The sequence below is a fragment of the Bartonella sp. CE47NXGY genome, from assembly GCF_042195415.1.
Taxonomy (GTDB): domain Bacteria; phylum Pseudomonadota; class Alphaproteobacteria; order Rhizobiales; family Rhizobiaceae; genus Bartonella.
Genome location: NZ_JBHIOI010000010.1, coordinates 1,759 through 57,258, shown reverse-complemented (window position 1 = coordinate 57,258; position 55,500 = coordinate 1,759). Strand labels below are relative to the sequence as shown.

Below are 55,500 nucleotides of genomic sequence, written 5' to 3'. Positions count from 1 at the left end.
ATTCAAACATGATAGAGGAAAAGATTGTATCCGTATTGGTTCCTCTTCCTGTTGCTCACGCTTATAGTTATAAAGTTCCATCTTCTATGGAGGTGAACGTTGGTTCCTTTGTTCGGGTTCCGTTGATGGGGCGTGAGCTTTGCGGTTTTGTTGTGGACGTTGGAGAGCAGACAGCAAATGGGCAAAAGTCTGCTCCTGTGGCGCGTGAAAAATTACGCTCTCTGCTCCATGTTTTTGATTGTCCCCCATTAAAGGCAGAAATGATCACATTTTTGCGTTTTGTTAGTCGCTATACAATGGCACCTTTTGGTCTTGTAGCACGATTGGTTTTGTCGGTACCGGCTGCTTTAGAGCCGGAAGCGCAGATGCTGGGTTTGCGATATTGTGGTGGAAATGTAGAACGTCTCACACCAGCGCGATCACGGATTTTGGAATTGGTGCGTAATGAGAAGATATGGACACGTTCTGGTCTGGCACATGCGGCTGGAACTTCGGTTTCTGTTGTTGAAGGTTTAAAAGCGCTAGGAATTTTTGAAGATGTTAAGGTTCCTGCTCCTGATCTTGTGGCAATGCCTGATCCTGATTTTTGTCCCCCTCAGTTGCAGGGAGCGCAAAATGAAGCAGCAACATTATTGCGGGAAGGTGTTTTATCTTCTCAGTTTCAAGTTTTTTTGCTTGATGGTGTTACCGGATCAGGAAAGACGGAAGTTTATTTTGAAGCGGTCGCTCAAGCTTTCAAAGGGGGCAAGCAGGTTTTAATTTTATTGCCGGAAATTGCTTTAACTCAGCAGTTTTTAGATCGTTTTTATGCACGTTTTGGCGCTGCGGCAGCAGAATGGCATTCTGATCTGACGCCACGTCGTAGAGAACGCGTCTGGCGGCAAGTTGCAGAAGGGCGGGTGCGTGTCGTTGCGGGGGCTCGTTCGGCACTTTTTCTTCCCTTTCATGAGCTTGGCTTGATTGTTGTCGATGAAGAGCATGATAGCGCTTATAAACAAGAAGAGCGCATTTTTTATCATGCGCGTGATATGGCTGTTGCACGGGGCTCTTTTGAGCATTTTCCTGTTATTTTATCTTCAGCAACACCGTCGATTGAAAGCCAAGCCAATGTTTTAAAAGGGCGTTATCAAAAGGTGCATTTACCTTCCCGTTTTAAAGAAGTTGCACTTCCACAGTTGCGGGTGATTGATATGCGCCAAGGAGGAGTGCAAAAGGGGCGCTTTATTTCCTTTGCTCTTGAAAGGGCTTTAAAACAAACGCTTGATAAGGGCGAACAAGCTCTTCTTTTTCTTAATCGTCGTGGTTATGCACCTTTGACTTTATGCCGAATTTGCGGACATCGTTTTCATTGTACCGATTGTTCAAGTTGGTTGGTCGAACATCGTGCGCAAGGGCAACTGAAATGTCATCATTGTGGATATCATGAACCACTTCCTGAAGCCTGTCCTGAATGCGGGACATTAGATCATCTTGTGGCTTGCGGACCGGGTGTGGAAAGAATTGCCGAAGAAACACAAATGCTTTTTCCTCAAGCGCGATCATTGATTCTTTCAACAGATCTCAAAGGAGGGATTGGGAAGTTGCGAAGCGAATTACAAGCCATTGCAAATGGCGATGTGGACATTATTATTGGAACACAGTTAGTCGCTAAAGGACATCATTTTCCCAAGCTCTCTCTGGTTGGTGTTATTGATGCTGATCTTGGTCTTGCCAATGGCGATTTACGCGCAAGTGAACGTACCTATCAGCTGCTTTCTCAAGTTACCGGAAGAGCAGGGCGTGTGGGATTGAAAAGTTTAGGATTATTGCAAACTTATCAACCAGATCATCCGGTCATCAAAGCCTTACTTGCATGCCAGCCAGAAGATTTTTACACACGTGAGATTGCAGCACGTCAGCATTATCATTTGCCTCCCTATGGGCGGCTTGCCTCTTTGATCGTGTCTGCACAACAGCGCCAAGCAGCAGAACATTATGCGCGCGCATTGCGTCAGGCAGCGCCACGGGAAAAAAATATCTCGGTTATGGGACCAGCAGAAGCGCCTTTGGCTTTGGTTCGGGGGCGTTATCGTTTTCGGCTTTTGCTGCAAGGACAGCGTTCTTTTGATATACAAGGGTTTATACGTGCAATGCTTAGCGGTACACCCAAAATGCCCAGTTCCGTTCGGGTTCAAATTGATATTGATCCGCAAAGTTTTTTCTAAAACCAGTATCGCATAAGTGAAGATCTCTTTGCTTAAGGTGCTTTACTTGAACTCTTATATTATTCAGAATAAGCATCCAGGCAGCAAAATATGATACATGTCCATTGCATTAAGTAGAGCCACGGGAAAAAATATCTTTGTTATAGAACCAGCAGAAGCGCTTCTCTTCTTCGAGGGCACTATCATTTCGGCTTTCACTTCTTTTTTGTATGAGGGACAGTATCTTTTTGATAGGCGGATTATAAGGGCTGAAAATGTTTAGCTGTATACCCAAAATACCCAATTCTATTCGAGTTCAAATTGATATTGATCTATGCTTCTTCTAAAATCAGTGCAATATAGTGCCATATAAAGTGAAGCTACGCGGGCTTAATGAAGGGCGTGATTTTGATAAAAAAATTTGAAAAGAGAGAATTTGTCGATATTTGAAGCTTATTCGGTATGAAAAATGATATATTATCATTATAAATCAATGTTTTGTATATTTAAAGAGTGTGCTTACAAGAAAATATTACTTGGTGAAATTTTTTAAAAGGAGTGGGTATTTGAAGAAAAAAGAGCAATGTTTTCTTTAATTTTTAGGAGGATATTCATTGTTTTTTTCTTTCTTATCAGTTTGAAATAATATACTTTTTCAATCGCAGCTGCATCTCATTAAAGGTCTTGTGGTGATAAAGGGAGTGTTTTTAGAGAAGAAGTGTTTTGTTATGGTGGCAAGGGCATTTGAAGAAAAATCAAAGAGAGTGAAAAATCGCTCAGAGAATGTCAAAAAGAAGCATAAAAAAACTGTGATGCCATCCTGTATATCTAAAAAAATGCTTTTCAAAAATATTTTGAATATTTTATTAAAATTTTTAAAAAGCAGCGATTTGTGGTGTTGCGAGTCGGCTATGTCTATGCTAGAAACCAAGTGATTTTTGTTCTAGGTTTTAAGAAAAAGATTCTTAAGATTGAGAATGTCTGTTTCATTTCATCTGATAACTATCAGAGAGTCGCTCAAGGGAAAGAGGCGGTATTTCGTGTCGGATTCATTTTCTCTCATACCGCTGCCGTTGGTAGATCAACGCTATGCGCAAGCGCTTTTTGATTGCGTTCAAGAAGCCGGAAACGTTGAAAAGGTTGAAAAGGCAGTAGAGGATCTTTTGCTTGTTTTGGAGCATAAGGATTTAAAACGCTTTGTGCTTAGTCCATTCTTTTCAGTTAAAGAACAAATTAAGGTGATGCAATCTGTTTGTGCAAACATCAAATTTGCTGATAAAAATGCAGGGCAGGTCATTGGTAATTTTTTACGCGTTATTGCCACAAACCGTAGGCTTAGTGCTGTATTTGGTATTTTACGTGCTTTCCAGCATTGTGTTGCACGCGCTCGTAGGCAGGTTACTGCGCAAATTGTTTCTGCGTGCCCTTTAAGTTCTCAACAAAGACAAGAGTTGTGTGAGGCTTTGGAAGGTGTTGTTGGAGGAAAAGTCTTGCTGCACATCATTGTGGATCCAACAATTCTTGGTGGATTAATCGTTCGTGTGGGGTCGTCTCAAATTGATACGTCTCTTCTCACAAAATTGTCTTCACTTAAGCTTGCATTGAAAAAAGAGGTCAGCTGATGGATATTAGACCATCTGAAATTTCAAAAATTCTAAAAGAGCAAATCAAAAACTTTGACCAAAAGGCTGAGGTTTCAGAAATTGGTTGGGTTCTCTCTGTAGGGGATGGTATTGCTCGCGTTTATGGTTTGGATAATGTCCAAGCAGGGGAAATGGTCGCCTTTCCAAACGGTGTGCGTGGTATGGCACTCAATTTGGAAGTTGATAATGTTGGTGTGGTCATTTTTGGCTCAGATCGTGATATTCGTGAAGGTGATTGTGTAAAGCGGTTAGGTGCTATCGTCGATGTTCCTGTGGGTCCCGCTTTGCTTGGGCGTGTGGTTGATGCGTTGGGAAACCCTATCGATGGTAAGGGGCCCATTAAAGCAACAGAGCGTCGTCGTGTCGATGTTAAGGCTCCTGGAATTATTCCGCGTCAGTCTGTCCATGAACCGATGTCGACTGGATTGAAAGCGATTGACGCACTCATCCCTATTGGACGGGGGCAGCGTGAATTGGTGATTGGTGATCGCCAAACAGGAAAAACAGCAATTTTGCTCGATACATTTTTAAACCAAAAACCTTTTCATGAAAAAGGGGCTGGACGAGAGCAAGACAAAGTTTATTGTATTTATGTGGCTATCGGTCAAAAACGTTCGACGGTGGCACAGTTCGTTAAAGTTTTAGAAGAACGTGGAGCGCTGGAATATTCTATTATTGTTGCAGCGACTGCTTCTGATCCAGCACCACTGCAATTTATTGCACCTCTTGCTGGGTGTGCTATGGGTGAGTATTTCCGTGATAATGGGCAACATGCTTTGATTGGTTATGATGACTTGTCAAAACAGGCGGTGGCGTATCGTCAAATGTCTCTTTTATTGCGTCGTCCTCCAGGTCGTGAAGCTTATCCGGGAGATGTTTTCTATCTGCACTCGCGTCTTTTAGAGCGGGCTGCGAAGTTGAATGCGGAAAATGGATCTGGGTCGTTGACAGCTTTGCCAGTTATTGAAACGCAAGCAAATGATGTTTCTGCCTATATTCCTACAAATGTGATTTCGATTACTGATGGGCAAATTTTTCTAGAGACTAATTTGTTTTATCAAGGAATTCGTCCTGCTGTAAATGTTGGTCTTTCTGTATCACGTGTTGGTTCTGCTGCACAAATTAAGGCAATGAAGCAAGTTGCTGGCTCGATTAAAGGTGAATTGGCGCAATATCGTGAAATGGCAGCTTTTGCGCAGTTTGGCTCTGATTTGGATGCGTCAACCCAGCGTCTGTTAAATCGGGGTGCGCGTTTGACAGAGCTGTTGAAGCAGCCGCAATTTTCTCCACTCAAAACAGAAGAACAGGTGGTGGTTATTTTTGCGGGTGTGAATGGCTATCTTGATGCTTTGGCGGTTTCTGATGTTGCGCGGTTTGAGCAGGGACTTTTAGTGCTGTTGCGTAGTGATTATCAAGATCTCTTAAAGGCAATTGCTGAGCAAAAGCAAATAACAGATGAGCTGAAAGATAAGTTGATAACTGTTCTTGATACTTATGCGAAAAATTTCTCGTGATGAATTGATGGAATGCTTGAATGGCTTCACTAAAAGATCTTAGAGACCGTATCGCTTCGGTTAAAGCAACACAAAAGATTACCAAAGCTATGCAAATGGTTGCAGCGGCAAGGTTGCATCGTGCTCAAGAGGCAGCGCAGTCTGCACGCCCTTATGCGAAGAGAATGGCTGATATTTTGACCAGTGTTGCTGCTGATGTAGATGGTGTTGATGCGCCTACTCTTATGCGTGGTACGGGGCGCGATGATGTGCATCTTTTGGTGGTGTGTACTGCTGAGCGCGGTTTGTGTGGTGCTTTTAACGTGCAAATTGCTCGTCGTGCACGTGAACAGATTAAGGCATTGTTGGCGACTGATAAAATAGTAAAAATTATCACTGTGGGTAAAAAAGGCGCGGATATTTTATCGCGTGATTACAAAGGCTTGATAATTGATCATATCGATTTGCATGCTGTAAAGCGAATTGGTTTTGCAGAGGCAGTGATGATTAGTCAACGGATTGTTGATTTATTCAATGAAGGTGCTTTCGATGTTTGTACGCTGTTTTATTCTGAATTTGTTTCCGTAATTAATCAGCGTCCAACAGCTTTGGATTTGATTCCAATGGTTGCTCCAAAAGCAGCTGTTGGGGCAATAGATATTGTGGAGCAAACCGATCATAACAAAGGTTCACAATCGATTGTTTATGAATATGAACCTGATGCTGCGTCTCTTTTAGAGGCCCTTGTACCACGTAATCTTTCGGTGCAAATCTTTCGGGCTTTGCTAGAAAATGTTGCTGGTGAAATGGGCGCCAAGATGACAGCTATGGATAATGCATCGCGCAATGCGGGTGAAATGATTAGTAAATTGACGGTGGCTTATAATCGTCAACGTCAAGCACAGATTACGACAGAATTGATCGAAATTATTGCGGGCGCTGAAGCGCTTTAAATGGAGAAGGTAAAGATTGATGGTAAAAGCAGTAACCTCAAGCAAAGGAACAGAAAAAGGTGAAAAAAAGAAACCAGCTGCTCGTTCCAGCGTGAAAAAAGCCGCTTCGAAATCTCAAGTGGATGTAAAGGCTTCCTCTGTACCTGCGCGTGATGCAGCTAAAGATACACCTGTAAAAAAAGATACATCCGCAAAAAAAGAAGAGCATGCAAAAGGCGCTGTTGGTGAAATCAAGCAGATTATTGGTGCTGTCGTTGATGTGCAATTTGAAGGTGAATTGCCAAAAATTCTCAACGCTTTGGAAACAGAGAATTTAGGCAATCGCTTGGTATTAGAAGTTGCGCAGCATTTGGGTGAAAATACTGTGCGTACGATTGCTATGGATACGACTGATGGTTTGATGCGGGGCCAAAAGGTTGTGGATACAGGCACACAAATTAGCGTTCCTGTAGGAGAAGCAACGTTGGGACGTATTATGAATGTGATTGGAGAACCGGTGGATAATGTGGGACCAATCGCTTCAACCAAAACACGTTCTATTCACCAAGAGGCACCTGAATATGTTGAACAATCGACTGTTTCGGAAATTCTCGTAACCGGTATTAAAGTCGTGGATTTGTTAGCCCCTTATTCTAAAGGGGGTAAAATTGGCTTGTTTGGTGGTGCTGGTGTTGGAAAAACCGTTCTCATTATGGAGCTTATAAACAATATTGCAAAGGCACATGGTGGCTATTCTGTATTTGCTGGTGTGGGAGAACGTACACGTGAAGGAAATGATCTTTATTATGAAATGATCGAAAGCCGCGTGAATGTGAATCCAAAAGAGAATAATGGTTCAACGGAAGGGTCAAAGTGTGCCCTTGTTTACGGGCAAATGAATGAACCACCAGGAGCGCGTGCGCGTGTGGCTCTTTCAGGATTGACAATTGCAGAAAGTTTCCGTGATGAAGGACAAGATGTTCTCTTCTTTGTGGATAATATTTTCCGTTTCACGCAAGCAGGAGCTGAGGTATCTGCTCTTTTAGGGCGTATTCCTTCTGCTGTTGGGTATCAGCCGACTTTGGCAACAGATATGGGGGCGTTGCAAGAACGTATTACCAGTACAAAAACAGGCTCTATTACTTCCGTTCAGGCAATTTATGTTCCGGCAGATGACTTGACGGATCCGGCGCCGGCAGCGTCTTTTGCTCATTTGGATGCAACAACTGTTCTTTCGCGCTCTATTGCGGAAAAGGGGATTTATCCAGCGGTTGATCCGCTTGACTCTTTCTCGCGTATGTTGGATCCATTGATTGTGGGGGAAGAGCATTACACGGTTGCTTGTCAAGTGCAAACCATTTTACAACGTTATAGAGCGCTTCAGGATATTATTGCTATTCTTGGAATGGATGAACTTTCTGAAGATGACAAATTGCTGGTGGGGCGGGCACGTAAAATTGAACGTTTCCTTTCGCAACCTTTCCATGTTGCGGAAGCCTTTACTGGTTCGCCGGGGAAACTCGTTCCTTTGGAAGAGACAATCAAAGGCTTTAAGGGGCTTTGTGCTGGCGATTACGATGATTTGCCAGAAGCTGCTTTTTATATGGTTGGTTCGATTGATGAAGCACTTGAAAAAGGAAAGCGTCTCATGGCAGAGGCTTCTTAGTAAGAAGCTTCTTATTCAAGAGAAAACTGTCATGGGTATTTTTCGTTAAAAAGGACGAGTCGTTGGAGAAAACGGAGAGTCCTTATATCGGGTATTTTGGAGACTTTTGTGGAAAACAATAGAGAAGAGCATTTTTTATTTGAGCTTGTATCGCCTGAAAAAATTGTGTTTTCAGAGCAGGTAGTGTCTGTTGTTCTTCCTTCAGCCTCAGGTTATTTGACAGTTATGGCGCATCATGCGCCATTGGTGGCAAGTATTGTTTTGGGCAGTGTTCGTGTTCGCACCTCTGTGGGTGAAAAATTATTTGTTGTATGCGGGGGTGTTGCAAATATTACCTTTTCAGGCTGCTCTTTATTGGTAGAGCACGTTGTGGCTGTAGAGAATCTTTCTTTTGATGTATTAGAACAGCAGATTTTGCAGATTCAAGCGACGTTAGAAGGAGGGACAAGTGATGAGGACAATCATAAAATAGAGGCTTTTTTCCAGCAGTTGTCAGCTGATGGTGCTGTGTTGATAGAAGCGTAGCAGAGTATACAGGAAAAGATGACATGAGCGGAAAAAAGAGTACGGTTGTGTCTGCTAAAAGGAGTGCAAAACCTTTTCCTCGTCCTGGTCGTGTCTTTGCGGGACCTTTGCCAAAGTGCTTTGTTTATATTTTTGCTTCTCTTATTTTGCAATGGGCTTATGGTTTAGGGGCTAATATTGTTCAGTCTAACATTGTCCATCTTACGGGTGATTTTCATGCAACTTTGGCCGAGACGACATGGCTGGTAGCGGCTTATATGGCGCCAAATGTGAGTGTAGCGATTATGTTGATCAAAATCCGCTATCAATTTGGGCTGCGCGCTTTTGCTGAATTATCAATTCTTGGCTTTGTTTTGGTTTGCGTGTTGCAGCTCTTTGTTACGGATTTGCGTTCTGCATTGATTATTCGCTTTTTTGCTGGGATTGCTGCTGCTCCTTTGGCTTCGCTTGCACTGCTTTATATGATGGAGGCTTTTGCTCCAGCAAAGAAGTTTACTGTTGGTCTTAGTTTGAATTATATGAATGCGGCTTTAGCGGCACCTTTATCACGTTTGATTTCTCCTGATTTGCTGGAAAATGGTGGTTTTTCCAGTCTTTCCGCTCTGGAAATGGGGTTGGTTCTTATCAGCTTGGTCTGTATCTATACTTTGCCTCTTACTCCTGTTGTGCGTAGTAAGGTTATTCAAAAATTAGATTGGATAAGCTATGGTTTGATTGCTCTTGGTCTTGGATTAAATGCTGTGATCATGTCTGTTGGCATATTGTATTGGTGGTATGAAGCACCATGGATTGGTTGGGGGCTCGCACTTGCTATTTTCTCGTTGGCTATTGCTATTATTATTGAGCTTAATAGAGAAAAACCGTTGATTGATCTCCGTTGGATTTTCAGTAAAGAAATGGTCCAATCTGTTTTTATTTTATTTATTTTTCATGTTTTTTTATTGGAGCGGTCAAATTTGCCCGTAGGTTTTTTTAATCTTTTTGGTTTGCTCAATCGTGAGATGGCGCCCATGTATCTTGCGGTGACATTAGGGATTCTGTTAGGGGGGGCTGTTTGTGTCTTTTTTTTACGGGCGGGGCGTGAGGATTATTTTTATTTGTTGTCTTTGGGTTGTTTGGCGTTAGGAGCTTATTTAGATAGTCATGTAAACCATTTAACGCGCCCACAAGATATGATGTTGAGCCAAGGGTTGGTGAGTTTTAGTTATGCACTTTTTTTGCCTCCGGCTCTTTTCAAAGGGTTTGTGATCGCTGGTGAGCGAGGACCGCGTTACGTTTTAAGTTTTATTGCTGTTTTTTTGCTAACGCAAGTGACAGGGGGATTGATGGGGTCGGCTTTTTTTGGCAGCCTTCAGTTTTATTTTGCCCATAAGAACTTTGAGTCCTTAACACAAAATATTATTATTACTGATCCGCTTATTTCTGGTGAGATGAATACTTTATTTTCGCCTTCTTATGGTGTTTCTGTTCCCAATGGCTTGAGAAGTGAGCAGGGTACTTCTATGTTGATAGAGAAATTTAAGTTAACAGCAAATATTTTTGCTTATGATGACGTTTTTCGGCTTTATTTTTATATTTCAATGGTTGTATTCGTTATTTTTCTTGTCACAATGATTGTTAAGTCATGCTCTTTGCGTGCATTAGAAAAGTAGAGTAATGTCATAGAAAGAGGGGTGCAAAAAATGATAAAAAAATTACGGTCAAAAGCTACGATTGTTGCATTCCTATCGGGCATTACGGGTGTTTTGCTGATTTTGTGGGCTTGGAGGCTTCCTCCTTTTGTGAGTAACATTCAAATAACGGATAATGCTTCTATTAAGGGCAATGTTACTCTGGTTAGTTCACAGATCTCTGGGGTGATTGCACGGATTTATGTGCAAGATTATCAACGTGTTGAAAAGGGAATGCTGCTTTTTGAGCTCGATGATTCTCTTTTTCGGCAGCAGCTTGCACGGGCACAGGCTGTTCTCGATTCAAAAAATGCAAAACTGGCAAGTATTGAATTACAAGCACAGCTTTTGCAGGGCGAAATTAATACAGCAGAGGTGGAATTGGCGCGTTCACGAGCATTTTCCAATGTTGTTCCAGATAGTAAAAAGTTAGGTTTTGGTGATGCGGCAAGTTCTGTTTCTCGTCCTCTTTCACAACTCTTGACAGCTCTCGAAACAAAACGCCAATTGCAAAAACAATTGGATCTTGAACGGCAAAGTTTACAGTCAGAAATTGCGGGAGCGAAGGTGAGTGTTGAGTTGGCAAAACTTAATCTCGATCACACAAAGATTTTATCTCCTCGAACAGGCTATATTGGATTAGTTGGAGCGCGGGTAGGGCAATATGTTATGCCGGGGACACAATTGGTCTCTGTTATTTCTGATGATATTTGGATTATTGCTAATTATAAGGAAACGCAACTTTCTCAGATGCGTGTGGGACAACCGGTTGTTTTTTCTGTTGATGCATTGAACAACAAAAAGTTAACAGGGCGTGTGGTTCGTTTTGCACCTGCTACAGGCTCAGAGTTTTCATTGTTAAAAACGGATACGACAATTGGTAATTTTATCAAAATTGCGCAACGTATTTCAGTACGGATTGCTTTAGATCCTGGGCAGGAAGGAATTGAAAAACTCATTCCTGGCATGTCCGTGGTTACCTATGTAGATACTTCGCAGCGAGTCGATTCTGGAGGATGAAATTTTGGGTTTTTTCAGTTTAATTTTTGCGTCATTTACTTATAGCAAGTGGTTGTTTACATTGGAAGATTTCGTTTGGTTTGCTATACTACATGTTTTAAAGCTCTTAGGCTTCTTATACTTTTATGTCATGATGTAAAATAATGTTCCTTAGAATATTAAAGCGCATGCATCTTTACTCACTTCCATTTCTTTTGAACTAACTCAGTAGGGGGGGTGGAGTATTGGAAGCTTTGCTTGTGGTTTTGCACAACACTGTCCTTTGAGGTGTGGTGTCACCGCATGTTTGGAAGATGGGGGTAGGGGGAAGCCAGATAAAAAATTGGATTATAGACTGGGTCGGATGGGAAACTTATCCTTTTGGGTGAGGGCGTAAAGTTAGGAGGAAGACGTAAAGTTTATATTTTGTAAACCATAAAAATGCCCGTTTTAAGGCGGGCATTAAAAGGGAAGGTTATTGGTTGTGTTATTAATTTTTACGGATCAGTAAGAAGCTTACTAAAACGACTCCTGCTGCTAATGCGAGGGTTTTTTTAGGATTTTCTTTCGCTTTTTTCTTTAATTCTGTAGCATGTTCGTTGAGGTGATAAAGTGCGTGACGGCCTTTTTGTTTCCATGTGTTAAACAGCTCAGAAATATTTTCAAAGCTATCATTTTGAAAACTCCAATGATTTACGGGGACCAGCTCTCTTTTTAATTGTGCTATACGTTTTTTAATTTTAGCATTTTTTCTATGGGGTGAAAATAGACACATTTATTGACTCCTTCATGTGTTAAATTGTTGTGTGACAGTTGGGATGGTGTTTGGGGTTTTGCTATAACGGCTTGAACATTGAAAGGTTGCATTGATAATGCCGCGCGTGGGTGAGATGAGAATTAAAAGTTTGGGTTTAATGAGGCATTTCTTAATGTACTTGAGTTCATTTCGTGATGGTGTTTGTTAAGGATGTAAGGTAAAAATTTTTACAAAATGGTGTAAGATTCATTCATAAAGATGGTGGGCGATGTCTTCATTTTTTTGTTTGTTTAAAGTGTTGGGATAGCTTTTGGCACTTGAAATAGTTTATAAGGAGTTTTTATCTATCTATTCTCTTGTGGCTGTAGGGAGTGGTATTGATTGATTCAATTAAGAAGATTTAAAATGAGGAAATCTTACGATATTTGGGGTTGCTATTCAAATTTGTAAAAAATAGATTATTATAAATCAATATGTTGGATTAATTTGGCGATGTCTTTCATGCATTTTTAAAAATTGCGCTTTGATAGGCGTTATCTGTTGTGTTGTAAAACATTGTTTTGTGGTGACGTTGATTAAGGTATCGGCATGCAACTTAAAAATACAGTATTGTCTCTGTTTTGTTTCAGTTTCTTTTTGAAGCAACCAAGTGTAGAAGTATAAACTTGAACAGAAGTAGTAGAACTTATCCGGTGCGTCTATAGAATGAATCTACCTATGAATTGTATTGCATCAGTGTTAGTAGGTAGAACCTTTTGAGAGCAATCTGTTAAGATTGGTGGGCGGTGTAATTTTCGTCCTTTGAAGCGCGGAGGAAGTCAATGTAAATAATGATTGATAGCGCAGGTTTTAAAAATTTGAGGACTTGATGAGTACGACCTATTTTTTATCTAAACCACTTGAGCGTCGTCGATCTGTTGGTGTTGTTGTTGGTGATGTGATTATTGGGGGGCAGAGCCCGATAGTTGTACAGTCAATGACTAATACAGATACCGCTGATGTTGATGCAACTGTTTCTCAAGTAGCTGCTCTTTGGCAAGCTGGTTCACAATTGGTTCGAATTACTGTTGATCGCGATGAAGCGGCGGCGGCTGTACCAAAAATACGGGAGCGATTGGAGAGGTTAGGATTTTTTATCCCATTGGTGGGGGATTTTCATTATATTGGCCATAAGCTTTTATCAGAGCATCCTGCGTGTGCTGAGGCGCTTGCAAAATATCGCATCAATCCTGGAAATGTTGGTTTTGGCGCAAAAAAAGATCGTCAATTTGCAGAAATTATTGAGATTGCTTGTCGGTATCATAAACCTATTCGCATTGGCGTGAATTGGGGCTCTCTTGATAATGCGTTGTTAACACGGCTTATGAATGAAAATGCACAGCAAGAAAATCCTTTATCGGTTGCTGAAGTGATGCGGGAAACTGTTGTTCAGTCGGCTTTGCTTTCGGCTGCTTTAGCAGAAGAGTTAGGATTGGGGCGTGATAAAATTATTCTTTCTGCTAAAGTGAGTGATGTCCAAGATCTTATTGCTGTTTATACCACCTTGGCGGCGCGTTGTGATTATGCTCTTCATTTGGGATTAACGGAAGCTGGGATGGGAACAAAGGGCATTGTTGCTTCTTCGGTGGCTTTGGGTATTTTATTACAGCAAGGGATTGGTGATACGATACGAATTTCCTTAACACCAAAACCTGGTGGTGATCGGACACGAGAAGTAAAGGTGGGGCAAGAACTTTTGCAAGTGATGGGGTTTCGGCAATTTTTGCCTGTTGTTGCGGCTTGTCCTGGTTGTGGGCGCACAACCTCAACGGTCTTTCAACAATTGGCACAAAAAATTGAAGCAGATTTATACAAAAATATGCCTGTTTGGCGTGAAAAATACCCTGGCGTTGAAAGCTTGAAGGTTGCTGTGATGGGATGTATCGTCAATGGACCGGGGGAGTCAAAGCATGCGGATATTGGAATCTCTTTGCCTGGAGTGGGGGAAAGTCCTGCGGCACCTGTTTTTATTGAGGGACAAAAGGTAAAAACTTTGCGGGGTGATCACATTGCTGAAGAATTTGAAGCGCTTTTGAGTGATTATATTCATACACGCTTTGGGCAAAGTTGAGGTAAAAATCGCATAAGGTTGAAGTAAAAAGGGTGTGTCGTTTTTTTTAAAACAAGCTGTCTTCAATGTGAAGAGGGTGCTGTTGTATGCTGCTTTAGCTATGGTCAATACTGTTGTTGGTTGCTTATTATTTTAGGTAAAACCAGATGATATGCCTGTTTTAGAATCAGAAGCTTATGAAGGATATTAATGAGTTTGAGTGTGTTAAGACTATTAAGCAAAACGATATGAATACTTTAAATGGATCCGTAAATGTTGTTGCTGGTTTTTTGGCTGCTCTTGAGACAGTAAAATATTTAACGGATTCTTCAAATATCAAATTATAGAAAGAACATTGTTTATTGATTTTTCAGGCATTTTCCCAGCATTTTTTGGGGTATCAAATTGATAGGATTGGAAATCCTTATAGCGATTATAGTCCTATTTGTCGTAAAATGTAAGCTTTTATATTGATATAAAATGATGTATACGGGTGCCTTTTTTGGCGTTATTGGGGGAGTGCATGACAAGTATATTAGCGTTTGGCTTTTTATTTAACGGTATAAGGATTTTAACTGGCGCCTTTATTGTCTTTTATATGCTTGAAAAAGGCTTAACGCTTATTGATATAGGTGTCATTAAGTCGTTTCAGGCTTTTATTATGATGGTTACCGATATTCCTCTGGGATATTTTGCTGATCGAAAAAGTTATAAAATATCGATCGTTTTGGCAGCGGCTTTTGCTGCCACATGGCTCTTTCTCATGGGATTTTCTACAAGCTTTTATGGTTTTCTTTTGGCAGAAACTTTTAATGCCTTATCGCTGACATTAATTGCTGGAGCCTATAATGCTTTACTTGTTCAATATGCAAAAGAAAAATTGACATCCACTAAAAAAGTGCTTGGTTCCAGCTCTCAATATAATTACATCGGCATGTTTATATTCAGTTTAATCGGGGCATATTTTGCTGATTATTCTAGCCAATATATATGGTATATCGCGGCGTTTTTAATGTTGATGACGACACTATTTGGTTTGTTTTTTCTTGATGACTTGAAGGGGGAGAAAAAACCAAATAAAGCGAATTCTCTCATTTGTGAAGCTAAGGAGATGTTATCTATTTTTATTAAAGTTCCTTATATCTCTTTATGCTTTTATTTTTCATTGATTTTTTTCAATATATTCTCGCAGTATTGGCAGTGGATATTTAAAGATCATAATATTAATGTCACTTATTTTGATCTTGGTGTGACATTTTCATTGATATTGCTCTCTCAGCTCTTGGCTAGTTTTCTCTTTACAAAACTAAGTGAAAGAGTGAATTTTATTTTACTGTTGTTTCTTTCGGCTTTACTGATTTCTACAGTCGCTTTCTTTGAACCAAGAAAAGAAATGGCTGTCATTTTAGTCTGTATGATTTTTTATCTCATTAAGTATACATATCTTCGTGTAGAAGTTATCTTGCACGATAGTATTAGTGATCATTTCAGGGCTACATATGAATCTTTCTTGTCAACCGTTGGGAGATTTAGCTTATTGGTATTTTTTTACATGAGTGCGTATATGGTCAATATATTTGGCTTTTTCTCACTCGTTTATATTTTTGCTATTTATTTATTGATTTACTTGTTGGCGGTATTTTTTTTAGAAGGAACTCTCAAAAAAGTTCAGTGAAAATATTAACTTATTACGATACGTATTTTATAGGGTTTCATAGTGGGGCAAGGCTTTTATTTATTAAGGCGCATCGTTGTTTTTGCATGTTGAATGAGAAAGCTGAATAGTCTCAGTTATTCTTATTTAAAATCTATGTATGTTGAAGCAATCAAAGTCATCTGCTTGTACGTTATAAGTGGGCGTGGCATAATAATCGTTAAAAGGGAAATAAAAATGCTGCTCATGAATATTGCACAAAGAGTTGCTGATAAGATTGGACGCTGATAAAGAAAATGATTGTGCCAGATTATATGCTTATTAAGGAATGGTGATGAAGCAGTTTTCCCCATTTTCATTGGTTCCTTGCTGCTAACCCTTTATCTCATTAGAGCTAATTTAAGCAGTCGGACAATTTATAGCCTGTTCAAATAGGCTTTCCTCATGACGGATTTTATTGTTGATATATTTAACGCGTTTTATTGCTGTTTTCTTTAAAATATCAATCATCTTGTTGAGATAATTTTTTTACGTTGTACATTCTCATTTTTGAGTATTTTCTCTTTGATTGTGGCGTTAGCTCTGTATTTTCTGATGTTAGAAAATACTCTTAATCCAGATAATAAACTTATCTATGGAAACTTTGAATGATATCTCCCCTCTTTGAGAGGGAATAAAACCAAGTACAGAAATATTGTTGAGTACAATTTGCTATAAATAAGCCACAAGAAAACAGCATATATTGATATATTTGATAGGAATCTGTTAAGCCGTACAAATTATGGTCATTAAAAGGTAAAGCGATGAAATCGTTATCCATAACGCGTGTTGTAACATTTATAACTCTTTTTTTGTATCTGTGTTGTTGGGATGTACGCGCGTAGATAGTCTAGAGTAGTATAATAAACTTTACGAAGAATATATAAGTGAAAATTACGGCGCTTTTGAACATTTTCAAAAGCAGGAACAAGCAAGAAATTTCGTCTATAGCCGTGGCTATCAGAATATCGTACCAAAGTTTGACATTATACGGCATCGTCACATACTGATTGTTTTATGTGGACGTTTTGTTAATTTATTGCGTGGTGATTATAATGAATGGATATCAGCAGATATGTTACTCAATGTCATAAGCAGTTTGCGTAATGACTATAACTAGAGAGAAAACGATTTTATTTGGGCCTATAATATGTCTATGAATGCTACCGACCCCATGATTGATTACGCGAAAAAGTTTCTTAATTCTTCAAGTGAAAATGGCATGAGTTTCAAAACACAAATGATTGATCTCGTGTCGAGTATGAGGACCGGTGATGATGAAAATGTTAAACAAATAGCGCGTTTTTGCATAGAGCTAAACACGATATATGACATGATGAAACCAAGAAGAATTTACAAATGACATTGAATGGATAATGAGAAAAATTCTCTCGAAGGATATTCAATGGCTATAATACTCTTGATAATCGCGGCATTTTCTTGGCCATGTTGCATGTTTTTTTATTATGGCTTCAAAAGGTGGACATATTTTCCAGCTTTTACAACAGGCATAGGTTCACTTACAATGATGCTTTTCATCTTAATAAGAAAATTGCATTTAAAGGAGGAAATTTGCACTTGGATTGAAAAAACTACTTATCACAAATTAGATTGCGCTATTATATATAATAATAAGGACTTTTTTTATCTTTCTGTTGCAATGATCATTCTCTGTTTAATCTTATCAATTTTCTTTTTATGTGATGAATTGAATAAACGAGATAAAGAGCGTGATGAATTAAAGTTGTACAGTGATCATGATTATTATTCAATTGAAGTTATTACACACTTTTGTAAATAAAAATGTTTCTGCTTTTGAAGGAGCATGCCGACACAATTATTCACTTTGCTAGCCCCTAATGTTGCGGACAGCCCTTGGCTTTTAAGACGGTTCATAAGAGGCAGTTTTTAGTCTTTTCTTTGATGTTTTGCCCCACACGGCTTTTCCCGCTTGTGACGTGCAAGCAAGTGATTTTGATTGATTTAACATACACAGATTTGAAATGAGAGAATCTTACGGTATTCAGGGTTCTTATTCAAGTTAAAAACCGCAAATTATCATTATAAATCAATGTATTATATATTTCTTGCTAAGAAAAGAGAGATCGGTAATAATATTTTTTTGGTCTTTCGTTCTATTGAAATTAATGGCTTTATTTATCCTGTTATGCCGTAACATACTGTCATTTGAGGGGTGGTGAAGGTATCTTGTTTGATACATTAAGTATTTTAAGAAGTGTATGGTGAATATTCTTAAGTCTTGTTTATTGCGTCTTTAGTTTAAGTGAATCGCATGCGTGGAAAACGAGAGAAACCTACTCGGTAGGACACTAGACTGTTTACAGAGCAGATTGGATTAAAAGACTTTGTTCTTTGAGGGTGGCATAAAAATCAAAATAGCCATTATATTCATTTTTTTCTGATATTTTAAATACGAGCTTCAAAAAAATGATGCCTAAACTAAACAACGAGCACTTTTGTAAAAGTGTTTTTAGAGAGCAAGTAATACACGAGTGAATTTACAGAATGTGACCATATTTGATCTTTTACAACAAGATAGCGTGGAAAGGCATAAAAATTACGACTCTTTACTGAGGGCAGTGTACTCCTAGGGTTGGCAATAAACAACAGATGACTTTGATAAGGCTACAAAGCCAATCGGCATTTTTATTGTTTTTTGCGGGTTTATAAAATGCCTGGTTTTATACTTATTCTGTTTATTTTTTGCCTTATCGTTAGAAGATTAAAGATATAAAGGAGAAAATGAGTTTTCCTCTTTCCGGTTGTTTTTTATTCGGCTTTAAAGCATCCACTGTAATATCTTTTAAAACATGGTGATTACGCATTTTCACATTTTGTTTCTTTCAGTCTTTAATGGAAGGCATTTTTTATGCAAAATAGGATACCCAGAATGCATTTGTGTTATAAATTTACGCGGCTTGTTTTAATGAAATTCCTCTTAAGATTTGTCGCACCCATTTCATGATAAGGACTATAATGGAGATTAATGGTAATGTTTCTTTGAAAAATCTATTATGCATTCAATAAATATGATGGTGTACACTATGTACAATAGGGCGGATGAAGTTTAATTTTGGCGTATTGCACTAAAGTGTGCTGCTTGTTGGAGGGGGAGTGCTTTAGCGCCAAAAGGATGTAAGAATGCTTCTGCTTTACTGATGAGTGTATCTCGCTTTTTTTGGGTTTCTTTAATGCCGTAAAGATGAACAAAAGTGGCTTTTTGTGCCGTTTCATCTTTTCCAGCCGTTTTTCCTAGGGTTTGCGTGTTGGCGGTGACATCAAGAAGGTCATCGGTTAATTGAAAGGCTAAACCAAGATAGGTACCAAAATCAGTAAGTTTTTCAGTTAATTCTTTAGATGCATTGCCAATGATGGCACCTGCTTGGCAAGCAAAGCTTATCAGGGCTGCTGTTTTCATGTGTTGTAGAGTGATAATGTCAGTACTTTCTTGCGGTCTTTTTTCAGCTTCAAGGTCCAGCATTTGTCCACCTAACATACCGCCAAGCCCTGCCGATTGTGCAAGAGACGTGATCAGCTTGATTCTAATATCTGTAGATAAAATACTAGCTTTATGAGCAATAATTTCAAAGGCAAATGTTAAGAGGGCATTGCCTGCTAGAATTGCTGTTGCTTCATCAAATGCTATATGGACGGTGGGTTTTCCACGCCGGAGTATATCGTTATCCATAGCGGGAAGATCATCATGAATGAGCGAATAACAATGGATACATTCTAAGGCACATGCAACATCAAGAGAATGTTCTACAGGGACGTCAAAAAGTGCAGCACTTTGAATTACAAGAAAAGGACGCAAGCGTTTTCCACCGTTCAGCACACCATAGCGCATGGCTTTGATTAAGTTTTTAGGGCGTGAAATTTCACCATTTTGGATTTGATCACTTAACAGGGTATCAAGCCGTTTTTCAACGGTGTCTCTATGTTTTGCAAGAAGGGTGGTAAATTCGTGCATTCTTGCTTCCTTTGTTTTTACAAAAATGAAATTATGAAGTTTAAAGAGAAAGGTTGTCGCTTTTTCTTGTTTTCATAAATTGGCGTCGTTTTTTATTAAAAATCAACTTCTCTTTTTATCCGTATCTCTACTGTATGCGCAAATCCCTTTTTAAACCAAATAAAAATTGAATGAAGGGCTTATAAAAAAGCTTTCATTGGTGTATAAAATTCTTAAATTTTGCAGTGTTTTTGATATTCATTTGATTATTGTGACACCATTTTTGATAACAGGAAGGTCATTTTTGGTAAGAGGAGGATCATTTTGACATTGCCTCTTCTTTTTTATCAGTGTATAATATCCTCGAATTTTATGGTGTTTTAAATGAAGCATTGTCATTTTTGACATTGCTTTTTCTGTTTTAATGGATTTGGAGTGTCTTTTTATGGCTGTACCTAAACGAAAAACCTCTCCAGCGAAGAGGGGCATGCGCCGTTCGGCTGATGCTCTGAAGGCGCCGACTTATATCGAAGATAAAAATTCTGGTGAATTACGTCGTCCTCATCACATTGATTTGAAAACGGGAATGTATCGTGGGCGTTCCGTTTTAGTGGTTAAAGACTGAGCGTTTTCTTTCTTTTCCAGAGGTGAACTTCTTTTATTGCATCGATCAATACACGCTTGGGGCGTGCATTTTCGCTTTAAGATGAATGTTGAGGTTCCCTTGCATCGTCTTCTATCGATGTGGAACAAGGAATATATCGTGGGCGTTCTGTTTTAGTGGTTAAAACTTTAGCGTTTTCTTTCTTTTCCAGAGGTCAACTTCTTTTATTTCATCGATCAATGCACGCTTGGGGCGTGCATTTTCGCTTTAAGATGAATGTTGAGGTTCCCTTGCATCGTCTTCTATCGATGTGGAACAGGGAATGTATCGTGGACGTTCTGTTTTAGTGGTTAAAACTTTAGCGTTTTTTTTCTTTTCCAGTGGTGAACTTCTTTTATTTCATCGATCAATGCACGCTTGGGGCGTGCATTTTCGCTTTAAGATGAGTGTTGAGGTTCCCTTGCATCGTCTTCTATCGATGTGGAACAGGGAATGTATCGTGGACGTTCTGTTTTAGTGGTTAAAACTTTAGCGTTTTATCTCTTTCAGTGGTAAGTTTCTCTTGATTCATTAGTGAATGCATTGGGTAAGATGCGTTTTTCACTTTTTCTTGAGAACATGTGTGGGATAAAGTTTTGCTGTAGAGAAATGATTCTATTGTGGGAGATGATTTTCTTGTTTTCTTGAGAGGCTATAAGGGATTGCTTGTATCAGTGTCTTTTATGATGACTTCGTTAAGAGCTTGGGTATTGATATAAGTTAGCTCAGTAATAGAATCATTTTGTATCGCACTTAATCTTTATTGACTATAGAGAGAATCCTATTAGACCGTAAAATATCATCGTTTAAGGCGGTTGATCTATGTAAGGCTTTAAGCATACCGGTATTTTTTATGAGAATATTTAAGGCAATGGTTTGTCTATAGGCTTATATTGTGACATGTGATTCTCCTTAAAAAAATAGAGATCGACATCACATTGATTTATAAAGATCATTTGTTGTTTTGCGCCTTGAATGGAAGGTCTATCGTAGGATTTTCTCATTTCAAATTTTTCCCTATGTTGAATCAATGACAATCACTTGCTTTTCGGTCACAAGTGGGGCTGGCATGTGGGTGAAAACTCTATAAAAAGGAAAAATGTTTATAATGAATATTTTCAAATGTAAGAATTGTTGTAACATTGGGGTTAAGTGTATGCTGATGCCAGCGTGCTTTCTTATGAGCAGAAAAGAGAAAACCGTTACAAGACAGAAGGTGTACACATTCAATAACCTTTAGTGCTTTTTATGATAAAGGTATATGAGACTCTTCTATAAATATCACGCTGTCTTTTCATATTTTTGAACTAAGAATTTTCCATATATTTTTCGTATTTTTGTGAATATAAGGGATTTGTTGGGAACAGCTTGTAAAAATAAGTAAACTTAAAACCAAATATGTTATGTGTGGGGGTAGCAAAGTATTTTACAAAGCCGGTACGTTTTTCCAGTTCATAGCTGGTTTATGAATGATTTTATGGTGTTGCTTACCTAAGTTTATGATTTTTTTGTTATCTGTTCATCACTAGACAACATATTGATTTATATATATAATTCATTGTTTTTCATATTGAATTAGAACCCCGAATAACGTAAGATTCACTTATTTCAAATCTCTCTATCTAGAATCAATCAAAACCGCTTGTTTGCACGTCACAAGTGGGATGAGTGTGTGGATAAAATTTGTATAAGAAAGGACTAGAAATGGTTCTTATGAATCGTCTTAAGAGCCAAGGGCTGTCGTAACACCCACGAGCTGGAAAATATAATGATGGTACCGGCTTGCTTCTTCACAAACGTAAGAGATGGGGGTGGTCAATGGATTTACCGTTATACCTTTCACGGGGGCCGCGAAATGGGCTTGGGAGCGTTGTGAGATGTTTCTTTAAACAAGCCCGTGAATTGGCAATTGGGTGGGGTGCTGTTTTACGTGAGGGGCGTGACCCCATTAAAGAACGCGATAAACAAAAGTGTGAGGCAATGCGTAATCTCCATTATTTAAAAAACATTGCTCTAGATGCTTTTGAAAGCCGTAAAGCTGAATTAAAAAATGATGGTAAAGCTTGTGATTGGTTTTTACATTTACGCCTCCATATTCTCCCCAAATTAGGCTGTCTACCCGTTTCAGAGATTACGCAAATTGAGATACGCAATACCCTTGCCTCTATTTGGCATGCAAAAGCTGCAACAGCAGATAAAGCACTGAAGCGTCTTAATCTTTGTCTTAAGCATGCGGTTGCTTTGGGTTTGGATGTTGATTTACAAGCAAAAAAAGCACGCGCACTCTTAAGGTAAGCAACGCTATAAAACTATTAATAGACTAGCCATGGATTGGAAAGATGTTCCTGCCTTTTATCAGTTACTCTGTAAAACACAAAACATAACACGACTGGCTTTGCGTTTGCTTATCCTGACAGGCGTTCGTACTAATCCTTTGCGTCATATTCGTGAAGATCAGATTGAAGATGATAACTGGACAATTCCTGCTGAGAATATCCAATCTTTAGCGGTCTGTTTAAAATAGAGATTGAGACTTTTAAGAGTTCTATGAATCGTTCTAGATTTTTTGTGTCCGATTGGAGTAAGAATATTGCATATATTTCGTAATCTCTGAAATAAGAAACCTCATTTTGGAAAAATATGAAATTGAAAGGGGCAATGCTAACGTTCATTTTTATTGTTATTTTTTAAGTTAATTTTACAGCTTTCAAAAGTATTTGGAATGCCTTTTACAGAATGGAGATGATGGTTTTAGTTCATGCTTTTTTTATCGCGTTTTTTAATGGGGGGAATGCTTCTCATGCAAAATAGAGTGCCCAAGACAAAATATGCTTATGTTGTACTGTCACGCTTTTTTTAAAAGGAATATTTTTCAATATTTGTGGCATCCATTTTATGACGGTGTTTTTGAATGTTCCAATGGTTTTGTAGAAGGGGGTAAATGGTAAAGTTTCGGTGTAGTGTATAAACGGCACTATGATCTTTACGCTTAATAAAAAAGCAAGCCTGCAGCCTTACACATCTTGCCAGATTCCAATGTTGGTATATCCTTTGGTGCTTGAGACAGTGTCTCGCTCTTTTTGTACAGTTTTTACCCACAGATCAGCTCCGCTTGTGATTGACAAGCAAGTGATTTGATTAATTCAACATGAGAGAAATTTGAAATGAGTAATCTTACCATATTCAAGATTCTAATTTAATATGAATAATGCTAGATTATGATGATTAATCAGTTTGTTATCTATGAAGAAAGAAAATGAGGAAGAGGAATTTGTCGAAAAGTTAGATTGTTTATAGATTGGCGCTGGTTAAGAAACTTTGTCCTTAAGGGCAGAGAGGATGTTAAAAAATAAAACCAGCTTTTCGCTGGTTTTATCGAAATATCATCATTATGATGAAAGAGTGTATTATGCAGCGTAGACAGCTTTACTGTTTTCATCTGTTTCTTCTCTCTCAGTTTTAAACTCGCGTTCCGGCTTGTTGGAGAGATGCATCTCTATGAGATTGATAGCTTCTGTTTCAGAAAGACTATTGATAACCGCAATTTCACGGGCCATTCTTTCAAGAGCAGCTGTATAAAGTTGGCGCTCAGAGTAAGATTGTTCAGGCTGTAGATTAGAGCGGAAAAGATCACGGACCACTTCGGCGATACAAATAAGATCTCCTGAGTTGATTTTAGCATCATATTCTTGTGCACGACGTGACCACATGGTCCGTTTAACGCGTGCTTTTCCACGTAAAACTTTTAAGGCACGTTCGACAGAATCACTAGCAGATAATTTACGCATTCCAACGGAAAGGGCTTTTGCAATGGGGACTTTGACATCCATCTTATCTTTCGCGAAATGAATGACAAAAAGTTTTAATTTATGTCCTGCAACTTCTTGATCTTCAATCGCTATAATTTGTCCTACTCCATGCGTAGGGTAGACGATATATTCAGAGGTTGCAAATTCTTTGGTCTTGGAAGACGTTCCATGTTGGGATGCCATATTTTAGTTTACTCCCTTATGATCAACAAATGTATCGGAAAACAGGTTATAAACCTGAGGGTTGAGTTTTCTTTAACCAAGTATATTGTACCAATTAAGTGAGCATAAAAGCCGAGTACTTTTAAATCAAAAAAAAATACACCGCTTTACTATAACAAGCAAAGAAAAATACTTAGAAAGATGATCATGTTAAAATAACACTAACATCAAAATTTAAAAGAATCAATCATTTCGCTTAAGGATTTTTTATTTTTACAAGAGAAGTCTTTCAATCGTTGAAGGAGGAGAGTGTACACTTTATCATTACTCTTCGCCACTTCCTGGATTTTCTGAAAAATACTTTTCTAATTTATTTGGAACACCATCCATTTCTTTTGCTTGAGGAAGAGGATCTTTTTTGGTGGTTAGATTAGGCCATTTGTTTGCATAATGAAGATTGAGTTCTAACCACTTTTCTAATCCTGGTTCTGTATCAGGTAAAATCGCTTCTGCTGGGCATTCTGGCACGCAAACACCACAATCGATGCATTCATCGGGGTGAATAACAAGCATATTTTCCCCTTCATAAAAACAATCAACTGGGCAGACTTCAACGCAATCCGTATATTTGCAGTGAATGCAGTTGTCGGTTACTACGTGGGTCAAGATCAAACTCCATTTGTTACTTTAATTCTCTTTAGAGGAAAGTGTGTGCGTGTTTTTATGATTGGTGAGTTGATCGCGTAGTACAGCTAGTTTCGCAAAAGGTGAATCAGGATTAAGGCGCTTTTCTTTTTGAAAGGGCTTATGATTTGCATGTTTCCCTTGGGATTTGTGGAACTTATGAGAGCGTTTTGCTTGTGATGGTGCTTCTTGAGGGGAATTTTCATTTTTGTATTCCGCTTTTTTTACAGCGTTCTTCGATTTATTTTGCCACTTATTTCCTAATTTATCACGTTTTTTTTGTGCATGGTGGGGAAATTGATGCTTATAATGCCATAACAAAATAACTTTATCTTCTTCTGTAGAGCGAGGGGATTTGGCAAAATTCCCAACAGGTTCAGCTGCTGGTAAACGATTGGTTTTATGGAGATGTTTTTCAATACCAGAGGATGAAGTGTTTGGGAATGAGGTATTTTTTTCTTCTCGTGTTGTTTCTAAATCGCTTACTGTTTGCCATTGACTTCCAACGCATTCTGCTGCAGGAACATCTTGCATTGCCCTATTGACAGGGGAAGAGGCTTGGTGTGCAAAGAGATTTTGTTCAAAAACAGTATTGCTTATGCTGTACGATTGATAACCAAGTCCTTTGAGGATTTCTTCCATATCGTTTCCATTGGCCCCAAGAATGGACATCATGGCTGGTGTAACAAAAAAACTTTTGCCATCATAGGCTCCATCGGGTTTAGGATCACTTCCTTGTTTCCAATGAAGTGCGGGACGGATGAGATTGGCAAGACGTTCTAAAATATCAATCCGTACAGCACGTTGTCCTAAGATTCGGTAGCCGGCTAATTGATAAAATTGGCGGTTATAGGTAGGGTCAACAATTAAAGAGGTTCGACCAGCAGATAATGCTGAAAAAACTTCACCCAAACCAGTTTGATCTTGTCCCGCATTTTGAAGATTCCACAGGAGAGTAATGGCTTGAACCGGAGCAGGTTTAAGCATTCCGGCAACATAGATATGAAAAGCGCCAAAACGCACGCCTAGACGCCGAAGAACGGCACGTGATTCTTGCGCAAGGTTTTTGACAATGTCTAAGACTTCGCGGCGTGGTAAAATCCCTAAAGAGTTAAAAAGTTGTAAAGCAAGACTGTTTGTTGAATCCGTTAAATTATCAGCATTGCGCAAATCAAACAGGGGTTTTAAAGTCGTTTCAAAATGAAAGGTGACAAAGCGTTCTAATCGTTTCACAACGTTATTGCGGGATTCTCCCGTGAGTTGTTCATCTGCTAAAACAATCAGTTTTGGTTTAAAAAAATCTTCTGTTGCTACAAGTTGTCCTACGGGTTGACCAATCCAGCGCACAATTCCATCAGAACTGAGGGTAAAATCTCCATTTGCAGAAGCACAAAAACGTGTCGCGCGTTTGGAAAAAGCAAGAATCAAATTCTCATTCTCTGTTGAAATTTGCTTCTCAGCTATTTGATCGGTACTGTTTTTGTTGGCATAAAAACGAAAACCTTCAAATTTACCCCTTCCGTGTTTTTCAATGAGAATATCATCTTGAAGAATCTCATTCTGTTGAACAATCTTGCTATCCATGATCATTTTCTTTCTCAGTGTGACACTGGTCAAAAGCTTTTTGCGACAATTTCATAATGGTGCTCTTTCTTTAACACGTTTGTTGCGTTTGCTTCAATCACTCTTGTCATTTTTTGCTGTTTCTTTGCGCCTTTAAAACTTGAATGATTCTTTTTTCATTCAGTTTTCATTCAGTTTGGATGCTTTATATTTGCAAATTACACTTATTAGTTGTATTGTAAAGCTAAAAGCATAAATAAATTCTTCAATTTAAAAGGAAACGGAACCGGTTATCAAAAAACGGCATTTCTTTTGCATGATCACTTTATTTTTTTGCTGTTTTGTCATGAAAAGTGAAGAGAAAGTTTTTTCAAATATTTCATAGGCTAAAAGGCATATTGTAAAGGCATTTTGCAGGTGAAATTGTGTCTTATGTCAAGAAGTTTTACCATAACAGTAAAAAAACAATTGCGATTATAAAATTACACGTTAAAGTAGTGGTCACAGAAGTTAACAACTTTTGCGTTCTTTTTAAGCGAAGAACAATGATGTCGTTGCCAAATCAATTTTGATAATTTTAATCGCAAGGGGTTATTATGGGTAATCTTTCAAATGCTGTTTATAAAAGCAGCAAAAATTATAGCGATGCAGACAAAAGCTTAGGACGTAATATGATGCGTTCTGCTATGCAAGCACCTTATCTTGAACGACAAAAAGAGCATGATTTGGCTCTGCGGTGGAAAGACAAACGTGATGATGATGCCATGCATCAAATTGCAGCGGCTCATATGCGTTTAGTGATTGCTATTGCTAATCGCTTTAAACGTTTCAAAATGCCATTGGGGGATTTGGTACAAGAAGGGTATGTGGGACTATTGGAAGCAGCTGCACGTTTTGAACCTGATCGGGAAGTGCGTTTTTCAACATATGCAACGTGGTGGATACGCGCTTCTATTCAAGATTATATTTTGCGAAATTGGTCAATCGTTCGAGGGGGAACGAGTTCTTCGCAAAAAGCACTTTTCTTTAATCTTCGGCGTTTGCGTGCAAAACTGATACAAGATGATAGTGCTTTGTCAAAACAGGATATTTTTCGCACAATCGCTGAAAAACTCGGTGTTTCCGTGCGCGATGTTGAAACGATGGATTTTCGTTTTTCCAGTTCTGATAATTCCTTGAGTGTTTCTGTTTCTGAGAACAGTGATAATCCCATTGCTAAGATGGATGTTTTGGTGGATGAGAGTCCTCTTCCTGATGCTTTAATTGAGCAAGTCATTGATGGTCAACGGCGTACACAATGGCTTTACGATGCGTTGCAAATTCTCAACGAACGGGAGTTGGAAATTATTCGCTTTCGTCGCTTAAATGAAGAGGGGGCGACTCTCGAAGTTTTAGGTGAAAAGTTAGGAATCTCGAAAGAGCGCGTGCGTCAAATTGAAGCTAGGGCTTTGCAAAAATTGCGCTCTGCTCTCCTTACGGTTCATTCAGAAGACGCTTACGATATATAAGCAGTGAAAGGCTTTGGGGGGGGAGGAAAGAGAATGTATTAAGTGGGGGCATATGAGAATATGATAAAGTCAGTTTTAGGGGGTGTTCATATTTGTTTAGGAATATGCCTCCTTGGGGGCGCTACTGATAAACAGAGGAAGATAGGGGGCTGTTAGTTGGAGGAAATATATATATCAAACGGAGACCTATAAAGGCATGATGAAGTTGGATTTTAAAGTGTTCCTCTTTATTTTCGAATATGCTTTAAGGGGGAGGGCGTGATACAGGCAGAAAAGAATCAAAACTGTAACGGATGAGAAGAAAGGCTTATTCTGTAATAATTTTCACTTTTGTACCTGCGGGTAAAGTTTGCGTTGGTGAGAGGGCGTTGAGGATGCGAAAGAGTTTTTCTTTATATGGTGTGTATTGCATTTTATCTGCAAGATTGGCAACGGTTTCTCCTTGTTTAACACGGACAACACGGATTTTTAAGGGCTGCAATTTTTTTAACTGTGAAGATGAAAGAGAATGAAAGCTTTGTAGCGTTTTTTGGGCAACCTCTGCAAAATTTCGAGAATTATATGGAGCGGCCGTCAAAAAACGAAAGATGTGGTTGTTGAATGGAATGACAACCACATCAAATTGCCATTGATCATTGGTAGCATAGGCCCGCGCTCCAAGTAAACTTTGGCTTTGGGATTCTTGGCGCATAAATTCTTGATTGGGGAGCCCTTGAATTGTGATGGGGCGGATAGATGATTGATCTAGACCGATAATCCAGCCGCTTTTCAAATAATCACTCGCAGATATTTCAGCAGGATGTGGAATAGCATCAAAACGAATCGCAATTTTATCTGGTCCACTGGCCCAAACAGTGTGTGCTGAATGTTCTATTGTAAAATTGTTTGGAACAGAAAAAGCTATGCGCAATTGTGGGTGAATAAATTGGTTGCCTCGTACAAAACCTGTATAAAAGCCTCCTCCAAAAATTATGCCATCAATGCTTTTGAGAAAAGAATCATGATCGGATATTTTACTATTCCCTTTACTGATTTTACGCGCTTTTTCTATCGCAAGCCGAATGCGTTGAGGGGTAGTTGGGTGGGAGGCTAAAAAATCTAGAGAGGCATTTTGGGTGCCAGAGATATTACGAAAAGCACTATAGGCTTCCATTGTTTGAAGAAAGCGTGGTGAAGCAAAAGGATCATATCCTGATTGTTGGAGCATTTCGAGCGCAAGGGAGTCAGCTTCCAGCTCTTGATTGCGGGAAAATTGCGCGAGTTGTTGCTTGTTTTGCATAGGGTTATGAAGTTTTTTGCCAATAGAAGAAAGAAGACGTGAAGACATGTGATTGGTCATCTTTAATTGGGCTTCTTTTTGCAGGCGTAAAATGCCATGATTGGCTCTGATATGTGCTATCTCATGGGCTAAAATGGCTGCAACTTCTGAAGAATCATTGGCTAATGCCAGCATACCACGAGTGATGTAGATCGAGCCGTTGGGGAGCGCAAAAGCATTGATAGTTTCTGAGTTTAAAATTGTTACAGAATAGTTTTGATGAGAACTATGGGATGCAACTGCTAGTTTACGGACAATCTTTGCTAAAAGGTGTTCAAGTTTTGCATCATGATAAGCGCCACCATACATTTGCAAAATACGTGGGTGTTGCAGAGCGCTTAATGTGACATAGATATTGTGGTTGTTGGTACGTTTGATCGTTTTAGAAGAAGTGGAAGAAAGCCTATCATTTTGAGAAAGTGGTGTATGACAAGCCGAAAGGAGAAACGTTAGACTTATGAAAGTTGCTTTATACAGGCAAGAGCGAAAAAGAAAATTGCGGTGAAAAATGGGGTGCGTTGGACCATGGTGCACATTATTTCTGCGGAGTAATTTGGCAAATTGCATTTGTATCTTTGTATCGTATGTTTCTTTAAGAAAGGCATTAGGGATAAGGATTCGTTTGGCTATATCATGCTTTTTGTTTATAAAAAATAACTCTCACTTATAAAAAGATGCACTGTAAAGAAAATTTTGTGAAAGGCAAAGTATGGCATGACAACATTTACGATATTATTAAATGGGGATGTTCATATCACTGATCGTTTGCTTAATCAAATTCAAAACAGTCGGGTGATTGCTGCGGATGGTGGTATGCGTCATGCGGCAACGCTTAATGTAACGCCTGAGTTGTGGTTAGGAGATTTTGATTCATCAGATGAGAATTTAATCCGCCAATATAATCATGTTCCGCGTGAAGTTTTTCCCTCTGATAAAGATATGACAGATAGTGCTCTGGCATGTGAAAGAGCGCTGCAAAAGGGTGCTAAAAAGCTTATTTTATGCGGTGCTTTGGGAGGGGAGCGAAGTGATCATAGCCTTTCTCATATGACGCAAGCGTTGATGATGGCTGAAAGGGGTATTTCAGTGTTGTTGACAAGCGGTTTGGAAGAAGGTTGGCCGGTTTTGCCAAAGCCTTGTTCATATGATTTGCCTAAAGGGTGTTTGTTTAGTCTTATCGGTTTTTCTGATTTAAAAGGTTTAACGCTTAAGGGAGTAAAATGGCCAATTTGTGACAAAAATGTGTCATTTGGCTCTTCTTTAACACTTTCTAACCGTATTTGTGGAACCTTTTCTTGCCATTTAGGTTCTGGAAAAGCTATATTGCTAGTGTCTGTACCTATTCCATAAAGCTCTTCCAATATATTTTGAATAAGGCAGGGGGGGGCCTAGTGATGAAGTGCCGACATAAACGATATATGTATTGATCTTGAGAAGGAAAGGTTTTGATATGTTAAAATCAATTTTTAAAGTGGCCGTTGTTGCAGCCATTGGTTTCAGTTCAGTCGCTTGTACTACAAATGATGAACGCGTTGCACGTTACGGCGTAGGAGGAGCAGCAATCGGTGCTTTGGCTGGAACTGCTATTGCTGGAAGTACGCCTGGAGCAGCACTTACCGGTGCAGCATTTGGTGCTTTGGCTGGAACAGTAACAGGTGCAGCTGCAAATCAAAGAAAACAACAAAGACAGGCATCACAATTGTGCACGTATCGTGGTCGTAGAGGGCATGTTTACCAAGCACCTTGTGGACAGAGAGTCCCTGTACGGCAATTGTGTGCTTACCGTGATGCAAGAGGGGTGATGTATAAAGCACCTTGTCCGCGCCGCGTTCGTTAATGGCGGTGCCGCTTTTGCGGCTTGACCGCATTTTCTTAAATTTTGGAAAAACGCCTTTGCTCAATCAAGCTTCTTTATCGGTTGAGCAGGGGGCGCGTATTGCGTTGGTTGGCCGTAATGGTTGTGGAAAGTCGACCTTATTAAAAATTGCCGCAGGAATATTAGAACCTCATGGTGGCGAAATTTTTCGCCACCCGCGAGTAACGCTCCGTTATGTCTCACAAAATCCGGATTGTTCAGGATTTGAAGATATTAATGCTTATATGGAAGCGGGGCTGGATGATATATCTGATGTTCAGTGGATTAATACGCTTCGCACAAATTTAGGGTTTTCTGGGACGGAAAAATTGGAAACGCTTTCGGGAGGCGAAAAGCGGCGTGTTTCATTGTTACGGGCCATTGCTGCAAAACCCGATATTTTGTTCTTAGATGAACCAACCAATCATCTTGATTTACCAACCATTGAATGGCTGGAAGCTGTTTTGGCTTCTTTGCGTTCAGCGATTGTGGTGATTTCCCATGATCGGCGATTTTTAGAAAATGTTACGCGGTCAACGGTATGGCTTGATCGTGGCACAACCAAAAGACTGGAAAAGCGTTTTTCTGAGTTTGAAAATTGGCGTGATAAAGCACTGGAAGAAGAAGCCATCGAACAGCATAAATTGGGGCGCCAAATTGCTCGTGAAGAGCAATGGTTGCGTTATGGCGTGAGCGCACGGCGTAAGCGTAATGTACGGCGCTTAGGCGAATTAAAAGACTTAAGACAGCGTCATCAAACCTATAAAGGGCAGCCAGGAAATGCACTTTTGACAGCAGCAAAAAGTCATGATTCTGGGCAATTGGTGCTTGAAGCAAAGAAAATTTCAAAATCCTATGGTGATCGCATTATCGTGAAAGATTTCTCTTTGCGCATTCAGCGGGGTGATCGAATCGGTTTGGTAGGACCCAATGGAATCGGAAAGACAACGCTCCTTTCTGCATTAATTGGGCAAGAAGCCGTGGATAGTGGAACGGTGAGGCATGGCTATAACCTCTCTATGGCATTGCTTGATCAGCAACGTATTTTAAATGAAGAAGAAACTTTAGCGCATTATTTAACGGGGGGAAGAGGTGATACTCTTGTGATCAATGGGTTGGAGCGGCATGTGGTTTCTTATATGAAAGACTTTTTATTTTCACCGGAACAAGCACGCACTCCCCTTAAAGAATTTTCTGGGGGAGAAAGAGCACGCCTCATGCTTGCACGACTTCTTTCTCGTCCTGCAAACTTTTTGATTCTTGATGAACCGACCAATGATTTGGATATGGAAACTTTGGATTTGTTGCAAGAATTTATTGCTGATTTTGCGGGGACAGTATTGTTGGTCAGCCATGACAGAGACTTTTTAGATCGTACTGTAACGCATATGTTGGCACCTCAAGGTGATGGTCATTGGGTTTTGTATGCGGGCGGCTATAGTGATATGATGGCGCAAAACCAGCATGCTCTTCGTTTACAACGCAAAAAAACAGAATTATCGCAACGTAAAGCACCTTCAAAATCTCATGCGGGAGAGCTTTCAAAACAGGACACATCAACAGATGATCGCTTGATAGGGCGGGAGAAAAAAACACGAGGTAAATTGTCTTATAAGCAGGTTTATGCATTGGAAAAATTGCCTGAAGAAATTGCTGTTTTACAGGACGAAATCAAAAAAATTGAGCAAGAACTCTCTGATCCAGCCCTTTATCGCAGTGATAAAGAGCGTTTTGAACGTTTATCAACAACGTTGGCAAAAAAGAAAAATACTTGCACACAAAAAGAAGAAGAATGGTTAGAACTTGAAATTTTACGCGAAGAAATGGAAGCGCGTTCACGGTAATATCTAAAAAACTTTAAAAGATTTGTATTGCATCATCGCTTTTCTTTAATTTGTTACAAGAGTTTGTCGCTGATTTAGCGGGAACAGTGTTGTTGACGGGTTATGGCAGAGACTTTTTAGATTGCACTGTAACATATAGCATCTCAAGGCGATGGTCATTGGGATTTGTATACGGGGGAGCAGTGATATGGTAGCGCAAAACAAGCATGCTCTGAGCTTACAAGGCAAAGAAACAAAACTATCTTTGCCGTAAGTTTTTTCAGAATTTCGTATATGGAAGTACGCCAATTCCCTTGCATACTTTGCCAGTCCCCAATGTTGCTACAGCGCCCCTTAGAACTTGAGAGCATTCATAAGAAATATTCCCCTGTCTTTACCTTATGCTTTAAACATACCACCCCCACTTATGACGGAAAAGCAAAAGATCCTCATTGATTCTAACGTAAGAAGTGTTGTGATGAGAAAAGCTTACTGTATTCGACATTATGATTTGAGTTTAAAAATGATGATTTGTTAAGATAAATCAACGTGTTATTGTGACATTGTCTAGGAGGAGAAAATGATGGCAATTAAAACAAAGCGAACAATTTCCACATTGATCGGTTTAGAAGATGCAGCTGAACTGTCTTCTTATTTCCTCCGTAATGCGAATCATCTGCGTCCTTTTGAACCTGTTAGATCTGATGGTTACCACAGCCTAACAGCTTGGGAAACACGAGCCAATGCATTTGCTTATGAAAGCGCACAGGGACAAGCATACCGATATGCTGTACGATTAAAAAATGAAAACACAGTCATCGGTGTTGTGAATTTTACAAATGTGGTTCGGGGTGTTTTTCAAGCCTGTCATCTTGGTTTTTCTCTTGATGAAAAACAACAAGGCAAAGGTCTCATGTTTGAGAGTTTATCGGCTCTAATACGCCATATCTTTCATGTTTATCATCTGCATAGAGTGATGGCAAATTATAGACCTGAGAACATAAAAAGCGAACGTTTATTAAAACGCCTTCATTTTGAAAAAGAAGGCTATGCCAAAGACTATTTGATGATTTCTGGAAAATGGAGAGATCACATTCTAACCTCTCGAATCAATGATCTTTATGAGTCCGTTAATAGATTCGAATAAAGTTTTGATAAGGGTCTTTTTATCAAATGTGTAAATATGCTGCACTTTTCCCTATCCTAAAAGACGAAGATCCTTAACCACCTCTTCTTTTGTAAACGGTTCAGACTCTCGTTTAGCGGGTTTCAACTGCTGACCGCTTTCATATGTTTCTTTTCGTAGATAATAAATTGATTTATCATCATAATTCATTTTTTTCAATTTGAAGAGAGTCCTCAATATCGGAAGACTTTCTCACTTCAAATTTATAGATGTTTAATCATAAAAAACACCTCTCTTGCACATCACAAACTGGGTTGGCATACAAGTGAGGGTTTATGTGGATAAACAATGATTGAAGAACAAGAATAAAAATTCTCTGTATAAATCCTTTTAAATGTGAGGGCTGTTGCAATATTGTGTATTCTGTGACCGATAGTCTCGTTACAAGTTACACAAACGGCTTATTGTTGGGTGAAATTTTTATACATTCATTTATTTTTTGCCATTTGTTTTTTGTATTTTCTTTTCTTAAGAAAATTTCCAATGTTATCAATGGTTTTAATTCATACCAAGCGCATTTTTATAAAGTTCAATGATTGCTTCTTCTTCCATTCTTTCATGCTCTTCTTTTTTACGCAGCCGTATAATGCTTCGAACAGCTTTACTATCAAAACCAGAGCCTTTAAGTTCAGTGTAAACGTCTTTAATATCATCAGAAATGGTTTTTTTCTCTTCTTCTAGCCGTTCAATACGTTCGATAAAAGAGCGTAATTGGTTTACGGATATAGCGTGTGTTTGATCGGTTACTGTATCGTTCATTGTATTTTTCTCCAGGTTATATATTTTAAGTTGTTTTTCGACGACGAATTTATGTTAAAAAAGCTTGAAAATAAAAAGTAAATCAAGCTACACAGCTTTTTTACAAATTGACTTTAAATATTTTGTAAAATTTTTAAGATATATGCATTGATAAAAGGGCTATAAAAAGAAAAATATAAAAATATACGTTTTAGATTTGAAAAGCTTTAAAAAAAAGAAATGTGTAATTTGTTTTGAGAATTTGGCATTATAGAGGAAGTTTTGTGATTTTAAAAAAGCGATATTGGGTGTTTCAGAAAGGATTAAAAGTTTTTCTCTTGAGCATTTTGCTCTTGTTTCCCCTTGTTGTTTTTGCAAAAGCTGACTTTAGAGTTTGTAATACAACCCAACAGTCTGTAGGGGTTGCTCTTGGATATCGTACATTTTCAGGGTGGGTGAGCGAAGGCTGGTGGACGGTACCAGTGACGGAATGTAAAACTTTAATTGAGGGGCCCCTTGCTTCACGGTTTTATTATTTTTATGCGGAAGGGGCACAAAAAAAAGGGAACTGGGCAGGCTCTGTGACCATGTGTGTGCAAGATAGCCAATTTACTATTCAAGGGGTTCATGATTGTTTCCCTCGAGGATATCAAAAGGCTGAATTTAAAGAGATCGATACCGGAAATCAAACCAGTTGGATGGTACAGTTGACGGATGAGTCTTTGTTAAACAATTCAGTTATACCTTCTCTTTCAGGAAATTCTCCACCGTGAAACGTGCACGTAAAGTAAAAATTATTGCGACTCTTGGTCCTTCTTCTTTTTCTCGTTTGATGATTGAGAAGCTTTTTAGGGCAGGAGCAGACGTTTTTCGTCTTAATATGAGCCATACTGATCGTGATATGCTGGGTGATTTGGTCGAGTCTATACGAGAAGTTGAAAAAACAGTTCGACGCCCCATTGGTATTTTGGTGGATCTTCAGGGGCCAAAACTGCGTGTGGGGCGTTTTGCTAAGGGGCAAGAAGATTTGCGTGTTGGGCAAAGCTTTACATTAGATAATCGCGATGTTCTTGGCGATGCGCAGCGTGTTTTTTTCCCTCATGAGGATGTATTTGCGGCTGTTAAACCAGGGGACCGGTTGTTGATTGATGATGGAAGGGTGGAACTGCGCGCGCAAGTATGTGATGGTTATTCTGTCCAGTGCCGCGTGGTTGCTGGTACCCGTATTTCTGATCGAAAGGGTGTCAGTTTTCCCGATACAATTTTGCCTTTTGATTCGATGACGTCAAAAGATAAGGAGGATCTTCAGGCTCTTTTACAGCAGCCTGTTGATTGGGTTGCTCTTTCTTTTATTCAACGTCCAGAAGATATTATGGCGGTGCGTCAGTTGACGAAAAGTAAGGTGTCTTTGATGGCTAAAATCGAAAAGCCTCAAGCCTTGGAGCATATAGAGAAGATTATTGAAATTTCCGATGGTATTATGATTGCACGGGGTGATCTCGGTGTGGAAATGCCTCTGGAAAAGGTCCCTGCACTTCAGATGGAGTTGATAAAAGCTTGTCGTTTAGCTGGAAAACCGGTTGTGGTGGCAACACAAATGCTCGAATCAATGATCACATCTCCTGTTCCCACACGCGCAGAAGTCTCAGATGTTGCTACAGCAGTTTATGCAGGAACAGATGCGGTGATGTTGTCTGCTGAATCTGCTTCTGGTCGTTATCCTGAAGAAGCTGTGCTTATGATGGACCGAATCGCGCGACAAATCGAACAGGATCACACTTATGCCGCTCAGGTTGGAGCACAACATCCAGCACCAGAATCAACAGGAACGGATGCGATTTCTCTTGCTGCGCGTCAGATTGCTGAAACACTTGCTCTATCCGCTATCGTTGCCTATACGGCTTCAGGAACAACGGGGGTGCGCGCCTCTCGTGAACGCCCTAATAGACCGATTATTGCTTTATCGCCCATTGTGGAAACAGCAAGGCGTTTGGCTCTCGTTTGGGGGCTTCATTGTGTGGTCACGCAAGATGCTCGCAATTTAGAAGATATGGTTGATCGAGCAGCAGCCATTGCATTTCAGGAAGGCTTTTGCCAAGGAGGGGATCGTTTCCTTGTAACAGCCGGTGTTCCTCTTGGAACGCCCGGTGCGACAAATCTCTTGCGTATTGCTTCTGTCTCTCAAGATGGAACGAAAGGGATTTGAGCCGTTTACGCATGGTGTTTTTTCATGCGCCTTTGAACAGGCTTTAAAAACAACGGGTGTGCGCTTCTTGTGAATGCCTCCATAGACCCATTATTCTTTTATCTCCTATCGTAAGATAGCAAGGTGTTGCATTAGGTCGTCCAGTTTGGGGATGGAAGCAGATGCGGTGATGTTGTCTGTTGATTTTGTTTTAGTTCTGAGGAAACTGCTTTTACGGTAGGCATTTAATGGGAGCCCCCCTTTTATTTCATTGAGACAGATTGGGGATTGCTTTATTGATGTTTATACGAGCGAGATGTTTATTGATAATGAGAGTTCATTCTTTCGCTTTTTGGATAAGAGCCTTGAAATTTTTCCCATTTTAAACTTTTGCAAACAGAATTGAATAAAATTAAAATTATGTGCCTAAAAAATCGTACTGGTATGTTATGAGAAAAAGTGATGGGTGAATGTGTTTTTAAAATATGCTTTGTCGAAGCATTTGCAACATATTGATTTATAATGATAATTTATCGTTATTAAACTTGAATTAGAACCCCGAATTCCGTAAGATTTTCTTAAATTTATTTATGTTTTGTTAATCATAACTCTTTGTTTGTACATCACAAGCGGGTGGGTTTTATGGGAAAAAGCTGTACAAGAAAGGCGTCCCTCTTATGAATCGTTTTACGAGCCAAGGGGGCTATCGCAATATTGAGGTCTGACTATAATGATGATGCCGACTTGCTCTTTCTTTTATTAAGCTTGGAGATTTTGAGGGGTGGGGAGAGAAATATGGATTATTTGTTATAAGGATAAAAATAGCGGTAGAGGATGTTTTCAAGAGCTATTATTGTTGTTTATGATGTTTGAGGTTGTATGAGATTAACATACTCTTCGGGTTTGACTTTTTTCCTGCTCTAAAGGATGAAAATACTTAATTCACGCTGGTTTATAAATGATACGGTTCTTTTCGGTGGGTTTCATCGGATGGACATCTCAGGTGCAAAGACTCCATGGTGCTTATAGTATCAAATAGCGGTGTTTTACGGTATAATAGATAAGGTTATTTTTTAATATATATTGAATCTGCTTGATATTATCTAAGGGGCAAGGATTTTTGGGCATGCATTCATAGGGAACATGAATATAGCTCTTTTTTTCGAAGGGTGCTTTATTTGTTTGTTGCTGTTGTCATTTATATGATTTTTTTACAATGATGTTGATTTTGTTATCTTATTGCGCGGTTAAAAGACATCTCATTTGAAATGTGGTGATATAAGGCAGTCTCCTTGATATAGGAAGCGTTTGTGCGGAGGTGAAATATTCAGGGTAGGGCTTTCTTGTTGAGGTTTAAGTTAATCCCATAAGTCGTGAGTAGCTGGAATCCTTCCTATAAAAAACCAGACTGTTTACACACTGGTGTGGGTTTAAGAATTTTTATCCTGTGAGATGTGGCGGACAAGTCAAATCTCTGGTTTATTATGCGCTGATGTACTTTTTAGAAATCTTCCTGTTCCTGTTCTTGTTCTTGAAGGTTTGTGCGGTTTTGATCATCTTTGAGCAATTGGTTTGTGAGATTTTCAATGCGTTGTGTGGTGTCACGCATAATTTTCCCCATGGTGCGGTCTCTTTCGTTGTGGAGTCGTAAAAGAGTATTGTAGTCTTCTTGTAATTTTTTATTTTCTCGTTTTATTTCTTCCATTTCATCAATAATCATTATGCCAGCCATAACCGATAAACGATGGTCGCCAATTTCACCAAAATTGTTCTTTAAATGTGTGATATATTGATCCAATTGAGCAGCAAGCGCAATAAGACGACGTTCTTGTCCTTTGTCACAAGCCATGCGATAAACTTTACCATCAATGGTAACGGAAACAGTTTCCATACATTCAAACCTTTATCTATCAATGACAACACGAATTGTTTCCATTGCTTTAATAAGACGTTTGGAAACTTCTTTGTTTACGGACTCTAAGCGTTCAATTTGGGCTTCAGCTTTGTCAAGCGCTTGGGCAAGATGGCTGCGGTCAGCATTCATTCGTTGGATTTCTTCTTCCCATTCGTTATTTTTATCAATAACGGCATTGCGGTTTATTATGGTGATCTCTAAAGTTCTAAGTGCCTTTTCTAGGTGCTCTAAAGCATCTTGTAGAACTGTAGTCTCTTGGTTCATTGCTTTTATCCTTTGGGTAATTGTATCCTTTATCAATGTGTTATGCAAAAACGAATCACTTTCACTCTTGTGTTGTGTGCATTTTATTTTTAAGTATGTAGGATATTTTAGCAAGCAAAGCAGGGGATAGATATAAATTAAAAGCTGGATTTTTTGCGCGTATTGGCATAAATGACATGGATATACAGAACGCGTGAGGGGAATGTTATTAATATTATTGAAGTGGTGGCAAAAAGTCTCACGCTAATGGTTAGAAAATAGTATTTCTTGAGAATTTTAAGAGAATACGGAAAAAGCAACAGAATAACGTATTTAACGAAATGGTCGAGTATTCATGACAAACACCCACCAACAGAATCAGATGGCCAATGCTATCCGTTTTCTTGCTATTGATGCGATTGAAAAAGCAAATTCTGGTCATCCGGGCTTGCCAATGGGAGCAGCCGATATTGCTACGGTTCTTTATACAAGATTCCTTGCTCATGACCCCAAAAAACCTCGCTGGCCTAACCGTGATCGTTTTGTGTTATCAGCAGGACATGGGTCTATGTTGCTTTATGCTCTCTTGTATCTTTCTGGTTATGAAGATATTGGCATTGAAGATCTCAAAAATTTTCGCCAATTAGGAGCAAAGCTTGCTGGGCATCCAGAATATGGGCATGTGGCAGGAATCGAAACAACGACTGGTCCTCTTGGACAAGGGTTGGCTAATGCTGTGGGGATGGCTCTTGGAGAGCGTTTGCAAAATGCTCGTTTTGGTGATCTTATCAACCATTACACTTATGCGTTGGTGGGCGATGGATGCCTTATGGAAGGGATATCTCAAGAAGCACTTTCCCTTGCTGGTCATTTGAAACTCAATAAGCTTATTGTGTTGTGGGACGATAATAATATTTCTATCGATGGAGAGATTTCCCTTGCTGACAGTACAGATCAGATTGCGCGTTTTAAGGCATCTGGTTGGGAGACACATAAAGTCAATGGGCATGATCAAGCAGCAATTGCGCGGGCTATTGAGGCGGCACAAAATTCCGATAAACCAACTTTGATCGCTTGTAAAACAACAATTGGCTTTGGAGCACCCAATAAAGCGGGTACCAATAAAGTTCACGGAGCCCCTTTGGGCGCACGAGAAATCACTGAAACCCGTATCGCGTTAGGGTGGGATGCTGAGCCTTTCGTTATTCCAGCCGATATTCTCGATAATTGGCGCTTGGCTAGTCTCAATGCTGCTAAAAAACGCCAAAAATGGGAAGAAAAATTTGCTGATCTTCCTGTCTCAGAGCGTGTGGAGTTTGAAAGATTGATGCGGGGCGATCTCGTGGGCGGATTTGATGGCGCTATTGATACTTATAAACAGAAATTGGTTGAAGAGCGCCCCGTTGTTGCTACGCGTAAAGCTTCGGAAATGGCTCTTGAAGTGATCAATGAAGTCGTTGTTGAGACTATTGGTGGTTCGGCTGATTTAACCGGATCTAATAATACAAAAAGTAGCCAGATGAAAAGTATCTCTGCTGAAGATTTTTCAGGGCGCTATCTGCATTATGGAATTCGCGAACATGCAATGGGAGCTGTGATGAATGGTCTTGCCCTTTATGGCGGCTTTATTCCTTATGGGGGAACCTTTTTATGCTTTTCTGATTATATGCGTCCTGCTATGCGTTTGTCTTCTCTCATGGGGTTGCGGGTGATTTATGTCATGACTCATGATTCTATTGGTCTTGGTGAGGATGGTCCGACCCATCAACCCGTAGAGCATTTGGCTTGCCTGCGTGCAATGCCTAATCATTTTGTGTTCCGTCCTGCCGATGCTATGGAGACAGTCGAGTGTTGGCAATTGGCTTTGAAAGCATGCGGGACGCCTTCTACCTTGGCTTTAAGTCGACAAAATCTACCGCTTTTGCGTCAAGAGTATGAAGAAGAAAATCTCTGTATGCTTGGTGCTTATGAATTTCTAACAGCTAGCGATGATGCACAAGTGACGCTGTTTGCTTCTGGTTCAGAATTGCAAATTGCAGTGGAGGCACATGCAGTGTTAGAAGAAAAAGGCATCCCAACGCGTGTGGTTTCTGTGCCTTGTTTTGAACTTTTTTCTCAACAATCTCTCTCCTATCAGCGTGCTCTCATTGGAGATGCACCGATTAAAATTGCTATTGAAGCTGCTGTCGCCCAAGGATGGGACCGTTTTATTGGCTGTGATGGTGTGTTTATTGGTATGGAGGGCTTTGGGGCAAGTGGAACAATTGATGCCCTTTATGCGCATTTTGGTATTACTTGGGAAAATGTTGTTGCCACCGTTGAAAAAGGGCTGGAAAAGATCAAAGAGGAAAAGACAAAGTGACAGCTTGTGTTGTCATGAATGGGGTGATTGTAGGGCATCATATTCTGTGCAGTATTGTGGATGATCTTGTGCATTATTGTGGATAAGTGAGTGAGTGATCAAGATATTGACATTGTGGGAATTAATGATTTTGGATTGGTGAAATACCCATTTATTGTGTTTTAAATGTTGTGCTTTTAAAAATTGATGAGGAAACATGTGAAATGACAGTTCGTGTTGCAATTAATGGGTTTGGTCGTATTGGTCGCAATATTTTACGTGCACTTGTGGAAAGTGGACGACAAGATGTTGAAGTGGTTGCAATTAATGATTTGGGATCGGTGGAAACAAATGCCCATTTATTACGCTATGATTCAGTTCATGGGCGTTTTCCTGGGATCGTTAAGGTGGTAGGGGATGCTATTGATGTGGGAGGTGGTTTAATAAAGGTATGCGCAGAGCGTGATCCTGCTCAATTGCCTTGGAAAGATTTGGATATCGATATTGCTTTGGAATGTACGGGTATTTTTACTGCGCGTGATAAAGCAAGTGCTCATTTAGATGCGGGGGCAAAGCGTGTTCTTATTTCTGCGCCTTCTGAAGGAGCAGATCTTACGGTCGTCTATGGGGTTAATCATCAATCTTTAAGCAGCGAGCATCGCGTTGTTTCAAATGCTTCTTGTACAACCAATTGTTTGGCGCCTGTTGCACAAGTTTTACACAACACGGTGGGCATTGAAAAGGGCTTTATGACAACAATCCATTCTTATACGGGTGATCAACCTGTATTGGATACAATGCATCGGGACCTTTATCGTGCACGTGCGGCAGCTCTTTCTATGATTCCTACCTCAACAGGAGCGGCAAAAGCTGTGGGATTGGTTTTGCCAGAATTAAAGGGATTGCTTGATGGTGTATCGATTCGTGTTCCGACCCCTAATGTTTCTGTGGTTGATTTGACATTTATCGCTAAGCGTTCCACAACAATCGAAGAAATTAATACAGCTATTGCTACTGCTGCACAAGGTTCTTTGAAGGGCGTTTTGGACACTACAGAAGAGAAACTCGTGAGTTGTGATTTTAATCATAATCCTCATTCAGCTATTTTCCACAATGATCAAACCAAAGTGATTGATGGTAAGCTCTGTCGCGTTCTGGTTTGGTATGATAATGAATGGGGCTTTTCTAACCGTATGAGTGATACGGCAGTGGCTTTTGCTAAGACAATATAAGAGGACCTCAGGGTCCTCTTTTTATAGGGAAAAGTCTCATTTTTGTGCAATTTTGAGAAAAACAGATAGAGGCTGTTGTTCTCATGCGCTAGAGAGAAGAGGCTATTGAAACATTGATGATGTGTTTTGTTTTAATACTGTGTCAATACGTGCTTTTAAAAGATGCATGAAAGAGTAAACTTTGAAAAAGTAAGATCTGAACGAGATACCCTTTGAGAAAACGTTAGAAAACAGGAGATGTAAACTCTTTTTCCTAGAAGTAAAAGGAAGCTTTAATAGAGATCAAGTTGAGCCAATGCATTTGTTTGCCACAATGGAATATGAAGATTAAGAGCAATGGTGGGCTTTTGTACATTTGACGATAAAAGCTTTGGCTTTTCAAACAGAGGGTGAGAGATGGGCTGTCGTGGATCTCTTGTAAAAGCAAAGAGGGGGGATAAGTGGAAAGAAAAGTGGGCAGGGTTGTTGGATGCGTTTTTATTTGAAACAATGGAAAGTGAAGAGGAAGCAGTGATGGGGTTTCGTACACTTGATGATGTTGATGTTTTGGGTAAACGTGTTCTGGTGCGCGTAGATTTTAATGTTCCTATGGCGCAAGGTAAGGTATGCGATGAGACGCGTCTTGTACGACATAAAGAGACACTCGTTGAGCTACAAAAGCGTGGTGCTAAACTTATTCTGCTTTCTCATTGTGGTCGCCCCAAAGGAAAGGTAGAGCAAGAGTTTTCACTCCGTCCTGTTGTGCAAGTGCTGGAAAAGATCATTAATCAGCCGGTTGCTTTTGCTCCCGATTGTATCGGTACAGCAGCACAGATAGCTGTTGAAGCATTACAAAATGGGAGTGTTTTACTGCTTGAAAATGTTCGTTTTCATTCAGGGGAAGAAAAGAATGATTGTTCTTTTGCAGAAGCTTTGGCTCATAATGGAGATCTCTATGTTAATGATGCTTTTTCAGTTTCTCATCGTGCCCATGCTTCGGTGGAGGGAATAACGCATTTGTTGCCTTCTTATGCAGGACGCTCTTTGCAAGGTGAATTGCAGGCATTAGAAAAAGGATTGGGCAATCCAGCACGTCCTGTGGTTGCTCTTGTGGGAGGAGCAAAGGTTTCTAGTAAGCTTTTTGTGCTCAATCATTTGGTGGAAAAAGTTGACTCCTTAATTATTGGTGGGGGGATGGCTAACAGTTTTTTAGCTGCGCAAGGTATCCATGTAGGAAAGTCTCTGTGTGAACATGCATTGATGGAAACGATAAAAAAAATTATTAAAAAAGCGCAAGAGTGTCACTGTACGCTTCTGCTCCCTCAGGATGCTGTCGTTGGATTTCGTTTTGAAAAAGATGCACCGCATCGTCTTTATGACATTGAAGATATTCCACAAGATGGCATGATATTGGATATTGGGACGCGCTCTATTGCGCATATCAATACTGCGATAGATGAAGCTGCTACTCTTGTGTGGAATGGACCCCTTGGTGTTTTTGAGATGTCTCCTTTTGATAAGGGAACCATTGCCGTTGCACGCCATGCAGCAGAACGTAGTTTGACGGGAAAGTTGGTTTCAATTGCCGGAGGGGGCGATACGGTTTTTGCCCTTAATCATGCCGGTGTTGCCAATGATTTTACTTATCTTTCGACTGCTGGAGGAGCTTTTTTGGAATGGATGGAAGGAAAGACTCTTCCTGGTATTCTTGCCCTCATGCAGGCTTAAAGGGCTTCTTTGGAGGGGAAGGTTAAAGAAAAATTATACAGTCGTGTAGAGTGTTTTTGATAGTGTTGCGCATTTTTAGAAATTAAGACAAAATAAAGAGGAATTTTTTTATGAATGAACGGCTTGAAGATATTGCACTTGCTTTGGTGCATGCGGGTAAAGGTATTTTGGCGGCAGATGAAAGTACGGCGACCATTGGAAAGCGTTTTGAAAGCATTGGTGTTGAATCCAATGAAGATAAGCGCCGTGCTTATCGTGAAATGCTTTTTAGTACAAAAGAAGCGATGGAAAACGCCATCTCTGGGGTTATTTTATTTGATGAAACCATTCGGCAAAAAGCATCAACTGGGAAAATGTTGACGGATCTTATTCGGGATTCAGGCGCTTTGCCAGGCATTAAAGTTGATACCGGTGCAAAACCCTTGGCGGCTTTTCCCCAAGAGACAATTACCGAAGGGTTGGATGGTCTTCGTGAGCGGCTAAAAGATTATTATGCTTTGGGAGCACGTTTTGCTAAATGGCGTGCGGTAATTGCTATTGATGAACACACTTTGCCAACAAGAGGCGCCATAAGACAAAATGCACAAGCTCTTGCACGCTATGCTGCCTTATGTCAGGAGTTCAATATTGTGCCCATTGTTGAGCCGGAAGTGTTGATGGATGGATCATCGTGTGGGCATTCAATCACACGCTGCTTTGAGGTGACACGCACTGTTTTGCAAGCTGTCTTTAAAGAATTGTTTGAAGCTCGTGTTCTTTTGGAGGGGATGATTTTAAAGCCCAATATGGTGATTGATGGAAAGGATGCTCGCAAGGCTTCTGTTGAAGAAGTTGCTGAAAAGACCGTCCAAGTGCTTAAACAGACTGTTCCTGCCGCTGTTCCCGGAATTGCTTTTCTTTCTGGAGGGCAGTCTGATCAGGAAGCAACGGCGCATTTATCTGCTATGAATTCTTTGGGCGTATTGCCTTGGAAATTGACCTTTTCCTATGGACGCGCATTGCAAGCAGCTGCCTTAAAAGCATGGGCAGGAAAAGATGAAAATATTGCTGTTGCACAGAAGGCATTTCGTCATCGCGCTCGGATGAACCATCTTGCGGCTTTGGGACAATGGACAAGAGAACAAGAAAAAGCGTGCGATTGAAGCACAAGCTCTGTTCTTAAATGCGGGGAGATTTTGCATGTTTCTGCGTGATTTTAGGTGCCCTCATCATGATAAAAATGGCGGGGGCATTTTAGGCTTGAAAGCTTTCTCAGAGAGTTTTTTCCTTGGACCTTTTAAAAGTCTTTAATGGGTGCTATCGAGAGATAAGATTGCGGGAGAGGTGCAATTTCGAGAAGGGGAGATAATGCTAGGAAATTTGTGAGTGCACAGCACTTTAGTATGGTGTCGTTCATGGGTGGGCACTTGCTTTTTGAGTGAAAATCATAAAGCTCATACTGTATTGAAGAGTTTGATATTATGATATTTTTTCTTTTTCATGTTATCATTACTTGTCATCAGCAGAATTTATTTGATTGCAGTTTCAAAGGTGGATTAAGCGGGTAGATTAGAGAGTTGCGATTTCTGAGCGGATTGGAATACAGCTTATGAAGCTTTTCTGCGTCAGGATAGCTTCCTCTTCAATGGGGGTAGTTTTTCTATTGGCGAACGAATTGAATAACTCTTGCGAAAGAAAATAGATTTGCACCTCAATAAAACACCTATTTTTTCGTTAAAATGGATAAATTTTTCTTGTATTTTTTGATGATATAATTACAAATGTCTAACTTCATAGCATCTTGGCTTAAAACGGGGGGAGTTGTGGACGGTATATCTTCTAAAAATAACAGTATATCTTCTAAGAATACAAGCATCAAAAGAAAAAATCGATACGCAGAACAGAGCTTTTCTGCAATTATGATGCGAAAATTGTGCAATATGGTGCGTGGGGTATTCGAAGGGATCTTTGCAGTATTTACTTTCACAATTTTTCTTATCCTGTTCAACATACGTGGACCGGTTCATGCCATACTAAGCTTCTTTTCGGGTGCGAGTGGATTAGCGTGCTTTTTCTTTTTTGTCGGATACTACTTACAACGCCGCGAAGCAACAGCAGATGAAGCCGGTATATCGCTCACATTAATCTTAGCAATTGGTGAAGGCGTTTTTTCTATTTGCTGCATGTATGCTATGTGGGGTTACGACGCTCTCTTGTTCCGTTTAGCACCTCCTGGGTATGTTCTTATTCTCCCTGAATAAATAGAGTGCAATTCGTTTGCATACAAATCAAAATGAGAGGCTGTCTGCCTCTCAAATTCTTCATAATCGCTCTCCAAAATAATGACATCAGACCCGCGTTTTTAATGAAGGGACTAAAAAGCCTTGGGTCCTTAAGCCTCAAGGCAACCCTTTACAAGGGCGGTGCGCGCCTAACGGCATCCTTGATTAAGACACCCAAACGGCTTATGAACAAACTCTCTTATTAAGCCACATCATCTTTTATTCTTCTCATGCGGTTCTGAAATCATGATATAAAGGGCAAGCTTCTCATCGTGCCTAAATGGTAACTTATCGTGTGTTAAATGGAAAAATGAGAAAAAGCATCTTTATGCAATATAATCCAATTATGATTTATTGATTTAAACATAAAGGGTTTAAAGTTCTACAAGACTGATACGATAAAGGGGGGAAGTTGCCTATCTTAGAAACTAAGGCGTATTTTAGGTGCTCTTGATATAGCTATCTCACCAAATGGTTTTGAAGACTTATCCTTTTAGCTCTATTCACTAAAAGGTCATTTTGAGGGGGCTTGGCTAATGAATGTAAAGAAAAATTAGCACATAATATTTCGCTTTGCTGGTATAGATGCTGAATGAGTTAATTATCTAGAGGATTACTGAAGAGGAGCGCTAAAAAATGATGAAAATCCGCTGCACTTCGATGAATTTGTGATTGAAGATATAATCGTAGAACTTGGCTTATCTGTTCCTGAAACAGCTGAATGATTTGAAATGGTTAGGGTGTGTATTTTACACACACTTGGCTCGCTATACAAAAAAATTATGATTTAGTGCAAGCTTTAAAACATAAATACCCTAAAGATATATCCTCTTTGTACATGTTCTTATCATCGTTAAAATGCTTTCTTAAAGCACGACAGGGGGTGCTATAAAGTTGAGGGCTGTAAAATATATTGGGCTTGGAGGGGGTGAGAAGATGGTATTCAATCGAAGTACTCTATCCTTATTTTATGGGCTATGACTGAAAGAGAGAGCTGGAGAGACGATTTGTGAGCAAAGAGACGTTGTTTTGAGGTTGCGTGTCTGCAAGAGCAGAACAGTGGTCGTGGTGATATTTAAAAACAATAAATTTGGTAAAATTTTACAATTTTGCCAAAAGCCAGTTTATTATAAAAGCTGTTGCTCATGTGCTCTCACAAAGTTATAAGAAGCTCAAAAGTGCTAAAAGAGTCTTTGCTCTTTTTCAATAATATGGATCTGCAAACAGTGTTCGTTTTTTTGAAAGAGAAGAAAAGGATATTCTTGCAATAGAGAGAAGCGTATTTGTGAATTACAATTTGTCATGATTTTCGGTAAACACTATTATTTATAGCGGTGAGAGAGGGTATGAAAAGTTTTTCATATTCAGTTTTTTAAAGAGTGTGGTCAGTCTTTAGGGTAGTGCTTGTGTCCCTAGAGCCTATCAAGTGAGCCGCATAAGGGTTTCAGCAAGCGAGCACCTATTATACTTTTTGCCAGCGTATACTCTTTTGTCAGCGCCCCAATGTTTTGACAGCCCTTAGAACGTAAAGGGGCAAGGGAGGTATTTTACCTCTTTCTTGTACCGTTTTACTCCACACACCAACTCTGCTTGTGATGAGCAAGCCAAGAGATTTTGTTTGACTCACTATGAGGGTTTGACATGAGAAAATCCTATGGTATTCATGATCTTTCATGAAAAACAATGAATTATCCTTATAAATCAACGTGACAGTGCTGTTATGAAGAGAACTCCTTGCACATCTTAATAGCCCATAGCGATTTAACTGGGTATTATTTTATATTCTGTACACAGAAGTGTCTTTATAAAAATACTCCATCTTGCGCAGAAAAAAGAAAAACATCTCAATGCTTGCTTTTCTTTTTTCCATGAGAGATTTAAATTGATAAGCCTGTCTGAAAAAAGTGCTGTTTATGCCCTTAAAGATATTGCTCTTGTATCAAGATTACTTATTCGGGTGAAAATTGGAGTTTTGCGAGGTAAGCATAAACGCCATTTTTTGCCACAAGTTCGGCATGGGTTCCTTCTTCCACAAGGGCGCCTTTATCCATCACAAGAATGCGATCTGCTTTTAAAATTGTTGCCAAACGATGTGCAATGACCAAGGTTGTGCGGTTTTGCATCAACCCTTCTAAGGCGTCTTGCACCAACTTTTCACTGTTTGCATCTAAAGCCGATGTTGCTTCATCAAGCAGCAACAGGGGTGCATTTCTTAAAATTGCCCGCGCAATACCAATGCGTTGTTTTTGTCCCCCAGAAAGCATGGTACCGCGTTCTCCTACTTGCGTATCCAAGCCATCTGGTAAAGCTTGAATAAATTCAAGTGCATTAGCCGCTTTAGCGGCAGCAAGGATTTCCTCTTCATGGGTATTTTCAGTTCCAAAAATAATATTATCACGCAATGTTCCATCAAAAATGGCAACATCTTGTGGAACATAGGAAATTGCACTGCGTAAATCTTGTAAAGAAAGGCGATTAATTTCCATGCCATCCAACCGAATTGTTCCATTTGTCGGATCATAAAAACGAAGGATCAAAGAAAAAATGCTGCTTTTTCCTGCTCCAGAAGCCCCAACAAAAGCAACCGTTTCGCCTGCTTTTACAGAAAATGAAAGCGAGCGTAAAACCTTCTCTTGTGGTCTAGAAGGATAGGTAAAATCAACTTGATCAAAAACAAGTTCACCTCGAACAGGTTGCGCCAATGATAAAGGATTTTTAGGTGCTACAATAGTAGGTTGTTCTTGTAACAATTCGGCAAGCCGCTCAGCAGCACCTGCTGCTTGGATTAATTCTGCTCCCAATTCCGATAATTGCGCAAAAGTAGAAGCTCCAAAAACCGCATAAAGGACAAATTGCCCTAATGTCCCTCCTGTCATCGTTCCATTCAAAACATCGCGCGATCCGATCCATAAAACAGCAACCACACTGCTAAAAACCAAAAAAATTGCAAACCCCGTAAAAAAGGAGCGCAAGATTACAGAAGCACGTGCTGTTTGAAAAGCACGTTCTATCAATTGTGAAAAACGTATTGTAACGAGTTTTTCAGCGGTAAAAGCTTGCACAGTGCGAATAGCACTTACCTGCTCTGTAGCAACAGCATTGGCATCTGCGAGACGATCTTGCGCCGCGCGGGTACGAGAGCGAACTTTACGTCCAAAGACTACCAAGGGAATGGCCACAACAGGAATAGCTGCTAAAACCAACAAAGACAATTTAGCATTGGTGATCACCATCATCACGACGGCTCCGATCACGATAATCAGCTGACGCAATGCGGTAGAGGCGGTAGAGCCCACAGCTAATTTTATTTGTGTGGTATCTGTTAGAAGCCTTGAAACAATCTCTCCTGAATGTGATCGATCAAAAAAAGCAGGAGAAAGTTTCATAATATGGACAAACACATCACGCCGTAAATCGGCAACAATCCGTTCTCCTAAGGTGATAACACAGTAATAACGGGCTGCTGAAGCAAATGCGAGAAACAAGGCTAAGATAAACAAAATTCCAAAGTAAAAATTGATATGTCCATGGCTTGAAGTAGAAAACCCATGATCAAACATTTGGCGGATAGCCACAGGCAAAGCTAATGTGACTAGAGCAGCAACAGATAACGCTAGAAAAGCAAAGATAAACAACCAACGATAGCGCAAAAGATAAGGAACAAAAATTGCAAGCGAAGAGAATGAAGATTTTTTAGGGGAAGACTTTGTCGATTTTTCTGAACGAGAACGTAATGTCATAAAATTTTGCTCACTGTATTGGATTTGTAACACTTGATACAATGATGTATCTTGAACACTTGTTTTTTGATGCGTGCTCAGTTATAGGAATAAATACTTTAAATCAATGTATCAAAAAGACAAAGGAAGTGCACTTAAAAAAACAAGCAAGTGCTATTTCATTCTATAAACGCAAAAGGTTTGACGCATGAAAGCGAATATTCACCCCAACTATCATAAAATTACCGTTGTTATGACGGATGGAACCCAATATACGACGCGCTCTACTTGGGGAAAAGAAGGCGATACTCTTAATCTAGATATTGATCCAAGAACGCATCCGGCATGGACAGGTGGCTCCCAAACACTCGTAGATCGTGGTGGTCGTCTTTCTAAATTCAAAAATCGTTTTGGTAATATTGGCATGTAAAAGCCTCCTTTTTATGGGGAACAAGGGTTTTAAACAAATCGATTGCAAACGATGAGTTTTTTATCCTATCAAAGAGTGCACTTTAAATATTAATTCAAAAACGCATCCGACATAAACAGATGGGTCTTAAACACTTATAAATCATTGTGGTTGCGTTTTTAAATTCAAAAATCATTTTGAATATATGCATAAATCCTTTCTTCCCTAGAGTATAAAGACTTGAAATAAAATAATTGTAAACTTTTCTTCTTTTTTTGGAACTGAACATACCCATGGAGAGGAAATTTTGGCCACTTCTAAAGCTGCCAATGCATTTGAATTTATTCAAGCTTTACCAGATGGCTTGGATACGCAAGTAGAAGAACGTGGTACTATGCTTTCTGGGGGGCAAAAACAACGCATTTTTTAAGAAATGCAGCCCTCTTGTTGCAAGCTGGCACCGTCATTATATTTGCCAACTCGTGGATGTTGCTACAGCCCTTGGCACTTGAGATAATTTATTATAGGCATTTTAAGTTCTTTCTTAATAGTTTTTTATTCACGCGGGCTCTCTCCGCTTGGTACGTGCAAAAGACATGGTTTTGGTTGGTTCACCATGGAACATGGTTTGAAATGAGAGAATCCTACGGTATTCGGGATTCTCATTCAACATACAAGACAATGAATTATTATTATAAATCAAAATGTTGCCACTTGATGAAGCAAGATTTGCTTTAGATGCAAACAGTGAAAAGTTGGTGCAAGATACCTTAGAAGGATTGATGCAAAATCCTAAATCCTGGTCATTGCACATCGTTTGGCAACAATTTTAAAAGCAGATCGTATTCTCGTGATGGATAAAGGCGCTTTTGTGGAAGAAGGAACACACAACTCATTATAAAAAATAATGTTTATGCGCATTTGGCTCAACTGCAATTTTCATCTGAGTAAGTGATCTTGATACAAGAGCAGTATCTTTAAGGGCATAAACAGTATTCTTTTCAGACAGGCTTATCAATTTGAAACTCTCATGGAAAAAAGAAAAGCAAGCATTGAGGTGTTTTTCTTTTTTAACGGGCTGTTCTTTTTTTGCCTGAGATGAAGTATTTTTATAAAGACACTTCTGTGTATAGAATGTAAAACGATGCCACGTTAATCTCTATGAATAATTAAGGGGAGAGTTCTCTTCATAACAGCACTGTCACGTTGATTTATAATGATAACTCATTGTTTTTCATGAAAGATCATGAAAAACATAGGATTTTCTCATGCCAAATGTAGTTATATTAAATCAATCAAAACCATGTCTCTTGTATGTGGCAAGCAGAGAGAGCTCGCGTGAATAAAACACTTTAGAAAGAATAAGTCCTCTTTATGAATCGTCTCAAGTTTTAGGGGCTGTAGTAATATTGAGGGGATTAGGAAAGTGTATGATGATGTCGCTTTACTAAAAAAGAGCCGATAAATGAGTAAAAAGACGCTTTTTATCAATTTTATAAAACAAGGTGAGCACGCAGCCATGTTTTGCTGTGTTAGGCTTTTGAGTACTTTGAACCAATATTGTGGGAGTGCATTTTAAGAATTATAAAGCTCTTCTTAAAAGTGCATAAATCATTAGAGCAGTACAATTAAATACAAATTGTTTTATTTTACCAATAAAAACATCTATATTTTGTGTATTGTTTTTATTAAAATAGAATATGTAGTGATTTTCAAATCAGATATACACATAATGATGCAATATCGAGAAGTCGATAAAAGAGCTGCGTTAAATGTTGGTGAGGATAGAAGAAAGCAAGAATGAGTGATCACGATACTTTCATAGTTATAGTAGGAATAGTTATAATAGGGAGCATAATCTATAGTCTTTGGTTAGCAAATTATCAGAAAAAGCAATTAAGTGAACAACTTGAGCAATATGAGAAATTACTGCAGCTAAAAGATCGAGAGTGCGCGATATACCACGATATTATTGCACAATGGGAACAAAGGCTTGTTAAAAAACTCAAAAAATATCGCCAAAATGGATTAAACAATGGGATGAAGAAGCAAAGCATTGGGAAAGAGATTTACTGGAGATAAAAAATCCTGAACATTGGCTATCTTCTGAATCGAGCGGACAATGGCCTTTGATGGTAAAAGATATTTGTATGCAAGGATATGGAGAAGCGTGGTTTTTGTATGAAAAGGCGCTGACAAAAGAACTGACTGATGAACATATCAAAAAAATAAATGAATTAATGATGCGTCCAATTTTTAAAGAAACTTATCCTAAAGTTGTGCGATTCATGAGACAGAATGGTGTCACATTACGAAAGTTTGTGGACCCTTTGACGAAAAAAAAGCGCTATAAGCCTACAATGCTGTTGTTTCATTGGTGGTTATATATGATTGATGATATGATTACGGCTGAATATGAACAGCAACTACAAGACAAGGCTTCAGGATACTATGAAGAGTTAAAGTCTTTGGAAATTTATTATGAAGATATACCTAAATATACAGAATATGAAACGCTAGAAGAGATACTGTCTTGTTGGTATCTTAGTCTGCCTAGAGATGCTGAATTACTATGCATTTGTAAAAGAGAGCTTCTAGCATTATTGTATGATATTTCCAGTGCTTATAAAGCGGCAAGAAAAACTTTTATTTACTATAAGCAGCTTATTGATACGGTAAAAGAAGGATATATGGCCTTTGATAAGGATTGTCGTTACTCCACGGTTAGAAATGACATTGATGTTTGTAGAGAGAAAGATAAAGAAAAGAAAAAGGGGTTGCGTATTGCTAAAGAGACTCCAACATATGAAAAAGCCTATAAATTAGGAGTCATAGAATGGATGAAGTGGTCAAGTAAGAAATGTGATAATCAATGGATCTTTTGGAAAATGCTTGTCAAAATAGGAAATTCAAAAGAAAAATTAAAAATCATTTTTGGTGATGAAAAGGTAAATGCACTGGAAGAGGCTATCAAAAAAGATCAAGAACAGTTCGTGAGCGAATTTCAAGAAGCAATTCTCGAGAACAAAAATGTGCATTTTTATAAATCCCATGCCTATTTGATACATACTTTAGAATAATGCTGAAAAGAAGGAGAAGCTGATAACAATTGTATGAATTAATATATTAATGGAAATTGGCATAATTGCGTATTTTTGTGAAAAGAGAATAGAGGTATATGCCGCAGCTCTTACCAAAAAGGAGAGAGTGGGCTCTTCTAGAGTCAAGTTTTTGCGCGCAGTGTAAGAGTGATCTCTCAAGAGAAGTAGGAGAGGTTTTTGCCTCAGGTGCGATAATTGTTTCTTGTGGCGTTTGGTTGTGATGTTTTTTTGTTTATTGCCTTTTTCAGTTTGTTTGCAGGGGAATTTGAATAACAGAAACGTCCATAAGGTAAGATATTGGGGATTGCTTTTGTGGGGGCTTATAGCAAGTACATTTTTTGTTCGTGGTGATGTTTTTTGTCACTATCTAATCAGTTATTTCCTATCGTTATTTGAAAGAAAATTAAAAACTCTTTCTTCATGTGTTTGTTTAAGGTTCTAAGGGTTTTGTAAAAAACTGTAAGAATTAAATGCTTTTTTGAAGTTTTTTTTATAGTTTGATGCGAATGTGTTCATTGCCGGCAATGATATTTTTTTTGCGGAATATATCGCTACCGCCTTCTTTATCGGTGACAAAACCACCGGCTTCGCGAAGCATCAGTATGCTGGTAGTTTTATCAAAAATGTGCAGGTTATCTCCCCAAAAACCATCGGTTTTTTCTGCGGCGACATAAGATAAACTCAAGAGCAGCGCCAAAACGGCGCAATCCAGTAACTTCCATCATTATATTGCGTAATTCAATAAGATAGGTTCCATGATTTGGGCGACCAAAATGAGGCATTCCCGTGGCAATGACACAATCTTCCAGTCTGCGTCGAGCAGAAACGCGACAGCGTCGGTTATTGAAAAAAGCACCATACCCGCGTTCTGCGGTAAAGAGTTCATCACTCACGGGATTGTAAATGACACCACCAACGATTTTTCCTTGGCTTTCTAAGGCAATGGAAACAGCAAAAAAAGGAATGCCATGGAGAAAATTTGTGGTGCCATCTCAAAGGGTCAACAATAAAACGGTGTTGTGAATCTTCTCCAGTGATTTCTTCTGACTCTTCCATCAGAAAACCAAATTTGGGGTGCGCTTTGCTTAATTCATTTAAAATAATTTTTTCCTCTTTGCGATCTGCTTGGCTGACGTAATCTGCTAGATCTTTTCTGAGGTTTAAATGCCTTTTTTGAGGGTTTTTTCTAATTTTAGGCGAATGTGTTCATTGCCGGCAATGATATTTTTTTTGCGAAATATATTGTTGCCGCCTTCTTTATCGGTGACAAAACCACCGGCTTCACGAACCATCAGTATTCCAGCAGCCATATCCCAAATTTGCAAGTTATCTTCCCAAAAGCCATCGGTTCGGCCAGAAGCAACATAAGCTAAATCAAGAGAAGCTGCACCAAAACGGCGAAGTCCGGCAACCTCTGCCATCACATTACGTAATTCAATAAGGTAGGTTCCATGATTTGGGCGACCAAAATGAGGCAT

Annotated in this window: 37 protein-coding genes and 4 pseudogenes; 29 read left to right on the top strand and 12 right to left on the bottom strand. The window is 39.3% G+C overall.

What is annotated here, in order from left to right:
- The first annotated feature begins 8 nt into the window (after positions 1-8).
- From ACFIL3_RS04980 to ACFIL3_RS04945, 8 genes are all read left to right on the top strand, one after another.
- Positions 9-2,204 carry a primosomal protein N' gene (locus tag ACFIL3_RS04980; protein WP_375681892.1) on the top strand — a complete coding sequence of 732 codons (2,196 nt, stop codon included), beginning with the start codon at positions 9-11 and terminating at the stop codon, positions 2,202-2,204.
- 1,019 nt (positions 2,205-3,223) lie between these two features.
- Positions 3,224-3,805 carry an ATP synthase F1 subunit delta gene (gene atpH, locus ACFIL3_RS04975; RefSeq protein WP_375613174.1) on the top strand — a complete coding sequence of 194 codons (582 nt, stop codon included), beginning with the start codon at positions 3,224-3,226 and terminating at the stop codon, positions 3,803-3,805.
- Entirely contained in the window at positions 3,805-5,340 is a 1,536-nt protein-coding gene (gene atpA, locus ACFIL3_RS04970; RefSeq protein ID WP_273790513.1) for a F0F1 ATP synthase subunit alpha, read from the top strand. The genes atpH and atpA overlap by 1 nt, the downstream gene beginning before the upstream one ends.
- A gap of 20 nt (positions 5,341-5,360) precedes the next feature.
- Positions 5,361-6,272 (top strand): F0F1 ATP synthase subunit gamma, encoded by a 912-nt coding sequence (locus ACFIL3_RS04965; protein ID WP_375613175.1) that lies wholly within the window; start codon positions 5,361-5,363, stop codon positions 6,270-6,272.
- A 19-nt stretch (positions 6,273-6,291) separates the two neighbouring features.
- Positions 6,292-7,917 (top strand): F0F1 ATP synthase subunit beta, encoded by a 1,626-nt coding sequence (gene atpD / locus ACFIL3_RS04960; protein ID WP_375613176.1) that lies wholly within the window; start codon positions 6,292-6,294, stop codon positions 7,915-7,917.
- A 108-nt stretch (positions 7,918-8,025) separates the two neighbouring features.
- Positions 8,026-8,442: an ATP synthase F1 subunit epsilon gene (gene atpC / locus ACFIL3_RS04955; RefSeq protein WP_375611725.1), complete on the top strand. Its 417-nt coding sequence runs from the start codon at positions 8,026-8,028 to the stop codon at positions 8,440-8,442.
- A 23-nt stretch (positions 8,443-8,465) separates the two neighbouring features.
- Positions 8,466-10,094 (top strand): MFS transporter, encoded by a 1,629-nt coding sequence (locus ACFIL3_RS04950; protein WP_375621016.1) that lies wholly within the window; start codon positions 8,466-8,468, stop codon positions 10,092-10,094.
- Between the two features lie 30 nt (positions 10,095-10,124).
- Positions 10,125-11,132 carry an HlyD family secretion protein gene (locus ACFIL3_RS04945; protein ID WP_375611727.1) on the top strand — a complete coding sequence of 336 codons (1,008 nt, stop codon included), beginning with the start codon at positions 10,125-10,127 and terminating at the stop codon, positions 11,130-11,132.
- Positions 11,133-11,601: 469 nt separating this feature from the next.
- Here ACFIL3_RS04945 and ACFIL3_RS04940 read toward each other — a convergent pair whose 3' ends face one another.
- Positions 11,602-11,886 (bottom strand): hypothetical protein, encoded by a 285-nt coding sequence (locus tag ACFIL3_RS04940; RefSeq protein WP_375611728.1) that lies wholly within the window; start codon positions 11,884-11,886, stop codon positions 11,602-11,604.
- Positions 11,887-12,736: 850 nt separating this feature from the next.
- On the opposite strand from ACFIL3_RS04940, the gene ispG reads away from it, so the two are divergent.
- Together ispG and ACFIL3_RS04930 are read left to right on the top strand one after the other, a co-directional pair.
- A complete protein-coding gene (gene ispG, locus ACFIL3_RS04935) occupies positions 12,737-13,978 on the top strand; it encodes a flavodoxin-dependent (E)-4-hydroxy-3-methylbut-2-enyl-diphosphate synthase (protein ID WP_375681890.1) in 1,242 nt (413 codons plus the stop codon).
- Positions 13,979-14,480: 502 nt separating this feature from the next.
- Complete coding sequence (locus ACFIL3_RS04930) at positions 14,481-15,632, top strand: MFS transporter (RefSeq protein WP_375621014.1); 1,152 nt, start codon at positions 14,481-14,483, stop codon at positions 15,630-15,632.
- Between the two features lie 3,106 nt (positions 15,633-18,738).
- On the opposite strand, the gene ACFIL3_RS04925 is transcribed toward ACFIL3_RS04930, so the two are convergent.
- Positions 18,739-19,641: a polyprenyl synthetase family protein gene (locus ACFIL3_RS04925; protein WP_375611731.1), complete on the bottom strand. Its 903-nt coding sequence runs from the start codon at positions 19,639-19,641 to the stop codon at positions 18,739-18,741.
- A 424-nt stretch (positions 19,642-20,065) separates the two neighbouring features.
- Here ACFIL3_RS04925 and rpmF point away from each other — a divergent pair, with 424 nt between their 5' ends.
- Both rpmF and ACFIL3_RS04915 read left to right on the top strand, forming a co-directional pair.
- Positions 20,066-20,245 (top strand): 50S ribosomal protein L32, encoded by a 180-nt coding sequence (gene rpmF / locus ACFIL3_RS04920; protein WP_005774555.1) that lies wholly within the window; start codon positions 20,066-20,068, stop codon positions 20,243-20,245.
- Between the two features lie 1,800 nt (positions 20,246-22,045).
- Positions 22,046-22,763: pseudogene (locus ACFIL3_RS04915) on the top strand (tyrosine-type recombinase/integrase); the annotation flags it as partial.
- Between the two features lie 907 nt (positions 22,764-23,670).
- Here the strand turns inward: ACFIL3_RS04915 and ACFIL3_RS04910 are convergent.
- The 3 genes from ACFIL3_RS04910 to ACFIL3_RS04900 all read right to left on the bottom strand — a co-directional run bounded on the left by ACFIL3_RS04910 (position 23,671) and on the right by ACFIL3_RS04900 (position 26,502).
- Positions 23,671-24,255, bottom strand: coding sequence for a CarD family transcriptional regulator (locus ACFIL3_RS04910; protein ID WP_273790499.1), 585 nt, complete (start codon positions 24,253-24,255; stop codon positions 23,671-23,673).
- Positions 24,256-24,558: 303 nt separating this feature from the next.
- Positions 24,559-24,900 carry a ferredoxin FdxA gene (gene fdxA / locus ACFIL3_RS04905; protein ID WP_015856977.1) on the bottom strand — a complete coding sequence of 114 codons (342 nt, stop codon included), beginning with the start codon at positions 24,898-24,900 and terminating at the stop codon, positions 24,559-24,561.
- 21 nt (positions 24,901-24,921) lie between these two features.
- Positions 24,922-26,502 (bottom strand): hypothetical protein, encoded by a 1,581-nt coding sequence (locus ACFIL3_RS04900; protein WP_375613182.1) that lies wholly within the window; start codon positions 26,500-26,502, stop codon positions 24,922-24,924.
- A gap of 575 nt (positions 26,503-27,077) precedes the next feature.
- Between ACFIL3_RS04900 and ACFIL3_RS04895 the strand changes: the two genes are divergently transcribed.
- Positions 27,078-27,989 (top strand): RNA polymerase factor sigma-32, encoded by a 912-nt coding sequence (locus ACFIL3_RS04895; protein WP_375628693.1) that lies wholly within the window; start codon positions 27,078-27,080, stop codon positions 27,987-27,989.
- Positions 27,990-28,296: 307 nt separating this feature from the next.
- Here the strand turns inward: ACFIL3_RS04895 and ACFIL3_RS04890 are convergent, their stop codons facing one another.
- Positions 28,297-29,874 (bottom strand): M48 family metalloprotease, encoded by a 1,578-nt coding sequence (locus tag ACFIL3_RS04890; protein ID WP_375674804.1) that lies wholly within the window; start codon positions 29,872-29,874, stop codon positions 28,297-28,299.
- Between the two features lie 147 nt (positions 29,875-30,021).
- On the opposite strand from ACFIL3_RS04890, the gene ACFIL3_RS04885 reads away from it, so the two are divergent.
- From ACFIL3_RS04885 to rimJ, 4 genes are all read left to right on the top strand, one after another.
- Positions 30,022-30,657, top strand: a complete 636-nt coding sequence (locus ACFIL3_RS04885; protein ID WP_375613185.1) for a thiamine diphosphokinase — start codon at positions 30,022-30,024, stop codon at positions 30,655-30,657.
- A gap of 100 nt (positions 30,658-30,757) precedes the next feature.
- Positions 30,758-31,144 carry a hypothetical protein gene (locus ACFIL3_RS04880; protein ID WP_375681889.1) on the top strand — a complete coding sequence of 129 codons (387 nt, stop codon included), beginning with the start codon at positions 30,758-30,760 and terminating at the stop codon, positions 31,142-31,144.
- Positions 31,144-33,006 (top strand): ABC-F family ATP-binding cassette domain-containing protein, encoded by a 1,863-nt coding sequence (locus tag ACFIL3_RS04875; RefSeq protein WP_375668281.1) that lies wholly within the window; start codon positions 31,144-31,146, stop codon positions 33,004-33,006. The genes ACFIL3_RS04880 and ACFIL3_RS04875 overlap by 1 nt, the downstream gene beginning before the upstream one ends.
- 562 nt (positions 33,007-33,568) lie before the next feature.
- Complete coding sequence (rimJ, locus tag ACFIL3_RS04870; RefSeq protein ID WP_375628687.1) at positions 33,569-34,132, top strand: ribosomal protein S5-alanine N-acetyltransferase; 564 nt, start codon at positions 33,569-33,571, stop codon at positions 34,130-34,132.
- A gap of 537 nt (positions 34,133-34,669) precedes the next feature.
- On the opposite strand, the gene ACFIL3_RS04865 is transcribed toward rimJ, so the two are convergent.
- Positions 34,670-34,930: a DUF2312 domain-containing protein gene (locus tag ACFIL3_RS04865; RefSeq protein WP_005774567.1), complete on the bottom strand. Its 261-nt coding sequence runs from the start codon at positions 34,928-34,930 to the stop codon at positions 34,670-34,672.
- A gap of 263 nt (positions 34,931-35,193) precedes the next feature.
- Here ACFIL3_RS04865 and ACFIL3_RS04860 point away from each other — a divergent pair, with 263 nt between their 5' ends.
- Both ACFIL3_RS04860 and pyk read left to right on the top strand, forming a co-directional pair.
- Positions 35,194-35,682, top strand: a complete 489-nt coding sequence (locus ACFIL3_RS04860) for a DUF1036 domain-containing protein (protein ID WP_273790491.1) — start codon at positions 35,194-35,196, stop codon at positions 35,680-35,682.
- The gene (gene pyk / locus ACFIL3_RS04855) at positions 35,679-37,115 is read left to right on the top strand and encodes a pyruvate kinase (protein ID WP_375668280.1); all 1,437 of its coding nucleotides are present in this window, start codon (positions 35,679-35,681) and stop codon (positions 37,113-37,115) included. The genes ACFIL3_RS04860 and pyk overlap by 4 nt, the downstream gene beginning before the upstream one ends.
- Before the next feature lie 1,480 nt (positions 37,116-38,595).
- Here pyk and ACFIL3_RS04850 read toward each other — a convergent pair.
- Both ACFIL3_RS04850 and ACFIL3_RS04845 read right to left on the bottom strand, forming a co-directional pair.
- A complete protein-coding gene (locus tag ACFIL3_RS04850; RefSeq protein ID WP_375613188.1) occupies positions 38,596-38,985 on the bottom strand; it encodes a cell division protein ZapA in 390 nt (129 codons plus the stop codon).
- A gap of 12 nt (positions 38,986-38,997) precedes the next feature.
- Positions 38,998-39,273 (bottom strand): DUF4164 domain-containing protein, encoded by a 276-nt coding sequence (locus ACFIL3_RS04845; RefSeq protein WP_005774573.1) that lies wholly within the window; start codon positions 39,271-39,273, stop codon positions 38,998-39,000.
- Between the two features lie 334 nt (positions 39,274-39,607).
- Between ACFIL3_RS04845 and tkt the strand changes: the two genes are divergently transcribed.
- The 5 genes from tkt (at position 39,608) to ACFIL3_RS04820 (ending at position 46,772) form a co-directional block, all read left to right on the top strand.
- Positions 39,608-41,614: a transketolase gene (gene tkt, locus ACFIL3_RS04840; protein WP_375681275.1), complete on the top strand. Its 2,007-nt coding sequence runs from the start codon at positions 39,608-39,610 to the stop codon at positions 41,612-41,614.
- Positions 41,615-41,817: 203 nt separating this feature from the next.
- Complete coding sequence (gene gap / locus ACFIL3_RS04835) at positions 41,818-42,825, top strand: type I glyceraldehyde-3-phosphate dehydrogenase (RefSeq protein ID WP_375611739.1); 1,008 nt, start codon at positions 41,818-41,820, stop codon at positions 42,823-42,825.
- 513 nt (positions 42,826-43,338) lie between these two features.
- Positions 43,339-44,532: a phosphoglycerate kinase gene (locus ACFIL3_RS04830; RefSeq protein ID WP_375681891.1), complete on the top strand. Its 1,194-nt coding sequence runs from the start codon at positions 43,339-43,341 to the stop codon at positions 44,530-44,532.
- 110 nt (positions 44,533-44,642) lie between these two features.
- Positions 44,643-45,674 carry a class I fructose-bisphosphate aldolase gene (locus ACFIL3_RS04825; RefSeq protein ID WP_375649855.1) on the top strand — a complete coding sequence of 344 codons (1,032 nt, stop codon included), beginning with the start codon at positions 44,643-44,645 and terminating at the stop codon, positions 45,672-45,674.
- Positions 45,675-46,334: 660 nt separating this feature from the next.
- Positions 46,335-46,772 carry a hypothetical protein gene (locus ACFIL3_RS04820; protein ID WP_375611741.1) on the top strand — a complete coding sequence of 146 codons (438 nt, stop codon included), beginning with the start codon at positions 46,335-46,337 and terminating at the stop codon, positions 46,770-46,772.
- 1,970 nt (positions 46,773-48,742) lie between these two features.
- On the opposite strand, the gene ACFIL3_RS04815 is transcribed toward ACFIL3_RS04820, so the two are convergent.
- Positions 48,743-50,533 carry an ABC transporter transmembrane domain-containing protein gene (locus ACFIL3_RS04815; RefSeq protein ID WP_375681888.1) on the bottom strand — a complete coding sequence of 597 codons (1,791 nt, stop codon included), beginning with the start codon at positions 50,531-50,533 and terminating at the stop codon, positions 48,743-48,745.
- A 187-nt stretch (positions 50,534-50,720) separates the two neighbouring features.
- Between ACFIL3_RS04815 and rpmE the strand changes: the two genes are divergently transcribed.
- From rpmE to ACFIL3_RS04790, 5 genes and pseudogenes are all read left to right on the top strand, one after another.
- A complete protein-coding gene (rpmE, locus tag ACFIL3_RS04810) occupies positions 50,721-50,942 on the top strand; it encodes a 50S ribosomal protein L31 (protein ID WP_005774581.1) in 222 nt (73 codons plus the stop codon).
- Between the two features lie 253 nt (positions 50,943-51,195).
- Positions 51,196-51,416, top strand: a pseudogene (locus ACFIL3_RS04805) (ABC transporter); the annotation flags it as partial.
- A 209-nt stretch (positions 51,417-51,625) separates the two neighbouring features.
- Positions 51,626-51,872: pseudogene (locus tag ACFIL3_RS04800) on the top strand (ABC transporter); the annotation flags it as partial.
- An 849-nt stretch (positions 51,873-52,721) separates the two neighbouring features.
- Positions 52,722-53,003, top strand: a complete 282-nt coding sequence (locus tag ACFIL3_RS04795) for a hypothetical protein (RefSeq protein ID WP_375681887.1) — start codon at positions 52,722-52,724, stop codon at positions 53,001-53,003.
- A gap of 50 nt (positions 53,004-53,053) precedes the next feature.
- On the top strand, positions 53,054-54,001 hold the full coding sequence (locus ACFIL3_RS04790; RefSeq protein ID WP_375681886.1) for a hypothetical protein: 948 nt from the start codon (positions 53,054-53,056) through the stop codon (positions 53,999-54,001).
- Positions 54,002-54,495: 494 nt separating this feature from the next.
- Here the strand turns inward: ACFIL3_RS04790 and ACFIL3_RS04785 are convergent.
- Together ACFIL3_RS04785 and ACFIL3_RS04780 are read right to left on the bottom strand one after the other, a co-directional pair.
- Positions 54,496-55,174: pseudogene (locus tag ACFIL3_RS04785) on the bottom strand (inositol monophosphatase family protein); the annotation flags it as partial.
- 8 nt (positions 55,175-55,182) lie between these two features.
- The coding region (locus ACFIL3_RS04780) for an inositol monophosphatase family protein (protein ID WP_375681885.1) at positions 55,183-55,500 on the bottom strand (318 nt) is incomplete at its 5' end.

Bases quoted from the DNA above. Each gene is read 5' to 3' on its own strand.
- ACFIL3_RS04980 (WP_375681892.1), top strand. From the start codon at position 9: ATGATAGAGGAAAAGATTGTATCCGTATTGGTTCCTCTTCCTGTTGCT.
- atpA (WP_273790513.1), top strand. From the start codon at position 3,805: ATGGATATTAGACCATCTGAAATTTCAAAAATTCTAAAAGAGCAAATC.
- ACFIL3_RS04965 (WP_375613175.1), top strand. From the start codon at position 5,361: ATGGCTTCACTAAAAGATCTTAGAGACCGTATCGCTTCGGTTAAAGCA.
- atpD (WP_375613176.1), top strand. From the start codon at position 6,292: ATGGTAAAAGCAGTAACCTCAAGCAAAGGAACAGAAAAAGGTGAAAAA.
- ACFIL3_RS04950 (WP_375621016.1), top strand. From the start codon at position 8,466: ATGAGCGGAAAAAAGAGTACGGTTGTGTCTGCTAAAAGGAGTGCAAAA.
- ACFIL3_RS04945 (WP_375611727.1), top strand. From the start codon at position 10,125: ATGATAAAAAAATTACGGTCAAAAGCTACGATTGTTGCATTCCTATCG.
- ACFIL3_RS04940 (WP_375611728.1), bottom strand. From the start codon at position 11,886: ATGTGTCTATTTTCACCCCATAGAAAAAATGCTAAAATTAAAAAACGT.
- ispG (WP_375681890.1), top strand. From the start codon at position 12,737: ATGAGTACGACCTATTTTTTATCTAAACCACTTGAGCGTCGTCGATCT.
- ACFIL3_RS04930 (WP_375621014.1), top strand. From the start codon at position 14,481: ATGACAAGTATATTAGCGTTTGGCTTTTTATTTAACGGTATAAGGATT.
- ACFIL3_RS04925 (WP_375611731.1), bottom strand. From the start codon at position 19,641: ATGCACGAATTTACCACCCTTCTTGCAAAACATAGAGACACCGTTGAA.
- rpmF (WP_005774555.1), top strand. From the start codon at position 20,066: ATGGCTGTACCTAAACGAAAAACCTCTCCAGCGAAGAGGGGCATGCGC.
- ACFIL3_RS04910 (WP_273790499.1), bottom strand. From the start codon at position 24,255: ATGGCATCCCAACATGGAACGTCTTCCAAGACCAAAGAATTTGCAACC.
- ACFIL3_RS04900 (WP_375613182.1), bottom strand. From the start codon at position 26,502: ATGGATAGCAAGATTGTTCAACAGAATGAGATTCTTCAAGATGATATT.
- ACFIL3_RS04895 (WP_375628693.1), top strand. From the start codon at position 27,078: ATGGGTAATCTTTCAAATGCTGTTTATAAAAGCAGCAAAAATTATAGC.
- ACFIL3_RS04890 (WP_375674804.1), bottom strand. From the start codon at position 29,874: ATGCAATTTGCCAAATTACTCCGCAGAAATAATGTGCACCATGGTCCA.
- ACFIL3_RS04885 (WP_375613185.1), top strand. From the start codon at position 30,022: ATGACAACATTTACGATATTATTAAATGGGGATGTTCATATCACTGAT.
- ACFIL3_RS04880 (WP_375681889.1), top strand. From the start codon at position 30,758: ATGTTAAAATCAATTTTTAAAGTGGCCGTTGTTGCAGCCATTGGTTTC.
- ACFIL3_RS04875 (WP_375668281.1), top strand. From the start codon at position 31,144: ATGGCGGTGCCGCTTTTGCGGCTTGACCGCATTTTCTTAAATTTTGGA.
- rimJ (WP_375628687.1), top strand. From the start codon at position 33,569: ATGGCAATTAAAACAAAGCGAACAATTTCCACATTGATCGGTTTAGAA.
- ACFIL3_RS04865 (WP_005774567.1), bottom strand. From the start codon at position 34,930: ATGAACGATACAGTAACCGATCAAACACACGCTATATCCGTAAACCAA.
- ACFIL3_RS04850 (WP_375613188.1), bottom strand. From the start codon at position 38,985: ATGGAAACTGTTTCCGTTACCATTGATGGTAAAGTTTATCGCATGGCT.
- ACFIL3_RS04845 (WP_005774573.1), bottom strand. From the start codon at position 39,273: ATGAACCAAGAGACTACAGTTCTACAAGATGCTTTAGAGCACCTAGAA.
- tkt (WP_375681275.1), top strand. From the start codon at position 39,608: ATGACAAACACCCACCAACAGAATCAGATGGCCAATGCTATCCGTTTT.
- gap (WP_375611739.1), top strand. From the start codon at position 41,818: ATGACAGTTCGTGTTGCAATTAATGGGTTTGGTCGTATTGGTCGCAAT.
- ACFIL3_RS04830 (WP_375681891.1), top strand. From the start codon at position 43,339: ATGGGGTTTCGTACACTTGATGATGTTGATGTTTTGGGTAAACGTGTT.
- ACFIL3_RS04825 (WP_375649855.1), top strand. From the start codon at position 44,643: ATGAATGAACGGCTTGAAGATATTGCACTTGCTTTGGTGCATGCGGGT.
- ACFIL3_RS04815 (WP_375681888.1), bottom strand. From the start codon at position 50,533: ATGACATTACGTTCTCGTTCAGAAAAATCGACAAAGTCTTCCCCTAAA.
- rpmE (WP_005774581.1), top strand. From the start codon at position 50,721: ATGAAAGCGAATATTCACCCCAACTATCATAAAATTACCGTTGTTATG.
- ACFIL3_RS04795 (WP_375681887.1), top strand. From the start codon at position 52,722: ATGAGTGATCACGATACTTTCATAGTTATAGTAGGAATAGTTATAATA.
- ACFIL3_RS04790 (WP_375681886.1), top strand. From the start codon at position 53,054: ATGGTAAAAGATATTTGTATGCAAGGATATGGAGAAGCGTGGTTTTTG.